48 protein-coding genes and 1 pseudogene (1 of these 49 cut by a window edge) are annotated in these 57,094 nt (G+C 72.9%); 30 read left to right on the top strand and 19 right to left on the bottom strand.

Annotated elements, in window-relative coordinates; genetic code table 11:
• Positions 1-282: the 3' portion of a DUF4352 domain-containing protein gene (locus ACIBAI_RS21195; RefSeq protein WP_399036364.1), read on the top strand. It extends 81 nt beyond the left edge of the window; only the last 282 of its 363 coding nucleotides appear in the window; its start codon lies beyond the left edge, outside the window; it ends in the stop codon at positions 280-282.
• Between the two features lie 572 nt (positions 283-854).
• A complete protein-coding gene (locus ACIBAI_RS21190; protein ID WP_399036362.1) occupies positions 855-1,499 on the top strand; it encodes a PASTA domain-containing protein in 645 nt (214 codons plus the stop codon).
• Between the two features lie 607 nt (positions 1,500-2,106).
• On the opposite strand, the gene ACIBAI_RS21185 is transcribed toward ACIBAI_RS21190, so the two are convergent.
• From ACIBAI_RS21185 to ACIBAI_RS21175, 3 genes are read right to left on the bottom strand one after another with little or no spacing between them, the layout of a single operon-like run.
• Complete coding sequence (locus ACIBAI_RS21185) at positions 2,107-2,406, bottom strand: hypothetical protein (RefSeq protein WP_399036360.1); 300 nt, start codon at positions 2,404-2,406, stop codon at positions 2,107-2,109.
• On the bottom strand, positions 2,403-2,732 hold the full coding sequence (locus ACIBAI_RS21180; RefSeq protein WP_399036358.1) for a hypothetical protein: 330 nt from the start codon (positions 2,730-2,732) through the stop codon (positions 2,403-2,405). The genes ACIBAI_RS21185 and ACIBAI_RS21180 overlap by 4 nt, the downstream gene beginning before the upstream one ends.
• Entirely contained in the window at positions 2,722-3,282 is a 561-nt protein-coding gene (locus tag ACIBAI_RS21175; protein WP_399036357.1) for a bifunctional DNA primase/polymerase, read from the bottom strand. The genes ACIBAI_RS21180 and ACIBAI_RS21175 overlap by 11 nt, the downstream gene beginning before the upstream one ends.
• 389 nt (positions 3,283-3,671) lie before the next feature.
• On the opposite strand from ACIBAI_RS21175, the gene ACIBAI_RS21170 reads away from it, so the two are divergent.
• A complete protein-coding gene (locus ACIBAI_RS21170) occupies positions 3,672-4,916 on the top strand; it encodes a hypothetical protein (protein ID WP_399036356.1) in 1,245 nt (414 codons plus the stop codon).
• Positions 4,917-4,981: 65 nt separating this feature from the next.
• Here the strand turns inward: ACIBAI_RS21170 and ACIBAI_RS21165 are convergent, their stop codons facing one another.
• The 4 genes from ACIBAI_RS21165 to ACIBAI_RS21150 form a co-directional block, all read right to left on the bottom strand.
• The gene (locus tag ACIBAI_RS21165) at positions 4,982-5,911 is read right to left on the bottom strand and encodes a phosphotransferase family protein (RefSeq protein ID WP_399036354.1); all 930 of its coding nucleotides are present in this window, start codon (positions 5,909-5,911) and stop codon (positions 4,982-4,984) included.
• 340 nt (positions 5,912-6,251) lie between these two features.
• Complete coding sequence (locus ACIBAI_RS21160) at positions 6,252-6,533, bottom strand: hypothetical protein (protein WP_399036353.1); 282 nt, start codon at positions 6,531-6,533, stop codon at positions 6,252-6,254.
• Positions 6,534-6,977: 444 nt separating this feature from the next.
• Positions 6,978-8,654 (bottom strand): SWIM zinc finger domain-containing protein, encoded by a 1,677-nt coding sequence (locus ACIBAI_RS21155; RefSeq protein WP_399036351.1) that lies wholly within the window; start codon positions 8,652-8,654, stop codon positions 6,978-6,980.
• Between the two features lie 529 nt (positions 8,655-9,183).
• Positions 9,184-9,987, bottom strand: coding sequence for a nuclease-related domain-containing protein (locus ACIBAI_RS21150; RefSeq protein WP_399036350.1), 804 nt, complete (start codon positions 9,985-9,987; stop codon positions 9,184-9,186).
• A 372-nt stretch (positions 9,988-10,359) separates the two neighbouring features.
• Between ACIBAI_RS21150 and ACIBAI_RS21145 the strand changes: the two genes are divergently transcribed.
• The 9 genes from ACIBAI_RS21145 (at position 10,360) to ACIBAI_RS21105 (ending at position 20,094) form a co-directional block, all read left to right on the top strand.
• Positions 10,360-11,073, top strand: a complete 714-nt coding sequence (locus tag ACIBAI_RS21145) for a hypothetical protein (protein WP_399036348.1) — start codon at positions 10,360-10,362, stop codon at positions 11,071-11,073.
• Positions 11,070-12,359 carry an ATP-binding protein gene (locus tag ACIBAI_RS21140; RefSeq protein ID WP_399036347.1) on the top strand — a complete coding sequence of 430 codons (1,290 nt, stop codon included), beginning with the start codon at positions 11,070-11,072 and terminating at the stop codon, positions 12,357-12,359. Before ACIBAI_RS21145 ends, ACIBAI_RS21140 begins: the two co-directional genes overlap by 4 nt.
• Positions 12,360-12,437: 78 nt before the next feature.
• A complete protein-coding gene (locus tag ACIBAI_RS21135; protein ID WP_399036346.1) occupies positions 12,438-13,412 on the top strand; it encodes an SH3 domain-containing protein in 975 nt (324 codons plus the stop codon).
• Positions 13,413-13,455: 43 nt separating this feature from the next.
• A complete protein-coding gene (locus ACIBAI_RS21130) occupies positions 13,456-14,823 on the top strand; it encodes an FtsW/RodA/SpoVE family cell cycle protein (RefSeq protein WP_399036344.1) in 1,368 nt (455 codons plus the stop codon).
• 16 nt (positions 14,824-14,839) lie between these two features.
• Positions 14,840-16,297, top strand: a complete 1,458-nt coding sequence (locus ACIBAI_RS21125) for a penicillin-binding transpeptidase domain-containing protein (RefSeq protein WP_399036342.1) — start codon at positions 14,840-14,842, stop codon at positions 16,295-16,297.
• Positions 16,298-16,809: 512 nt separating this feature from the next.
• Positions 16,810-17,748 carry a diiron oxygenase gene (locus tag ACIBAI_RS21120; RefSeq protein WP_399036341.1) on the top strand — a complete coding sequence of 313 codons (939 nt, stop codon included), beginning with the start codon at positions 16,810-16,812 and terminating at the stop codon, positions 17,746-17,748.
• A gap of 113 nt (positions 17,749-17,861) precedes the next feature.
• Positions 17,862-18,515 carry a TetR/AcrR family transcriptional regulator gene (locus tag ACIBAI_RS21115; protein WP_399036340.1) on the top strand — a complete coding sequence of 218 codons (654 nt, stop codon included), beginning with the start codon at positions 17,862-17,864 and terminating at the stop codon, positions 18,513-18,515.
• A 30-nt stretch (positions 18,516-18,545) separates the two neighbouring features.
• On the top strand, positions 18,546-18,845 hold the full coding sequence (locus ACIBAI_RS21110; RefSeq protein WP_399036339.1) for a hypothetical protein: 300 nt from the start codon (positions 18,546-18,548) through the stop codon (positions 18,843-18,845).
• A gap of 112 nt (positions 18,846-18,957) precedes the next feature.
• A complete protein-coding gene (locus tag ACIBAI_RS21105) occupies positions 18,958-20,094 on the top strand; it encodes an NlpC/P60 family protein (protein WP_399036336.1) in 1,137 nt (378 codons plus the stop codon).
• Here the strand turns inward: ACIBAI_RS21105 and ACIBAI_RS21100 are convergent.
• From ACIBAI_RS21100 to ACIBAI_RS21080, 5 genes are read right to left on the bottom strand one after another with little or no spacing between them, the layout of a single operon-like run.
• A complete protein-coding gene (locus ACIBAI_RS21100) occupies positions 20,058-21,320 on the bottom strand; it encodes a styrene monooxygenase/indole monooxygenase family protein (RefSeq protein ID WP_399036334.1) in 1,263 nt (420 codons plus the stop codon). The genes ACIBAI_RS21105 and ACIBAI_RS21100 overlap by 37 nt on opposite strands.
• Before the next feature lie 26 nt (positions 21,321-21,346).
• Positions 21,347-21,994: an ATP/GTP-binding protein gene (locus ACIBAI_RS21095; RefSeq protein WP_344603688.1), complete on the bottom strand. Its 648-nt coding sequence runs from the start codon at positions 21,992-21,994 to the stop codon at positions 21,347-21,349.
• A complete protein-coding gene (locus ACIBAI_RS21090) occupies positions 21,975-22,388 on the bottom strand; it encodes a DUF742 domain-containing protein (RefSeq protein ID WP_344603690.1) in 414 nt (137 codons plus the stop codon). The genes ACIBAI_RS21095 and ACIBAI_RS21090 overlap by 20 nt, the downstream gene beginning before the upstream one ends.
• Positions 22,385-22,897, bottom strand: a complete 513-nt coding sequence (locus ACIBAI_RS21085; RefSeq protein ID WP_399036332.1) for a roadblock/LC7 domain-containing protein — start codon at positions 22,895-22,897, stop codon at positions 22,385-22,387. Before ACIBAI_RS21085 ends, ACIBAI_RS21090 begins: the two co-directional genes overlap by 4 nt.
• Complete coding sequence (locus tag ACIBAI_RS21080) at positions 22,894-25,770, bottom strand: nitrate- and nitrite sensing domain-containing protein (protein ID WP_399036330.1); 2,877 nt, start codon at positions 25,768-25,770, stop codon at positions 22,894-22,896. The genes ACIBAI_RS21085 and ACIBAI_RS21080 overlap by 4 nt, the downstream gene beginning before the upstream one ends.
• A gap of 404 nt (positions 25,771-26,174) precedes the next feature.
• On the opposite strand from ACIBAI_RS21080, the gene ACIBAI_RS21075 reads away from it, so the two are divergent.
• The 12 genes from ACIBAI_RS21075 to ACIBAI_RS21020 all read left to right on the top strand — a co-directional run bounded on the left by ACIBAI_RS21075 (position 26,175) and on the right by ACIBAI_RS21020 (position 42,969).
• Positions 26,175-26,960 carry a protein phosphatase 2C domain-containing protein gene (locus ACIBAI_RS21075; protein ID WP_399036328.1) on the top strand — a complete coding sequence of 262 codons (786 nt, stop codon included), beginning with the start codon at positions 26,175-26,177 and terminating at the stop codon, positions 26,958-26,960.
• A gap of 825 nt (positions 26,961-27,785) precedes the next feature.
• Positions 27,786-28,544, top strand: coding sequence for a hypothetical protein (locus ACIBAI_RS21070; RefSeq protein WP_399036325.1), 759 nt, complete (start codon positions 27,786-27,788; stop codon positions 28,542-28,544).
• The gene (locus ACIBAI_RS21065; RefSeq protein ID WP_399036324.1) at positions 28,541-29,845 is read left to right on the top strand and encodes an MFS transporter; all 1,305 of its coding nucleotides are present in this window, start codon (positions 28,541-28,543) and stop codon (positions 29,843-29,845) included. Before ACIBAI_RS21070 ends, ACIBAI_RS21065 begins: the two co-directional genes overlap by 4 nt.
• A 317-nt stretch (positions 29,846-30,162) precedes the next feature.
• On the top strand, positions 30,163-32,586 hold the full coding sequence (gene lon, locus ACIBAI_RS21060) for an endopeptidase La (RefSeq protein WP_399036323.1): 2,424 nt from the start codon (positions 30,163-30,165) through the stop codon (positions 32,584-32,586).
• Between the two features lie 274 nt (positions 32,587-32,860).
• A complete protein-coding gene (locus tag ACIBAI_RS21055) occupies positions 32,861-33,355 on the top strand; it encodes a MarR family winged helix-turn-helix transcriptional regulator (protein WP_399036322.1) in 495 nt (164 codons plus the stop codon).
• A gap of 141 nt (positions 33,356-33,496) precedes the next feature.
• On the top strand, positions 33,497-34,183 hold the full coding sequence (locus tag ACIBAI_RS21050; protein ID WP_399036321.1) for a spermidine synthase: 687 nt from the start codon (positions 33,497-33,499) through the stop codon (positions 34,181-34,183).
• A 124-nt stretch (positions 34,184-34,307) separates the two neighbouring features.
• Positions 34,308-35,045, top strand: coding sequence for a response regulator transcription factor (locus ACIBAI_RS21045; RefSeq protein ID WP_344602756.1), 738 nt, complete (start codon positions 34,308-34,310; stop codon positions 35,043-35,045).
• Positions 35,042-36,148, top strand: coding sequence for an ATP-binding protein (locus ACIBAI_RS21040; protein ID WP_399036320.1), 1,107 nt, complete (start codon positions 35,042-35,044; stop codon positions 36,146-36,148). The genes ACIBAI_RS21045 and ACIBAI_RS21040 overlap by 4 nt, the downstream gene beginning before the upstream one ends.
• Before the next feature lie 291 nt (positions 36,149-36,439).
• Positions 36,440-40,231 (top strand): multifunctional oxoglutarate decarboxylase/oxoglutarate dehydrogenase thiamine pyrophosphate-binding subunit/dihydrolipoyllysine-residue succinyltransferase subunit, encoded by a 3,792-nt coding sequence (locus ACIBAI_RS21035; RefSeq protein WP_399036318.1) that lies wholly within the window; start codon positions 36,440-36,442, stop codon positions 40,229-40,231.
• Positions 40,232-40,340: 109 nt separating this feature from the next.
• Entirely contained in the window at positions 40,341-40,520 is a 180-nt protein-coding gene (locus ACIBAI_RS21030) for a DUF6104 family protein (protein WP_028420339.1), read from the top strand.
• Positions 40,521-40,964: 444 nt separating this feature from the next.
• Positions 40,965-41,939, top strand: coding sequence for a DUF4097 family beta strand repeat-containing protein (locus tag ACIBAI_RS21025; RefSeq protein ID WP_399036316.1), 975 nt, complete (start codon positions 40,965-40,967; stop codon positions 41,937-41,939).
• 1 nt (position 41,940) lies between these two features.
• Positions 41,941-42,969 carry a helix-turn-helix transcriptional regulator gene (locus ACIBAI_RS21020; protein WP_399036314.1) on the top strand — a complete coding sequence of 343 codons (1,029 nt, stop codon included), beginning with the start codon at positions 41,941-41,943 and terminating at the stop codon, positions 42,967-42,969.
• Between the two features lie 109 nt (positions 42,970-43,078).
• On the opposite strand, the gene ACIBAI_RS21015 is transcribed toward ACIBAI_RS21020, so the two are convergent.
• Together ACIBAI_RS21015 and ACIBAI_RS21010 are read right to left on the bottom strand one after the other, a co-directional pair.
• Complete coding sequence (locus ACIBAI_RS21015; protein ID WP_399036312.1) at positions 43,079-44,044, bottom strand: zinc-binding dehydrogenase; 966 nt, start codon at positions 44,042-44,044, stop codon at positions 43,079-43,081.
• A 406-nt stretch (positions 44,045-44,450) separates the two neighbouring features.
• Positions 44,451-45,689: an NADP-dependent malic enzyme gene (locus tag ACIBAI_RS21010; RefSeq protein WP_399036310.1), complete on the bottom strand. Its 1,239-nt coding sequence runs from the start codon at positions 45,687-45,689 to the stop codon at positions 44,451-44,453.
• 706 nt (positions 45,690-46,395) lie between these two features.
• Here ACIBAI_RS21010 and ACIBAI_RS21005 point away from each other — a divergent pair.
• The 3 genes from ACIBAI_RS21005 to ACIBAI_RS20995 are packed head-to-tail and all read left to right on the top strand — an operon-like array spanning position 46,396 to position 49,132.
• Entirely contained in the window at positions 46,396-47,355 is a 960-nt protein-coding gene (locus ACIBAI_RS21005; RefSeq protein ID WP_399036308.1) for an ABC transporter substrate-binding protein, read from the top strand.
• A gap of 32 nt (positions 47,356-47,387) precedes the next feature.
• On the top strand, positions 47,388-48,329 hold the full coding sequence (locus ACIBAI_RS21000; protein WP_399036306.1) for an amino acid ABC transporter permease: 942 nt from the start codon (positions 47,388-47,390) through the stop codon (positions 48,327-48,329).
• Positions 48,326-49,132, top strand: coding sequence for an amino acid ABC transporter ATP-binding protein (locus ACIBAI_RS20995; RefSeq protein ID WP_399036304.1), 807 nt, complete (start codon positions 48,326-48,328; stop codon positions 49,130-49,132). The genes ACIBAI_RS21000 and ACIBAI_RS20995 overlap by 4 nt, the downstream gene beginning before the upstream one ends.
• Positions 49,133-49,197: 65 nt before the next feature.
• Here ACIBAI_RS20995 and ACIBAI_RS20990 read toward each other — a convergent pair whose 3' ends face one another.
• Complete coding sequence (locus ACIBAI_RS20990; RefSeq protein ID WP_399036302.1) at positions 49,198-49,971, bottom strand: class I SAM-dependent methyltransferase; 774 nt, start codon at positions 49,969-49,971, stop codon at positions 49,198-49,200.
• Positions 49,972-50,070: 99 nt separating this feature from the next.
• On the opposite strand from ACIBAI_RS20990, the gene ACIBAI_RS20985 reads away from it, so the two are divergent.
• Positions 50,071-50,700, top strand: coding sequence for a CGNR zinc finger domain-containing protein (locus tag ACIBAI_RS20985; protein WP_399036300.1), 630 nt, complete (start codon positions 50,071-50,073; stop codon positions 50,698-50,700).
• On the opposite strand, the gene sodX is transcribed toward ACIBAI_RS20985, so the two are convergent.
• Positions 50,604-51,038: a nickel-type superoxide dismutase maturation protease gene (gene sodX, locus ACIBAI_RS20980; protein WP_399036482.1), complete on the bottom strand. Its 435-nt coding sequence runs from the start codon at positions 51,036-51,038 to the stop codon at positions 50,604-50,606. The two genes, ACIBAI_RS20985 and sodX, sit on opposite strands and share 97 nt — an antisense overlap.
• Before the next feature lie 145 nt (positions 51,039-51,183).
• Here sodX and sodN point away from each other — a divergent pair, with 145 nt between their 5' ends.
• The gene (sodN, locus tag ACIBAI_RS20975) at positions 51,184-51,579 is read left to right on the top strand and encodes a superoxide dismutase, Ni (protein WP_344602781.1); all 396 of its coding nucleotides are present in this window, start codon (positions 51,184-51,186) and stop codon (positions 51,577-51,579) included.
• Positions 51,580-51,994: 415 nt separating this feature from the next.
• Here sodN and ACIBAI_RS20970 read toward each other — a convergent pair whose 3' ends face one another.
• The 3 genes from ACIBAI_RS20970 to ACIBAI_RS20960 all read right to left on the bottom strand — a co-directional run bounded on the left by ACIBAI_RS20970 (position 51,995) and on the right by ACIBAI_RS20960 (position 55,593).
• Positions 51,995-52,594: a GNAT family N-acetyltransferase gene (locus ACIBAI_RS20970; RefSeq protein ID WP_399036298.1), complete on the bottom strand. Its 600-nt coding sequence runs from the start codon at positions 52,592-52,594 to the stop codon at positions 51,995-51,997.
• A 403-nt stretch (positions 52,595-52,997) separates the two neighbouring features.
• Positions 52,998-54,152, bottom strand: coding sequence for a family 2 encapsulin nanocompartment cargo protein polyprenyl transferase (locus ACIBAI_RS20965; RefSeq protein WP_399036297.1), 1,155 nt, complete (start codon positions 54,150-54,152; stop codon positions 52,998-53,000).
• Between the two features lie 37 nt (positions 54,153-54,189).
• Positions 54,190-55,593 (bottom strand): family 2B encapsulin nanocompartment shell protein, encoded by a 1,404-nt coding sequence (locus tag ACIBAI_RS20960; RefSeq protein WP_399036295.1) that lies wholly within the window; start codon positions 55,591-55,593, stop codon positions 54,190-54,192.
• 295 nt (positions 55,594-55,888) lie between these two features.
• Here ACIBAI_RS20960 and ACIBAI_RS20955 point away from each other — a divergent pair.
• Positions 55,889-56,803: pseudogene (locus tag ACIBAI_RS20955) on the top strand (1-aminocyclopropane-1-carboxylate deaminase/D-cysteine desulfhydrase); the annotation flags it as partial.
• Between the last annotated feature and the right edge of the window lie 291 nt (positions 56,804-57,094).

The raw sequence follows: 57,094 nt of genomic DNA, 5'->3' as shown, positions 1-57,094 counted from the left end.
ACACTAGAGGTGAAGGTCTGCAATAAGGGAAGCAAACCGATCGAAACCACGCCGTTCGTATGGTCACTGGCTTACCCGGATGGAGCCCGGGTGGAGCCGGCCGGAACGACCGCGGGGGATCTACCGCAGCCGCTGTACCCGATGAACGCAAAGGTCGGCTCAGGCGACTGCGTGCGAGGGAACATCGCGTTCCAGGTATCGAAGGAAGGGCGCCCGGAGCGGGTGCTATACAGCCCGGGTATGCTGGATGAGCCGGTGGAATGGCAGATCAGCAAGGGCTGAGTGCCACCCGTTCAGGTACAACGACGTGCCTGCCGCCCGGGGCGTAGCATGGCGTCGAACGGCTGTCACGTGGCCCGCTCTCCGCAGCCCGGACGAGGATTTGCTCCTGCCTTCCCCATATAGTTGCCGCGTCCGTCGCAGAGACAACCCCGCCGTCTCCTCTTTGGCGGCGGGGCTCTGACGCGTGAGCGCACGCTCCCGCCCGTTACTCAGCTCGTGAACATGCGACTCGACATAGAAGGCGGCCCCACCAACGGTGGCGATGTCACCGTGCAGCCCGGTGAACTTAGCCGGCCACCCAAGCAAATCGAAATCAGCTGGGACACCTACAGACTGCATATGTTCAGCACCGTTCCGCTCCCAGATACGGACTGACACTGCTGCTCGCTGCACCCACAGCCGCTGCGCCCGTAGTCTCATTCCAAATGGTCATGACCCACCATGAGCTGCAGATCCGATGTATCCGGAAATAGATAACACCCAATCGTGTCACAGAAGCGTCACATCACCCCCGCGGCACAACTTCGCGGCGCATGATGCCCCTTGAATCTTACGCACCTCATGGGGGGACCATGAACAAGCACGCCACCGTCGCCGCACTCATCACTGTGGTCGCTCTCGCACTCACCGCCTGCGAAGGCACCGAAACCGGCAGCGGCGGCGCTCAAACGCCTACTGCCAGCCAAAGTGTCGCCAGCCAGAACGCGGCCAACCCAGACACCGACGACAACAAGGCCGAGACGGCAGCCCTCCCGGATATGGCTGGCAAGGGCCTGCAGTCCGCCCAGGACCAAGCACAAGAGGCCGGTTTTTACAACCTCACCTCGCATGACGCCCTCGGCCGCGGACGGAACCAAATCCTCGACCGGCAGTGGAAGGTCTGCTCTCAGACGCCGCAGGCCGGCGAGCGCCCCACCGACACGAAGGTCGACTTCGCCACGGTCAAGCTTGAGGAGGACTGCCCCGCCAAGGACGCAGGGACGGAAACCGAAGCTGCCGGCGGCACGATGCCCGACTTCAAGGGCAAGTCAGTGAAGGTCGCCCGTCAGGCACTCGACAGCTCCACGAGCCTTACCGTCACCGACGCCTCCCGGCAGGGCCGTATGGTCCTCGTTGAGTCGAACTGGAAGGTCTGCTCCCAGGACCCCGCCGCCGGCGTGAAGCTCGACGGGCAGCCCGTGACCCTGACGGCGGTGAAGTTCGAGGAGTCCTGCTGACCTGACCGATCCCCGTTAACTGGCCCGGTCGGCTTCTCTCCCCGACCGGGCCTTCGCGCGCCCGCGAGGAGGTGCGCTGTGGCCATCCATAACACCAACCCAGTCACCCACCGAGCTGAACGAGATCCGCCAGTTGCACGCCGAGTGCGAGGGTCACAACGAGATCTCCCGCATAACCAGCCACAACTTTCGCACCATCAGCTGCACACCGCAAAGATGGACCTCACCTTCGATTGAACCATGACCGAAAAGGCCCTCCGCGCGCAGAAGGCCGGTCTTGTAGAGCGCCGCATTACCCTCGCAAAGCCCCCAGACCAACGCGGAGCAACTCACCAAACGGCTCCGGTAGAAGTACCGGGTCTTCAACTTCGGCGGCAGCGCCAACGCGTACGCCTCGGAAGTCCTCGACGAGCCACCGGCCTGCCGCTTCGTCCGGGCTGCGGCGCTGGGGCGCCGGTCCCGGCCGAGCGGCAGACCGACTCGCGCCAGGGGACACCGGAACGCGAGGAGCCCCGTACGACAACGCCAAGGAACGATGTCGTACGGGGCCAGGCCGACTGATCGCGGGAGTCTGCTCGACCGCAACCAACCGGCGTCCGAGGGCAACTCAGGCCGCAGGTGCCTCCCGAGCGGATCCGCCGCGCCTTTCGGCTTCCAGCCCCGCCGTGATCAGCTTGGCCAGCAGTTCGGCTGCTTCGGGGCGGACGGTCCCGAGCTGCACCAACCCGTCACCGAAGACGTTCACGTCGGCCACCAGGCCAGGGAAGTCGGAGTCCAGCCCGAGCAGCACCAGCTGATCGGCCAGGGTGCCGGCGCTTCGCCGGGCGCGGTTCCAGCCTCGGACGTAGGGCACGCCCGGCATGAAGTCCTCCGCGCGTTTGGCCACCACTCCTCGCCGGTCGGTCATGACGTCAGGTCCTTCCCTCGGGGTTCCTCGACGGTGGCCGGTGCGTGCTCGGCACCGTCACTGTCTTGGCCGAAGCCACTTGCCAGGGCCAGGTGCAGGAGCTCTGCAAGGCGCTCCGCCGTGTCCGGAGACACCCGGCCCAGCTCGACCAAGCCGTGCCCGAAGGCGTTCAGGTCCGCGCGTAGGTAGGGGAAGTCCTTCTCCAGACCGGCGCGCACCAGCACGTCCCGCAGAGCGGTGGTCGCGTTCCGGGCCGCGTACCATCCGTCGCTGTCGAGAGGCGACCACATGGCGGCGTCGCACCCGTTGGCCGGCTCATCCCTCATCGGTGGTCGTCTCCTCCGGAAGCGCAGCGACCGCCGAGTACGGAGTCGGGTACCGCTCCCCGAAGTGGTCGATCCTCGCCAGGACTTCCGCGGAGGCCACCAGCGTGGTCGCGAGAGCCACCGGGCGCAACGGGTTGGCCTCCGGCCGGCGCATCGGCGCACGAAGCCACTGGTAGCGGTCACCGGACAGCGGGATGGGGCCGGGCACGACGACGGCGGAGCCCTGCCCGAGATACCGGTAGGGCGGCGGGGAGGACGTTTCGCGCTGGAGGTAGTACCTGAAGGTCTCGCGGCTCTGCGAGCCCAGGAAGAATCCGACGCGCTGGGCCTTGCGGTCCACGACCGCAGGCCCGAACGGCAGCCCGCTGCGCAGAAGGCGGTCGAACATTTCCAACCCAAGGCGCTCTTCCACGCTCACCACGTCGAAGAAGCGGCCGGTCGCCAGCAGGCAGGGCATCCGCGGGTCATCCGCCCAGATCTGCCGACACTGCGCCGGGTCATCCGCCGACGCAGACAGCCATTCCATTCCCCGCCGGGTCATCCTCTGCACGTCGTCTCACCCTCAGTCAGACTGTGATGCGGCCCCGATGCCGCCGTGCGTCCAGACTCACGGCACAGCCCCTGGCCAGGGCAGATGACGAGAGGTGACGGGGGATGACGCGTGCACGCGTGTCATATCATCCCCCGTCACCCCATCTCCGCAGACGATCCCCGACTACTACCTGCAAGAGACAATGACCAGCGCGTACATTCGGACAGGTAACCCGAGTCGTCGCACCGGCGTATGCGCAGGGAGTGAAGGGTCACGTCTTCATGAAGCCGACCAGTGTCCGCTTACGTGAGGCGCGCACGGGCCGGGGCTGGAGTCAGCCGCGGTTGGTGAGGGAGTTACGCCGGGCTGCCGCCCAGCGTGGGCATCAGCTCCCCTCGGACGCCAGCGTGAAGCGCCGCATCGCCAGTTGGGAGAACGGCCACAGCACGCCGGACGACTTCTATGGGGCGCTGCTGTGCGACGCCTACGCCACCAGCGCGGCGGAACTCGGTCTGAGCCACCAGGAGCCGAAGGACGCCGCCGTACTCGACGCCGTCTATCCCGCCAGCCCGGACGACGCCATTCAGACGGTCGGCCAGTTGTGGCGTGCGGACCTCAACCAGTACGACCCGCTGGTCACGGCGGAACCGTCCGAGCCCGCGTGGAGCGAGGCGTCCCTCCGGTGGTTGGTCGCACCGGAGCCGAGTGCTCCCAGGCCGCGCGGCGAGGGTGTCCGAGTCGGTCTCGGCGACGTGGCGGCCGTAAAGACCACGGCGGACATGTTCGCCCAGCTCGACGACCGCTTCGGCGGTGACCACGCGCGTCACTCGCTCATCCAGTACCTCAACAACGATGTGGTCCCGCTCCTGCGAGGCCGGTACACCGAGCAGGTAGGCCGAGCCCTGTTCTCCACCGTGGCGGAAGCGACTCTCCTCGCCGGCTGGATGTCGTACGACGCCTGCCACCATGGCCTCGCCCAGCGGTACTTCCTCCAAGCCCTCCGGCTCGCCCAGGACGCCAATGACCGCCGGCTCGCGGGCAGCATCCTGTCGGCGATGAGCCACCAAGCGACTTTCTTGGGGCGGTACACCCAGGCCGCCACTCTCGCCCGCGCCGCACTCATGGGCATTTCCCCGGTGGCCACGCCGACGCTGCGCGCCCAGTTCCATGCGATGGAGGCCCGCGCCCTCGCGCGCACCGGAGACGTCACCGCCTGCGAGGCCGCCCTGAACGCGGCGACCAAGGCCCTCGAAAGCCGGAACAGCGAGGACGAACCGGAGTGGATCAGCTACTTCGACGAAGCCGAGCTTGCCGCCGAGGTTGCCCACTGCTTCCGTGACGTCAACAGAGCCCGCCGGGCGGTGGTCCACGCGGAGAACGCCATGAGCGGCAACCACGTACGGAGTGACTTCTTCGCGACCATGGTTCTTGCCGACGCCCACTTGCGTGCGGGGGACGTCGAGGAGGCGTGCCGCGTGGCACTCGACGCGCTGGATCTCGGAGAGCAGCTCAAGTCCGCGCGGTGCATCAGCTACCTCGCCGAGTTCCGGCGGCACCTTGACCTGACCGGCCGCAGTGCCGTGGCGCGCGATCTTGCGGAGCAGGCGCGAGAGCACAGGCTGTGGATCGCTGCGGGAGGCAGAGCCGCGTGAAGGTCAACAGCCGAAGCAACAGCAGGGATTCGGCCGGTACGGCCCTGATCCTGCGTCACCGACACTCAGAAGGGACTCCACGAGTCGCGCCCCTCACCCGTCCGCAGTGACCGCACTCGGCGAGCGAACTCGGCAGTGGAACGCTCACTTGTGCCCACCTGGTGACCGAGCCAGGCGACCATCATCAGCTCCCGCAGGTCGGCCAGGGTCTCGTAACCGGGCCAGTTCATGAGGTCGAAGCCGTAGCGGTGGACGAACTCCGCGTACTCCGCCTTGGTGTGCCAGCCGTACCGGTCGTAGTAGAGCGTGGTCAGGATCAGGTCCCACTCGCGCGGGGCGAGGGCGAAACCATCAAGGTCGATGAGGACGGCATGGCCGTCCCGGTGCCGGAGGACGTTCCCGATGTTGGCGTCCCCGTGGATCATCCCGAAGGGCAACACGAAGTCCAGCCGGTCGTACTCCTTGGCGAGCCTGACCGCCCGTTCCTCCAGGAAGGACCGGTCCTCCTCGGAGACGGCGTCCAGACCGCCCAGCGAGGCCGACAGCTTGGCCATGGGGTCGAAGTACGGCAGGCCCAGCGACTCGGGTTCCTCCAGCCAGTGCAGCTGGCGGAGCAAGTCGGCCACTTCGCCCAGCGTCGCGTACTCCTCGCGCTCCTGGACGCTCTCCCAGAAGGTCACCACCAGGCCGCGCACGACTACGGGCTGAGCGATCCCGGCCGGCACACGCGTGGCCGGGAAGTCGACCGCCTCCAGCCACCGGGCGACGCCCACGGCCCGTTCCATCTCCGTCAGGACGGCGGGGTCGCGCGCGATGCGCACGATGACCGGTAAGGACGCCAGCCGGTACACCGCGTTGGAGCCCAGCCGCAGCAGCTCCGCCCCGGTCGCGTCCAGGCCGGCCGCCTCGCACGCCTCGCGCAGGACGACTGCCACGCCCTCCGCCGTGAACTCCGTGCCGCCGTCGTGCGGTCCCCCGCCACTGCCCGAGATCATGCTTCCGACGATACGGCGCGGCTCCGTCCGCGGACAGGTCGCCCACGTAATAGGGGCGTAATGATCTTGGTTGGAGGTGGCCAGCGGAAGCGCTCCATCGCAGGTCAGCACCCGGGAGGTTCCTCGTTCTCACCTGGGCTCCGGAGCCGTGTGCGCAGATTCGAATCCTGCCGGGGGCACTTCGCGGGAAGTCCGGAAGACCCCGTGACCAGCGGAAGCGTTGGGTGCGGGGTCTTTTTGTCTGTGCAGGCGGATGCCGCCCGAAGCAGCTGTGTGTCGGGGTCTGTGAGCTGTTCGCGGGTTGGTGGCGGGAGGGGACGTTCAGGTCGGTGGGGATCTCTCATGTCGTGGTCCGGGCTTCCACGAGCGACCGTTGCACGTCACTCACCAGGTCCCGGAGGCGTCCGGGCCGCACGCCCTCGTGGTCCATCCACTCGTCGAGGCGCGGGCGCAGGTGCCGCGCCATACCCGTCCCGTGGCGGCGCAGCACCGAGCGGTTGACGGAGATCTCCTCCTGCAGCTCTCGCCGGAGGTCGTCGGTCCAGCCCTGCGCCCGGTCGTCCGCTCCCAGGGGAGCCTTGAGAGCGGCCACCGCTTCGTCGAGGATCGTGAACAGGCCCATGGCATCTCCTGGAAATCAGCAAGAGGTGGTCCTCCCCGGCGACCGCCACGGGAGCCGGGTCCGGCCAGGACGCCGGGAGCAGCCCACCCAACGTTGCCTGCGAGTGGGCAGAGGGGCTGTCACCGGTCTCAGCCGGCCCTCGGTGAGAAGGGCTCGGGGCTTGAAGCCTGGCTGTTCCGTCCGGGAAAGTCGTGGGCGGTGAGGCGGTGCCGGGCGGGGGGTGCTGGATCGGGTCCGGGCGGTCGGCGGCCGGCAGCGGGCTGGGTGTGTCCGGCGGCGGACCGGGTGTGCAGGGCTCGCGGAGGGTGGGGCGGCCGGGGCCGGCTGGTCCTTCCCGGGTTCCTCGCCATGATCTTTCCCGTCGGCTGGTCCGGTTCCGGCGGCGGTCTGTGGTGAACACGAGCGGGTGGCGGGGGTGGGTGGCGTGCCGTGGTGCCGTGCGGCTCACAGGCCGTGCTCGTCCATCAGGCGCATCAGGTTCCGCTTGCGTTTCCGGGCGGTGCGCAGGCCGGTGACGTACGCGGTGAACTCGTCCTCCGTGCCCAGGTGGCGGTGGCAGTCCCGGATGCTCAGCAGGAGGCCGACGAGCTGCTCGTAGACCGCGTTGCCGGTCTGTCCGGTCAGCGGTTCGGCCAGGCGCAGGTAGACGCCGAGCGCGTCAGCGGGGCGGGTGGCCCGGACCCGGTCGGCGAGGGCGAGCCACTGCCGGTCGTCGGCGCCGGTGTCGGTGGCGGCCTGCCAGGCGGCGTCGACGTCCTCGTCGTCGAGCAGGGCGTCGACCAGGACGGAGCCGCCGTACCGGCCCGGTCGACGCCGCTGCGTATCGGCGCGCAGCAGGGTCAGCGCTCCCTCGCGCTCGGCCGGCCAGCGGCCGGCGGCCCGGGCGGCGTCGCGCAGCCGCTGGTACGCGAGCAGGGTACGGCGGGCGCCGAAGTGGTCGCGGCGCAGGGTGACGGCGTCGGCGAGCCGGTCCGTCTGTGTGTAGCGGTCGCAGAGGTGGTCGACGAGGGCGGTGTCGACGGCGGAGAGTTCCCGGGCGTCCCGGAGACCGCGCTCCGCCCAGTTCAGGGCTTCGTCGGGGCGTCCGGCGGCTTCCAGTTCGCGGGCGATGAGCAGATGGGTGTGACCGTTCGGGGCGAGGGCGGCCGCGTGCACGGCGATCACCGTGTCGATGTCGCCTCCCGCCTTGGCGAGACGCTCCAGCAGGTGTTTCTCCGCCCAGCCGCGGCGGTTGCCCCGCCATGCCTCGACCGCCAGTTTCCGCACCAGGGCCATGCCCTCGACGCCGAGGACGTCCGCGTAGTCGAGCGGGTCCACGTCGGTGAGGCCGTCGTCCGAGTCGCCGAGCACGTGGCCGACGATCCAGCGCGCCAGTTCCTCGGGGTCGGGGCGGGCCGCGCGGCACGCTTCGAGGTGGGCTTCGGCGAGGTCGGCGCCCACCTGTCCGAGCCGGCCGTCGGAGTCGTCGACGCTCTCGACCGCCTCGGCCAGCAGCCGCATGGCCTCCCGTGCCAGGGTGACCGCGTCGGCGGCCCGGCCCGAGCCGGTGAGCGCGCCGATCGCGGACACGGCCTGCCCGGCCTGGTCGGCGTAGGCGCGGGCGTCGGCGTACTCGACGTACCCGTACCGGGCGAACGGGCTGGTGTCCAGCAGTTCACGGACGCGGGCCCGGACCGCGGCGAGGTCTCCACGAGCGCTCGCGGCCCGCAATTCCAGGCGGCGCCGCAACTGCCGGTCCTCACCGATCTGCTCCCGCACCAGAGCGACCAGTTCGTCCTTGGACAGGGCGGACAGCCACGCGTCGAGGGCCTGTGCCCGGTCGCGGGCCGCCTTCCGCTGCCGCGGCAGGCTCTCCCGCCGGGCGAGCACCGTCAGGCCGAGGGCGACCAGGTGCTTGCAGAAGTTGCCCTCCAGGCCGTACGGGCAGTCGCACGCGCCGGACAGCCCGCCGGGTCCGTCCAGCGTCAGCTCCGCCTCGTACCGTTCCGTGCCGTGGACGCTCGCGGTGACCCGGCCGTCGCCGACCTCCACCCCGGTCACCGCGTCCAGGTAGCCGAGTCCGCGCTCGTAGGAACGGGGGCCGGCCAGTGCCTTGAGGTCCGCCTCGGTGAGGCCTCGCATGGCTCCTCCGTTCTGCCGGGGTCGCGCACTTGGCGTCCCGTCAGCCTAGGGGAGGCGGGGCGCGCGGGCCGACCGCCCGCGTACGGCAGGCCGCGGCCGCCCCTGTCCGTTCACGGGGCTCGGGCAGCTCGCGGCGCGGGGGCACGGTCGCGGGGCGCGCACGGCGGGCGGCGCCGTTCGCCGTCCGCGGGGGCGACCGCGACGCGTTCCCCGTCGTCCCCGGCAGGGCCCGTCCCGGCGGCAGCCGGTCGCCCACGGCCGTGCGGTGCGGGCGCGGGCGCCCACCGGTGTCCGGGGGTTCTTCCGCGGACAGGCGGGTCCTCGCCGGTTCGGCACGGTCACCGGACGGCGTCGGCGGCGAGCGGGTCGTCCGAAGAGGCGGGCCGGTCGTGGCGAGGGCTGGGGTCGGCCCTCGTCCGGCCGCGTGCCCGGGCTGGGCGTCGGCACCGCGCGGACGATTCCCTTGAGCAGGGTCATGACATCGGTGTCCGGGCACTGGACCGGCGCTTCCGGCCGCTGGGGCGGCCGCTCACAACCGCGTCCACGTGTTCCGGTCCCGCGCCATCGCGTGCAGCGCCTCCACGTCCGCCGGTTTCAGCAGACCCCCGAGCCGGGCCAGGCCCACGATCTCCGTGTCCCGCAGGACGCGGACCTCGCGCGGCGGGATCTCGACCGTCACGCCCGCCGGGCCGGTCAGGGCCAGGACGGGGCGGACCTCGGCCGTCAGGGCGTAGGAGGCGCGGTCGGCGGCGGCGCGGACGCGGCGCAGCAGCGGCTGCGGGTCGTGGCGGCCCAGGGCGACCAGGGGGTCGGCGATGCGGACCCGCTGCTTGCGGGCGTACAGGGTGTGGACGGCGAACAGGCCGCCGGGGCCGATCGCCAGGTGGTGGATGCGGTCGCCGCCGGGGAGCGGGACGGAGTGCAGGGTGTGCCAGCCGGCGCCGTCGATGCGGTCCAGGGCCTCCCCCACCGTCTGTTCCGCCTCCAGCGCCCGGCGGCGCGGGTCCGGGCGGAGGAGGCGGGCCGGGCCGGGGTCGCGGTCGAGGGCGACCAGCAGGGCCTCGCCGGGGCGGTTGGGCGCGAGGTCGTCGTCCGGGTGCAGGGAGAGGCGGGCCAGTTCCGCGGGGGTGGGGACGGGGGGCGGCCCCACCGCGACCGGGCCGGTGAGGAAGGGGCGCAGCGCTTGCAGCACGTCCTCCCTGCGGTCCTCGCTGAGCAGGTTGACCCGGGCCGCCTCGCGGTCGTACCAGGCGACGTTCCGGCCGTCCGGGTGGCAGACGTAGAGCCGTTCCCGGCCGTGGCGCCAGGTCGGTATGACGCGCAGTGCGCTCATACGGCATCACCCCATGACCATGGGAACAGGCGGGGTGCTCCGCGTGCAAGGACCCGGCTGTCCTTGGCGGGCAGCCGGGCGGGAGGGCGGGGAGGCGCCGTCGCGTGCCCGCGGGCGGGCCCGGCCACGGCCCGGTTGCCGGAGGGGCCGGCCGAGCAGCGGTGCGCGGTCCGCTCGGCGGCGCCCCGGACGCGCAGAAGGGGCCTTCCCCGCGAATAAGGTGTACGGGATCTCCGGTCGCCTCGGCCTGCCGGTCCGCTGCCCCGCCGGCCTGCTGAGCCGGCGGGGCAGCGGACCGGCGGGGCAGCGGGCCGACGGGCCGGCAGCACGACAGGACAGTTGGACGACAGGACGAAGGTCGACAGGAGCACAGTGCCCTTGAGCCGCCTCTTCCGCGCCGGCCGCGCCGGTACCGCACTCGCCGTCGCCCTTGTCCTGGCGGCCGCCGCGGGCTGCGGCGACACCGGAGGGCTGCGGAACGCCGGGGCGACACCGGCCGCGACCGGTCCGGCGCGGCTGTGGCCGGAGCTGACACCGGCGTCGAGCCCGGCCTTCGAGATCGGCGAGGTGGACACCGAGGTCGTCGAGGGCGTCGCCGTACCGGGCGACGGCATCCGCGCGGTGGACCCGGTGGCGGTCGTACGCGCCGAGATCGCCGCGCGGCCGGACGAGTACGGCGGCCCCGGGGCGCCGTACCGCGGGACCGCCGAGCGGATGGACGACTGCGCCGGGGGCCGCGCGGGGTGCCCGGTCCTCGATCCGTACTACCGGGATCTGACCGGCGACGGGCGGGACGACCTCACGCTGGGCTTCCGGCTGCTGCCCGGCAGCACCACCGCGGTGCGCGTCTACACCGCCGACCGGCACCGGCTGGTGCAGGTGATGGCGTGGGAGGACGCGGTGAGCGGGGTCGAGCTGACCGGCCGGTCCCTGATCATCCGCTCGCCGTCGGAGGTGGCGGGGTACGAGTACCGGCTCACCTGGACCTGGGACGCCGACCAGCGCGCGATGCTCCTCACCCACGACGAGATGCTGCGCACCGGTCCGCGCACGCACCCGCCCCGGCCCTCCGCGAGCGCCCGGTGAGACGGCCCCGGGCGCTCGCGCTGCCCCGGTGGGCGGGCCGGCTGGCGGTGCGGGCCGCCGGCCTCGTCACGGTGATGTGCTGCGCGCTCGCCGCGCTGCTCGGCGTCCTCGTGCACGTCTCGGTGACGAACCAGACCGTCGGGCAGGCCCGCGAGCTGGCGCTGCAGCGGCTGGCGCGGGCGACGGACGCGTTCGAGTCCGGGGACGCGCTGGGGCCGGGCGCGGGCCTCGACCCGCCGGGACTGCCCCGGCCGCTGCGGGAGCTGGCGGCGGCCGGGGACCGCGGCACCATGGTCGCCGACCACGACGGGCGCCCCACGATGTGGGCGGCGGGCCCCGCCGACCGCGGCCGGGTCCTCGCGGTCGAGGTCGACTACGCGCAGGGCGAGCGCACCATCGACGGCCTCGACCGGGCGATCGTGTGGTCGTCCGCGCCGGCGATCGGGGCGACGGTGCTGGTGGGGGCGTTCGCGGTGACGCGGGTGACGCGGCGGCTGCACGCCACGGCCCGGGTGGCCCGGCGGATCAGCGCGGGGGACCTGGACGCGCGCGTCGGCGATCCCCGCACGAAGGACCCGGCGCGCCCGCAGGACGAGGTGGCCGCGGTCGCCGCCGCACTGGACTCCATGGCGGCGTCGCTGCAGGGCAAGCTGCTGGCCGAGCAGCGGTTCACCGCGGACGTGGCGCACGAGCTGCGCACCCCGCTGACCGGGTTGCACGCGGCGGCCGAGCTGCTGCCGCCGGGCCGCCCGACGGAGCTGGTCCGGGACCGGGTGGCGGCGTTGCGCACCCTCACCGAGGACCTGCTGGAGATCTCCCGGCTGGACACCGGGCGGGAGCGGCTGGAGGTGGGCACCGAGCGGCTGGGACCGCTCGCCGAGCGGGTGGTGCGGGCCTCGGGGACCGGCACCGGGGTCAGGATCGTCCGGGACGTGGCGGTCGAGACGGACCGGCGGCGGCTGGAACGGGTGCTCGGCAATCTGGTCGCGAACGCGCACCGGCACGGGCGGGCGCCGGTGGAGCTGACCGTCGACGGACCGCGGGTCACGGTGCGGGACCACGGGGACGGGTATCCGGAGTACCTGCTCGCGCACGGACCCCAGCGGTTCCGCACCGAGGGCGGGGCCAAGGGGCACGGGCTCGGGCTGACCATCGCGCTGGGGCAGGCGGAGGTGCTGGGCGCCCGGCTGGAGTTCGCGAACGCGCCGGACGGCGGGGCGGTCGCCACGCTGACACTGCCTCGGACACCTCCCGCCCGCGGGCTTCTCCCTGATGGCGCAGTGTGACGGGCGCCGCCCGGACGCCGCTCCTAATGTGGCGATGAGTCACCTTTGACTTCTTCATCCTCTTCCGGAGGTACTCCCATGACTCTGCGCTCCCCCCTCGCCCGCCGCATCGCCATAGTGGCCGCCGCCGGCGCCCTCGCCGCCGCGGCCACCGTCACTCCCGCCGTCGCGGGTGACGGCCGGGGCGGCGATCCCTACGCCAACGGCTTCAACGGCGGCGGGAACGGCGGCTTCGGCGGCGGAAACGGCAACTTCACCGGCGGCGGCAACGGCAACTTCGGCGGTGGGCACGGCGGCTTCAACGGCGGTGGAAACGGCGGCTTCGGCGGCGGGAACGGCGGCGGCAACGGCGGCAACTTCAACGGCGGGAACGGCAACTTCAACGGCGGCGGGAACGGCGGCTTCGGCGGCGGGAACGGCGGTGGGCACGGCGGCTTCAACGGCGCTGGAAACGGCGGCTTCGGCGGCGGAAACGGCGGGCACGGCACCTCCACCGGCGGAAACGGCAACTTCAACGGCGGCGGAAACGGCAACTTCAACGGCGGCGGGAACGGCGGCTTCAACAGCGGCGGCAATGGCGGCAACTTCAACGGCGGTGGAAACGGCGGGCACGGCGGCTTCACCGGCGGCGGGAACGGCGGCTTCGGCGGCGGGAACGGCGGCGGCGGGAACGGCGGGCACGGCACCTCCACCGGCGGAAACGGCAACTTCAACGGCGGCGGGAACGGCGGCGGCGGAAACGGTGGCCTCGGCGGCGGAAACGGCGGGCACGGCGGTGGGAACGGCGGCGGCGGAAACGGCGGCGACCACCACGACTCACGCTTCACCAGAGGCGTCGTCACGGCGAGCACGCTGGTCCTGCGCAGCGCCCCGAACCGCGGCTCCCAGACCATCCGCTACGCCCATCGGGGCGAGGTGGTCAGGATCTACTGCATGACCGGCGGCGAGTCAGTGGAGGGCAACCGCCTGTGGTATCTGCTCGCGGACGGCACCTGGGCCTGGGGCTCGGCCCGCTACATCGACACCGCCGGACACAAGCCACGCTGGTGCTGAGCCACACCGCACGCACCCCCCACCAGGTGAGCGGGTTCCGGACATGACCAGGGTCGGAACCGCTCCCGCTCCGGTGCGGGCGGGCGCCCCCGCCCGCGCCGTGCGTCTCCCCCGGCGCCGCGGCGTCGAGCTCGCCCTGATCGTCCTGGCCGTGCTGCTGCCGGTGTACGGCTACTGCGCCGTCGGCCTGGCCGCCCGGGGCGCCGTCCCGCCCGGCGCCGTCGGTTACGGCGCCGGGCTCGGCGTGCTCGCGCTGGTCGCGCACGGCGCGGTGCGCCTGCGGGCCCCGTACGCCGATCCGGTGCTGCTGCCGATCGGCGTGCTGCTCAACGGACTCGGCCTGGTGCTGATCTACCGGCTGGACCTGCGGACGCCGGGCGACCGGGCGGCGCCCGCCCAGCTGGTGTGGTCGACGCTGGGCGTGGCGCTGTTCATCGTCGTCGTGCTGCTGCTGCGCGACCACCGCCTCCTGCAGCGCTACACGTACGTCTGCGTCGCGGCCGCGCTGGCCCTGCTCACGCTGCCGATCTTCTTCCCGGCCGTGAACGGGGCCCGCATCTGGGTCCGGATCGCCGGGTTCTCCATCCAGCCGGGCGAGTTCGCGAAGGTGCTGCTGGCGGTGTTCTTCGCCGCGTACCTGGCGGCGAACCGCAACGCGCTGGCGTACGCGGGCCGCCGCGTCGGGCGGCTGCAGCTGCCGACCGGCCGCGTGCTGGGGCCGATCCTCACCGTCTGGCTGGTGAGCGTCGGCGTGCTGGTGCTGGAGCGGGACCTCGGCACCTCGCTGCTCTTCTTCGGCCTGTTCGTCGTCCTGCTGTACGTCGCCACCGGCCGCACCGGCTGGATCGCCGTGGGCCTGCTGCTGGCGTCGCTGGGCGCGGTGGCCGTGGGCCGGCTGGAGCCGCACGTGCACGGCCGGATCCAGGACTGGCTGCACCCGTTCGCCTCGATCGAGGCGGGGCAGGGCCCGGACCAGCTCGCGCAGTCCCTGTTCGCCTTCGCGGCGGGCGGGGTGCTCGGCACGGGGCTGGGGCACGGCCACTCCTTCCTGATCGGTTTCGCCGTCAAGTCGGACTTCATCCTGGCCACGGCCGGGGAGGAGCTGGGCCTGGCCGGTCTGTGCGCGCTCTTCCTGCTGTACGCGCTGCTGGTGGAGCGGGGGTTCAGGGCCGGGCTCGCCCTGCGGGAGCCGTTCGGCCGGCTGCTCGCGGTCGGGCTCGCGTCGCTCGTGGCGCTGCAGGTGTTCATGATCGCCGGCGGGGTGACCGGTCTGATCCCGCTGACCGGCATGGCGATGCCGTTCCTGGCGCAGGGCGGCTCCTCGGTCGTCACCAACTGGGCGATCGTGGCCCTGCTGATCCGGGTCAGCGACGCGGCGCGCCGCCAGTACGACGGGCGGACGGCGCCGTGAGGGGCGGGGAGGCAGGATGACCCGCCACATCCGGCACGCCGCCGTCTTCTGCGCGCTGCTGCTGCTCGCCCTGCTGGTGAACGCGGCCCGGGTCCAGGTCGTGCAGGCCCCGGCGTACGACGGCAACCCCGCCAACCGCCGGCCCGCCATCGCCCGTTACCAGCAGCCGCGCGGCGACATCCTGGTCGGCGACGAGCCGGTCACCGGGTCCCGGGACACCGGCGAGCACCTGCGCTACGAACGGACCTACCGCAACGGCCCCCTGTACGCGCCGGTCACCGGCTTCTCCTCGCAGGCGTACGGGACGACGCTGCTGGAGCACACGGAGGACGGCGTGCTGTCCGGCACGGACCCGATGCTGGCGCCCCTGCCGCTGTGGCGGGACGTCAGCCGCGCCCGGAGCCGGGGCGGGAACGTGGTGACGACCATCCACCGGGCCGCGCAGGAGGCGGCGTACGAGGGGCTGGGCCGGCACAAGGGGGCGGTGGCCGCGGTCGAGCCGTCGACCGGGCGGATCCTGGCGCTGGTGTCCACGCCGTCGTACGACCCGCAGGTGCTGTCCGGGAACGGGGCGGCCGTCACCCGGTCCTGGGAGGCGCTGAACGGCGACGCGGACAAGCCGATGCTCAACCGGGCGGTGCGGCAGACCTACCCGCCGGGCTCCACCTTCAAGGTGGTCACCGCGGCGGCGGCGCTGGACGCGGGCGTGGTCACCGGCCTGGACCGGCGGACCCGCTCGCCGGACCCGTACCGGCTGCCGGGGACGAGGAAGTGGCTGACGAACCGGGCCGGCGGGTGCCGGAACGCCTCGCTGCGGCAGGCCTTCGAACGGTCCTGCAACACGGTGTTCGCACAGCTCGGCGTGGCCGTGGGCATGCGGGGCATGGCGGCCGCGGCGGCGGGCTTCGGGTTCGGCGACGACGGGCTGCGGGTCCCCTTCGCGGTGGCGCGCAGCACCTTCGACACCTCGGCGGACCCGGCGCAGCTCGCGCTGTCGTCGATCGGGCAGTACAACACGCGGGCCACGCCGTTGCAGATGGCGATGGTGGCGGCGGCCGTGGCGAACCGGGGGCAGGTCAGGACGCCGTACCTGGTGGAGCGGACGACGCGGGCCGACGGCGGCACGGTGTGGGCGGCCGGCCCCCGCCCGGTCCGGCAGGCGATGCGCCCGTCGACGGCCGCGCTGCTGAAGGAGCTGATGACCGGTGTGGTGGAGAAGGGCACCGGGGCGCGGGCCGCGATCCGCGGGGCGACCGTCGGCGGCAAGACCGGCACGGCCCAGCACGGCGTCGGAAACTCCGGTACGCCGTACGCCTGGTTCGTCTCCTGGGCGCACGGCGACCGCGATCCGGAGGCGCGGGTGGCGGTCGCGGTGGTGGTCGAGGGCGGGTCGGCGCGGCGCGGGCGGATCACGAGCAGCGGGGTCGCGGCGCCGATCGCGCGGGCGGTGATGGAGGCGGTGCTGGACTCGTAGGCACGGGCGCCCGTCCGATGGGACGGGGGTTTCGGAGTGCGCGCGTCCGGCCCGCCGTCCGGTCATGAACGACGCCGTCCGCGGACTCGCCCGGGCCGGCGTCGTCCGTCTCGGCCTCCCGCCGGACCCCCGCGGCTGACGGGCTTCGTCGACGGCCTCGGCCCGGTGGACGCCGGCGCCGTACGCGTTCACGCCGCGGACGTCGTCCCCGCCGGGGGCGGCGGAGCCGGCGGCCGGCGAGGCGCCAAGGGGCTGGGCCGCTCGGCCCGAGGCCCTTCCGGCGGGTCCGCGTGGCGGAGGGAGCGGCGGCCGGCGGCGAGGCCGGCCTCGGCGGCGGGCGGTGTCCTCCGGGAGGAGCCGCGTGTCCCCGGGCCCGCGCCGCCGCTCGGGGCCGGTGCCCGGCAAGTGACGCGCGGGGGATTGACGAGCTTGCTGACAGGCAGTCTCATAAGGACCATGGTGTGACCGCGGGTAACCCATTCGCACATCCCGTACGACGAGGTGGGACAGCCATGACGACCCTGACGGAAGCCGACGCGCTGGAAGGGCTGCGCGACGCGCTCGGCCTGCTCAAGGACCGGGAGCAGGTGGCCCAGCGGCTGCTGGCCTCCTCCGCCAAGCACTCCTTCGACCCGGACCAGGAGCTGGACTGGGACGCGCCCTTCGAGGAGGGCAAGTGGTTCTGGCCGCCGGAGCTGGTGTCGCTGTACGACACGCCGCTGTGGAAGCGGATGAGCGAGGAGCAGCGGATCCTGCTGTCCCGGCACGAGTCCGCGGCGCTGGCCTCGCTCGGGATCTGGTTCGAGATCATCCTGATGCAGCTGCTGGTGCGGCACATCTACGACAAGGCGGCGACGAGCGCGCACGTGCGGTACGCGCTGACCGAGATCGAGGACGAGTGCCGGCACTCGAAGATGTTCGCCCGGCTGATCGCCCGCGGGGGGACGCCGTGGTACCCGGTGAGCCGGGTGCACCAGCAGCTGGGGCGGGTGTTCAAGACGATCTCCACCACGCCGGGCTCCTTCACCGCGACGCTGCTGGGCGAGGAGGTGCTGGACTGGATGCAGCGGCTGACGTTCCCCGACGAGCGGGTGCAGCCGCTGATCCGGGGCGTGACGCGGATCCACGTGGTGGAGGAGGCGCGTCACGTGCGGTACGCCCGCGAGGAGCTGCGGCGGCAGATGGTGACGGCGCCGAAGTGGTCGCAGGAGTTCACCCGGATCACCTCCGGCGAGTTCGCCCGGGTGTTCTCGGTCGCCTTCGTCAACCCCGAGGTGTACACCAACGTGGGCCTGGACCGGCGGGAGGCCGTGGCGCAGGTCCGGGCCAGCGCCCACCGCCGGGAGGTCATGCAGAACGGCGCCCGGCGGCTGACCGACTTCCTGGACGACATCGGGGTCCTGCGGGGCGTCGGGCGCCGCCTGTGGAAGTCGTCCGGGCTCCTCGCCTGACGGCGGCCGGCGGGCGGGGCGGAGGCGGGGCCCGTTCCCGGGCCCGGCGGGCGGGGCGGGGGCCGGGGCTCGTCCCCCGGTCCGGCCCGTGGGCACCGGTTACCCTGCGGGACATGAGCCCGCAGGCACCCACCCCCGCCTACCGCCGTCTCAGCGTCGAGGAACGCCGCGGCCAGCTCCTCGACGCCGCCCTCGCCCTGTTCGCGCACCGCGCCCCGGAGGAGGTCTCCCTCGACGACGTGGCGGAGCGGGCCGGGGTGTCGCGGCCGCTGGTGTACCGGTACTTCCCGGGCGGCAAGCAGCAGCTGTACGAGGCCGCGCTGCGGTCCGCCGCCGACGAGCTGCGGCACTGCTTCGACGAGCCCCGCGAGGGCCCGCGGCTCGTCCGCCTGGCCCGGGCCCTGGACCGCTACCTCGCCTTCGTCGACCAGCACGGCACCGGCTTCAGCGCCCTGCTGCGGGGCGGCGGCGTCGCCGCGACCTCCCGGACCACGGCCATCGTGGACGGCGTGCGCCGGGCCGCCGCCGAGCACATCCTGAGCCACCTCCAGGTCGCCCGGCCCGGCCCGCGGCTGCGGATGACGGTCCGCATGTGGATCACCGCGGTCGAGGCGGCCTCGCTGATCTGGCTCGACGAGGGCAAGCAGCCGCCCGCCGACGAGATGCGGGACTGGCTGGTCGAGCAGTTCGCGGCCGCGCTGGCGGTCACCGCGCGGCGTGACCCGCAGAGCGCCGCGCTGGCGAAGGCCCTGGCGGCGGATGGCTGACCCGGGTGCCGCGCGGCGCACACTGGTGCCGTGAAGAGCGAAGACACCCCTTTCGAGGGCGGGCCCATGGACGGGCGGGTGCTGCCCGTGCTGCTGGGCATCACCGGGCACCCCCCGAAGACGTACCGCATTCCCGTCCCGGACCCGCGGGGCGGGCCGCCCACCGTGCTCGTCTACCGCCGGGTGGAGCGCGGGCAGGGCCGGCCCGGGCTGACGCGGCGGTGGAAGTACGTCCACGACCCCGAGGGCCGGCGGGGCCGTGTGCGGCGGTGGCCCTGGTCGAGGCCGGACACCGCGCCGGGCGGCAAGCCGGACGCCCCGCACGGGTGACCCCGTTGCGCCGAACCGCGCACACCCGGCGCGCGGGCCGCCCGCATCCGTGGTGATGCTCGCGGTGCGGAGGAGAGCGGACCGGCCGCCCGCCCGCACCGGAGGTGATGACGTGTCAGGGAGGCTTCTGCGTCTGGTCGGTACGGCGGCGGCGGCCGTGATCGCCCTCGCGCCCGTGCCCGCGGCGGCCGACCCCGGGCCCGGCGACCGGTCCCTCGCCGAGCTGCTGACGGACCTTCAGCGGCTGTACCGGGAGGCCGAGCGGGCCACCGAGCGCTACAACGCCACCGAGGAGAAGCTGGCCAGGCAGCGCGCCGAGGTCGAGCGGCTGGACGCCGAACTGGCCCGTACCCGGCTCTCCCTGCACGACAGCCGCGGGGCGGCGGGACGGCTGGCCCGGCAGCAGTACCAGAGCAGCACCGACATCTCCCCCTACGTACGGCTGCTGCTGGCCCGCGATCCGCAGCGGGCGCTCGACCAGGGGCGCGTGATCGGGCGGCTGGCGCGCGAGCGGGCCCGGACGGTGGGCCGTCTGACCGGCAGCGAGCACCGGGCCGACCTGCTCGCCCGCCGGGCCCGGGAGGCCCTCGACGAGCACCTGGTCCTCACCGAGCGGCGCAGGAAGGAGCGGGACGGCGTGCGGGAGCGGCTCGGCGCGGTCGAGGAGCTGCTGGCGTCGCTCAGCGCGGAGCGGCTGGCCGCGCTCGCCGCGTTCGAGCGCGGCGGGATCGCAAAGGCGCAGCGGAGGTTCCTGGCGTCCGGGACGCTCGGCGACGACGGCAGGCCGAGCCGGGAGGGCGAGCGGGCCGTGCGCTTCGCCGTGGAGCAGCTCGGGAAGCCGTACCGGTGGGGCGCGGAGGGACCGGAGTCCTACGACTGCTCGGGGCTGACCTCCGAGGCCTGGGAACGGGCCGGGGCGCCGATTCCGCGCACCAGCCAGGAGCAGTGGGCGCAACTGGCGCGGATCCCGCTGAGCGAGCTGCGGCCGGGGGACCTGGTCGTCTACTTCCCCGAGGCCACCCATGTCGCCCTCTACCTCGGCGACGGGCTGGTCGTGCAGGCGCCGCGGCCGGGCGCGCGGGTGAAGGTGTCGCCGATCGCGGCCAACCCGGTGCTGGGCGCCGTGCGGCCGGATCCCGGCGGGGAGCCCCTGCGGCACTACGTGCCGCCGAAGCTCCCCGAAGGGGCCATGGCGGGGTCCGACGAGGGCTACTACGCGCCCGCGGCGCCGGAGACCTCCATCAGGTAGCCCTCCGTCTTCGCCGGGTCGTAGAAGAAGTTCTCGAAGTCGGCCGGGTTGTTGAAGCCGTTGGCGAAGCGGTCGGCGACCGGCTGGAGCTGGCCGGCGGCGCCGATCAGGTTCAGCACGTGCTCGGGCGGCGGGGCGAGCATGGTGTTCGTCCACTTGGTGACGTGCCGGGCCGTCTCCCAGTAGCGGTCGAAGGTCTGCTGCATCCACTCCTCGTCGAACGGCTTGTCGCCGTGTTCGAGGATCGAGGCGAGGTAGGCGGCGGCGCACTTGGAGGCCGAGTTGGAGCCCTGGCCGGTGACGGGGTCGTTGGCCACGACCACGTCGGCGACGCCCAGGACCAGGCCGCCGCTCGGCAGCCGGCCGATCGGCTTGCGGACGGTGGGGGCGTAGCGGCCGGAGAGGGTGCCGCCGGCGTCGGTCAGTTCGACCTTGGTGGCCCGCGCGTACTCCCAGGGGACGAACTTCTCCATGAGTTCCAGGGTCAGGGAGAGGTGCTCCGCCGGGTCCTTGACGCCGTGGAAGACGTCCAGCGGGCCGCCGGGCACGCCCTCCCAGAACAGGATGTCGGCGCGGCCGGAGGTGGTCAGGCACGGCATCACGAACAGCTCGCCGACGCCGGGCACCAGGTTGCAGCGGACCGCCTCGGTGTCCGGGTGCTCCGGGCGCGGGGCCAGACCGTGCACGTACGACACGGCCAGGGCGCGCTGCGGCTCGCTGTACGGGGAGCGCTCCGGGTCACGGGCGAACATCTGCACCAGCTCGCCCTTGCCCGCCGAGACCAGCACCAGGTCGTAGGCGCGGGAGAAGTAGTCGAGGTCGCCGACCGCCGCGCCGTGGATGACGAGCTGGCCGCCGCGCTGCGCGAAGGTCTCCATCCAGCCGGCCATCTTCACCCGCTGGTCGACCGACTGCGCGAACCCGTCGAGCCGGCCCAGCCAGTCGATCGCCCGCTGCGTCGGCCCCGGGTCGTGCGAGCCGGGGGCGGCCACCGAGACGCCGAGACCTTCGATCCTGGGAGCCTGGGACTCCCAGAAGTTCAGCTTCAGGTCGCGCTCGTGCTGGAGGGCGGTGTGGAACATGCACTGCGTCGACATGACCCGGCCCGAGCGGATCTCGTCCGCGGTCCGGTTGGACATCAGGGTGACCTCGTACCCGTGCGACTGGAGGCCGAGGGCGAGCTGGAGACCGGACTGGCCGGCTCCGACGACGAGTATCTTCCGCATGCGGGATGTCTCCTAATGGACGGTGGCTACTCGGGGGTTTCGTCGAGCGCGTGGCCCACGAGGGCCAACAGGACCTCGATCACCGAGATCCGACGCCGCGCGTCCATGATCATGACAGGTATGTGCTGCGGGATGGTCAGCGCCTCCCGCACGTCCTCCGGCTCGAACAGCTCGCTGCCGTCGAAGTGGTTGACCGCCACGACGTACGGCAGTCCGCAGCTCTCGAAGTAGTCCAGCGCCGGGAAGCAGTCCTTCAGCCGGCGCGTGTCGGCCATGACGACCGCGCCGATCGCGCCGCGCACCAGGTCGTCCCACATGAACCAGAACCGCTGCTGGCCCGGCGTGCCGAACAGGTAGAGCACCAGGTCGTCGTCGAGCGTGATGCGGCCGAAGTCCATGGCCACCGTGGTGGTGAGCTTGCCGGGCGTGGCGGTGAGGTCGTCGTGCTCCTCGCTCGCCTCGGTCATCAGCGCCTCGGTCTGCAGGGGCGTGATCTCCGAGACGGAGGTGACCAGCGTGGTCTTGCCGACGCCGAAGCCGCCCGCCACCACGATCTTCGTGGCGATGGGCGCCCGGGTACGGTCCGTCTGCCAGGGCCGCAGGGGTTCGTCGGGCTCGACGAACGGGGATACACCAGAGACACCGCGAGCGGCGTCAGAGACGACGGAGTCCACTCAGCACCCTTTCCAGCAGAGCGCGGTCCGGCCGGCCCGTGCCATGGCCGGTTCCGGTTCCGTACACTCGGATCTTTCCCTGGTCCGCGAGGTCGCTGAGGAGGACACGGACCACGCCGAGCGGCATCTTCAGCAGCGCGGCGATCTCGGCCACCGTACGCATACGGCGGCACAGTTCGACGATGGCCCGCATCTCCGGCATGACCGTCGACTTCAGCGAACCGTTCGTCAGTTCCTTGCGCTCCTCCGGCGCCTCGAGCGCCGCCACGAACGTCTCGACGAGCAGGACGTGGCCGAAGCGGGTGCGGCCGCCGGTGAGCGAGTACGGGCGGACGCGGGCGGGCTTGCGGTCCGCGCCCCGTACCGGCAGTTGCTGTTTGGGACTGCTGCTCATCGGGTGCTCCCCGGGGCCTGGGAGGAGGCGGACTCCAGGGACTTCCGCAGCTCGCTGCGGAGCTCGGGCGTCAGCACGTGGCCGGCGCGGCCCACGAACAGCGCCATGTGGTAGGCGACGACGCTCATGTCGCAGTCCGCGGAGCCGTGCACGCCGAGCAGCGAGCCGTCGCTGATCGACATCACGAACAGGCTGCCCTCCTCCATCGCGACCATCGTGTGCTTCACCGCGCCGAAGTCCATCAGCTTGGCGGCGCCGATGGTGAGGCTGCCGATGCCGGAGACGATGGTGGCGAGGTCGGCGGCCGAGCCGCGGGGGCCGGTGCGCTTCTCCTCCTGGGACTGCCGGGCCTCGTCGTGGTGCCCGGGGTCGGAGGAGAGCAGGAGCAGGCCGTCGGAGGAGACCACCGCCACCGAGAGGATGCCGGGCACCTCCTCGACGAGGTTGTTCAGCAGCCAGTGCAGGTTGCGGGCTTCACTGCTCAGTCCGAAGGTACTGGGCGCGGTCAACTGCTTGCCTCCTCGACTGTGCCCCCCGTGGCCTCTTCGGATTCAGCGGGTCCGGTCGTCGGCCGCTGGTTCTGGCCGGTCCGTTCGGCGATCTCCGCCTCCACCTCGCGGTATCCGGCTTCCGCCCCCCGGCGGAAGCCGCCGAGACGGCGGCGCAGGGCCTCGGCGTCCACGGACGCGCCGCTCCGCTGCGGGGCCGGGGCGGGTTTGGTGATCTTGGGGGTGCGCTTGGGCAGACCCTTGTCGGTGACGAGTTCTTCCGGCTCGTCGGGAACGCGTTGGTGCTGTGCCTCGGCCTCGCCCGCGGCGGGCGCGCCCGTGCGGGCGTCGTCCCCGGACGCGGGCGGTTCCTGCGGGGCGCTCTCGCCGCCGGTGGCCGGGAGGTGCTCCTGCGGGGCCGGGGTCATCCGCCCCTGGCCGGTCCGGGTCTCCTCCGCCGGCTGCGCCGGGGCGGCCTCCTCCCGCGGAGCCGGGCGCGCGTCCCCCCGCGGCGCCGGGTCCGCCCCGCCCTGCTGGGCCGGGATGAGGAGCTCCATCGTGGTCTCGGCCGGGCTCTCCGGCCGCACGCTCTCCGGCTGCGGCTGCGCGCTCTCCCGCACGGCCTTCTCCGCCAGCTCGACCAGCGGGTCCCCGTCGTCCGCACGGCCGTGCAGGACGTTGGAGTTGGCCTCCGCGTCGGCGCCCGGCAGGGAGAGGGTCTGGGTGCCGTCGGCCACCGGCGCGGCCGACGGGACGGCGGCGGACGGCGCGGCGGAGAGCAGCGCCTCGGGCAGCACGACGACGGCGGCGACACCGCCCTGCTTCTGCGCGCGCAGCTGGACGCGGGCGCCGTGCCGGTGCGCGAGGCGGGCGACGACGTACAGGCCGAGGCCGAGGCCGTCCTCGCTCTCCTGGTCGTACGGGGCTTCCGGATCGAAGTCGGTGAGGCGGGCGTTGAGGCGCTCCAGCCGGTCGGCGGTCATGCCGATGCCCTCGTCCTGGACCGAGAGCATGACCTCGCCGTTCTCCAGCAGCCAGCCGGAGACCTCGACGGGCATCTCGGGCGGGGAGAACGAGGTGGCGTTCTCCATGAGTTCGGCCAGCAGGTGGGAGAGGTCGTCCGCGGCGAAGCCCACCACGTGCGCGTGCGGCGGCAGCGCGGCGATCCGGACCCGCTCGTACCGCTCGATCTCGCTGACCGCGGCGCGGACGACGTCGACGAGCGGCACGGGCCCGGCGGTCTGCTGGACGTGCTCGGTGCCGGCGAGGACGAGGAGGTTCTCGCTGTGCCGGCGCATGACGGTGGCGAAGTGGTCCAGCTTGAACAGGGTGGCGAGCCGCTCCGGGTCCTGCTCGCGCTCCTCCAGGTTCTCGATGACGGCGAGCTGCCGCTCGACCAGGCCGAGGGTGCGCAGGGCGAGGTTGACGAAGGTGGAGCCGATGCTGTGGCGCAGCCGCTGCAGCTGGGCTGCGGACTCGGCGAGTTCGGCGCGCAGCTCCTCGCGGGCGTCGGCCATCCGCTGCCGCTGGCCGACCAGGTGCTTGCGGTCGGCCTCCAGCGTGTTGACGCGCTCGGCGAGGGCGGCGGCGTGCGCGTGCAGGGCGTTGACGGAGCGGACGACCTGCGCGAACTCGTCGTTGCGGCCGGTGAAGGCGACCGGTTCCTCGGTGGTGGGGTCCGCGGCCTCGGCGAGGCGGGCGGAGCCGCGCCGCAGGACGGCGAGCGGGCGGGTGAGGGTGCGCGCCATGGCCGTGGCGATGCCGACGGCGAGCAGCATGAGGGCGCCGAGGACCGCGACGCGGATCTCCAGCGCCGTCACGTCGTCGTCGCGCAGCGCCTCCAGGTCCTTGGTGCGGCGGTCGTAGAGGGCGGACTCCGCACCGCGCATCAGGTCGACCCGGGCGGAGAGCGCGGCGTCCAGCTTCTTGACGTCGGTGCCGAGTTCGCCGTCGGAGAGGGCGGGCTGGTCGGTGAGGGAGGCGAGGTACCGCTCGGCCGAGTTGACCTCGGGGCCGGTGACCGTGGAGTCGTAGCTGTCCCGGGCCGCCTTGGGGGCGGTGTCGCGGAAGTCGGCGAGGGCGGCGTCGGAGCGCAGGCGGGCCTGCTGGGCGGCGGCGGCGAGGGCGTCGCGCTGCCCGGCGTCGGCGTCCGAGGAGCCGGTCGTGGTGGTGGGCAGGCCGGTGACGGGGTCGATGACGGTTCGGGTGCTGCTCGGCACGCTGAGGGCGGCGAGCAGCAGGCCGCGGGCGGCGGCGGCCTGCTGGACGGCGGAGTCCAGCTCGGCGAGGGCGTACGCCCCGGAGCCCGCGCGGGGCGGCATCCGCTCGGCCAGCCGTTCGGCCAGGCGGTGCAGGTCGGTGATGGCTGCGGAGTAGGCCTCGTGCGCCTCCAGGGCGCTGCTCTTGCCGGTGAGCGCCGCGCGCCGCACGGCCGCGATGCCGTCGAGGTCCTCGCGCAGCGAGGCCGGGGTGCCGGTGTCGGCGCGCAGTTCCTCGACCTGCCGGTCGACGCGGGCGCTGCGCTGCTCGGAGGGCGCCTTGGACTTGGCGCGGCCGGCCGCGATGTACGACGTCACCTCGTCCCGCTCGTCGGCGAGCGCGTGGGCGAGGGCGAGGGCGTCCTGGGTCTGCCCGGCGAGCGTCACCAGCTCCTGGGTGTCGCCGACCTGGTCGGAGGCCGCGAGGACCGACGGGGCGCCCGCTCCGGCGATGGCCGCGGCGACGACCGCCACGGCGACGATGAGCCGGTTGCGCACGTGCGTCGGGCGGCCCTTGCCCACCGGGGTGCCGGGTGTGGGGCCGGCGGAGGTGCTGGAGGTGGGCTCCGCGTTCCCCGCGGGGGCCGTCTGCTTGCCTGTGCGACGAGGCCGCGTCTTCTGCACCGGTGCTCGCATTCCTGACTCGTGTACCCGTGGGCCCGGGTGGCGCTCCGTCAAACTGGCCGGCCGGCGCGTACACCCTCCCCCACGCTCTCGGCCTGCGCTTCGAGCAGAGGGACCCCCGTCGGATCCCGACCTTCCCAGTGCCGGTGGACAGGGGACGCCTATCACCTGACCCGCCACCCGAAGGAGTGAACCCCGGAGGGGAGTTGGGGGGCAAGTTCCCCTGGCGTGTGCGGCGGGCCCGTGCGGAGGGCCGGTTGGACGCCGACGACGGGCGGTGGCAATATTTGCCGCCGCCCGTTCCCGGACCCAACTATTCCACCCCAAATCAGACGCTTGACCTGCGGGGTGCGTTGTTCCCGCAGCCGTTGCCGGTCCTTCACGAACCTTGTGAAGGACTCGTGCAGACTGACCGGATGCGTACGGAACTTGTTTCGGAGCCCGGCGATCCCGGCCGCCCCAACGAGGACTTCGCGAGCGTCGCGGTGGCCGCCTCGGGACAGGGCGGGTCGCTCGTCGTGCTGGACGGGGTGACGCCGCCGGCGGGCGGGACGGGGTGTCTGCATTCGGTCCCCTGGTACACCGCGCGGCTCGGCGGGGCGCTGACCGAACTGACCGTTTCGCTCCCGGATGTTCCCCTCGCCGACGCCCTGTCCCGCGCCATCGCGCTCACCGCCGCCCGGCACGCGGAAACCTGTGACCTTTCTCACCCCCGCACGCCCCAGGCGACGGTGGCCCTGGCGCGCTGGTCCCCGGCCGCGGTCGAGTACCTGGTGCTGTCGGACGCGGCCCTGCTGGTGGAGTCCCCCGGCGGCGCGGTCACCGCCCTCCTCGACGACCGCCTGTCCCGCATCCCGCGCGCCGCCCGCGCCACGGACGCGCTGATCGACGCCACCCTGCGCAACAAGGAGGGCGGTTTCTTCACGGCGGCGGCGGATCCCGCGGTGGCGGCGCGGGCGGTGACGGGGGTGCTGCCGCGCGCGGAGGTCCGGGCGCTCGCCGCGCTGACGGACGGGGCGGCGCGGTGGGTGGAGACGTTCCGGGAGGGCGACTGGGACGACTGTTTCCGCCTCCTGCGCAAGGAGGGGGCCCGGGCCCTGGTGGACCGGGTGCGGGCCCTGGAACGCGCGGACACCGACCGGGTGTTCCTGGGGCGGGCCAAGACGCACGACGACGCGACGGCGGTCCACGTCGAGCCCTGACGGGCCGCCTGCGCGTGCTCCTTCCGCCCGGGCCGGCCCCGCAGGCGGCCAGGGGGCTGATCCGCGAGGGCCGGCGGGGACCCGGAAAGGACGACACCGACGTTCCCGCCCCTCCGGGAGGAATGGAATGCGGAATGCACGACCACCCCGGACGGAATGACTGAAAATCGTTCCGCCTCGGATGGGGACGCTTTGTGGGAGTCCCATCGGGGAGTTACGTTGCTTCCGCGCCGGACGGCCGGGGAGCCGGGCGCCGGCCGTGAAGAACATTTCGCGGAGAACCAGTCGCGCGGGGCAGGAGATCCGCACGAGACCCGACCACGACCCGGCGCGGGACTTCGACGCCGGCGCCCTTCTCGCGGTCGCCGGGACCGACGAGGCCCTCTCCGTCGGGGCTGCCGCCCCGAACCGGCTCAGCGGCGAGCACACCCTTCCGCGGGGAGTCCGGCGACAACCGGCCGGCGGGCCCCGGCTCGGCCTGACCGGCTGAAGCACGTCCCGTCCGCGCTCCGGCGACCGCGCTCGGTTCCCCGTCCGGCACCGGACCTCACGAGGGCTCACATGCCGCAGCCTCAGACCCTTCTCGTCGATCCGCCCATCTGGAGCCTCCGCGCTCCCCACCCCGCGGTTCCCCTGCCGGCCGCCGTCATGCGCCGGCACGGCCGGCGGGTGTCGCCCCTCGACCCGAGCGTCGAGCGGACGGACCGGCCGCTGTCCGCCGGAGGCCCGACGGCACCGCCTCCGCAGGCCGAACGCCGTCCGGGCGAGGTGTCCGCCGGAAAGCGGCGAGCGCACGAGGAGACCCCCGCCGTCCTCGGCGACGCGGTGACCCGCATCGACGGCGCCGAAGCCGCGCGCGCATCCCGCGGCATCCCGGCAGAGCCCCTCGCCCCCACGGACGCGGCCACGGTCCCGCGCACCGGACTCGCCTGCGTCTCGGCTTCTTCTCCGGGTTCGTATTTCCGCCTGCGGGAGAACTTCCCGCGCTTTTCCCGCCGTCGCTCCGATTCCGTTTTGGAAGCGGCCGGATCGGCGGACCGCAACGTATGCGGGCGGGCTCTGGAACACCGCCCGATCCGCGAACCGAAGGACGCCGATCCGGCAGTGGCCGGTATTTCGGCGTCCGCCGGCACGCAGCTGACAGCGGCTCCCACCGTGGCCCGCCGCGTCGAGCGCCGCCGGCCGGACGTCCGCGTGGCCATGGCCGGCGTGTCCGACCCGCCCGCGCCGGACTTCGACGGCCTGCCGCTCGACCGCTGCCTCGCGCCCGGCCCCCTCCTGCCGCTCCGGGCCTCACGGAGCTGTGCCCGGGACCGCGCCTTCCGCTCGGTCCCCTTCGCCGGCGGCAAGTTCCGCATACGCCGTCCCGAGCAGGTGGTTCAGGACACGGCCGCCCTCGCCGGCACGCACGGCGCCGACGCCTTCGTGTTCGTGGACGGGATCCTGGCCCTCGCCTCGCCGCGCGGGGTCCCGCGACAGTTGATCGGCCGGGGGCACGGGTTCCTCCGGTACGGCGGGACGCGGCTCGGCAAGGGGCTCGGCGGCGAACCGGCGGCGGCGCGTCCGACGGAGCCGGTCCTGTGACGTCTCCGCGGCCGGGCGGGGCCGCGGCGCTCCTGGCCGTCGCCGCCCTGCTGGTCAGTACGGTGGGTGACGAGGTCGCCATGGTGGCGCTGGCCCTGCGCGGTGCCGACCGCACCGGGCTGACGTCGGTGGTGTCGGCCCAGATGCTCGCCGGCCTGGTTCCCGGCATCGCCCTGGGCGGCCTGATCGGCCGGATCGTCGACCGCTTCCGGCCGGACGCGGTGCTGGGCGCGGTACTGGCCCTGGAGTGCCTGATCGCGGCGACCGCCGCCGCGATCGCCGACGGCGCGGTCCTGCTCGTCGTCACGATGCTGTTCCTGGGCGCGCTGGGGGCCGTCGCCCAGACCTGCGTGATGGCGCTCGTCCCCGGGCTGTTCCCGGCCGCCGAGGCGCAGCTGCGGGTCAACGGCCTCATCGAGTCGGCGCGGAACGCGGGATACGTCATCGGCCCGCTGCTGGTGGGCCTGCTGACGGCGCACGGCGGCACCGGGCTGGCGCTGGCGGTCGACGCGGGCACCTTCGCCTTCGCCCTGTCGGCCGTTCCCGTGATCAGCCGCTGGCTGGCCGCGGCGGCCCGGGAAGGCGCGCGGACAGCCGGCGCCGCGGACGCCTCCGCCGCCGGGACGGACGAGGCCGCCCCGGAGGAGCAGCGGACCGGAGGGGGCCTGCGAGCCGGCCTGGCCCTGCTGTGGACCGGGGCGCAGCGCCGCATCACGCTCGCCACCATCGTGATCACCGTCGCGGCGACCTCGGTCGTCAACGTGCTGCTGCCCTTCTTCGCGGACGAGATCCCCGGCGGCACGGCCGCCTACGGCACCCTGCTGGCCACCTGGAGCGTGGGCCTGGTGCTGGGACCGTTCGCCGTACGAGGCCCGCTCGGCCGCCGGCCCACGGCCGTGGTCGCCGTCGGAGCGGCCGCGGTCGTCGGGCTCGGCTACCTGGTGACCGGGGTGTATCCCGTCGTCCCGCTGATGCTGGCCGCCTTCCTGTGCGGCGGCATGGCCAACGCGGTGCAGAACGTGACGCTGCGCACCCACGTCATGGCCGGCTGCCCGAAGGAGGTGCGGGGCCGGGTCGGCGCCGCGTACGGGGCGACCCTGCAGAGTTCGGTGGCCGTCGGCTTCGCCTGCGCCGGGCTGGTTCCCGCCGGCTGGGCTCGCTGGGGCATCCTCGCCGGCGGCGGCGTCGCCTTCCTGGCGGGCTCCTTCGGCTGGCTCCGCGCGCGGGCGGCGGCCGATGCGCCGGCGGCCGCCCGGGACGTGCCCGCGCCCGCCCGGCGGGCGTCGGAGGGAGCGCCGTGAGCAGGCGCCGGATCACGCTCGACCCGGTCGTTCCCCGGTTCCGCGCCCGGACGGGGTCCTCGCTGCCGCTCGCCCGGGGACTCTCCTGGCCGGAGCGGCCCCAGGAGGCCGCGACCGGACTCGCGCCGCCCCGGACGGTCCCGCGGCCTGCCCCGCCGTCCGTCTCCCGGCGCCGGGCCCGTCCTGCCGCCCGGGCGGGGCGCCGGACTCCGGAGCGTCCTTCGCTGATCGCTCAGAGCGAACACATGACCGGGAACATTCAACGACTCAGGAGCATTGAGTCGGCATAGCTCAACTTGACTGCCGAAGGGGAGATCATGGCTACTGAGTCCTCGGCTAACACATCGCTCACCCTGCCCGTGCTGCCGCTCGACGACGAGGTCGTGCTGCCCGGGATGGTGGTCCCGCTGGACCTGAGCGACTCCGAGGTGCGCGCCGCGGTGGAGGCCGCGCAGGCCGCCGCCAAGTCGGAACCCGGAAAGCCCAGGGTGCTCCTGGTGCCGCGCGTCGACGGGACGTACGCCAACACGGGTGTGCTGGGCACGGTCGAGCAGGTCGGCCGGCTGGCCGACGGCGACCCGGGCGCCCTGATCCGCGGCCGCGGCCGGGTCCGGATCGGCGCCGGGACCACCGGCCCGGGCGCGGCGCTGTGGGTCGAGGGCACGACGGTCGACGAGCGCGTCCCGGACCCGCTGCCCGGTCACGTCACCGAACTGGTCAAGGAGTACAAGGCCCTGGCCACCGCCTGGCTGCGCAAGCGCGGCGCCTGGCAGGTCGTCGACCGCGTCCAGGCCATCGACGACGTCTCCGCGCTCGCCGACAACTCCGGCTACTCGCCCTTCCTGACGACCGATCAGAAGGTGCGGCTGCTGGAGACCGCCGACCCGGTCGCCCGCCTGAAGCTCGCCACCCAGCAGCTGCGCGACCACCTCGCCGAGCAGGACGTCGCCGAGTCCATCGCCAAGGACGTCCAGGAGGGCGTCGACAAGCAGCAGCGGGAGTTCCTGCTGCGCCGCCAGCTCGAAGCCGTCCGCAAGGAGCTGCGCGAGCTCAACGGCGAGAAGGAGGGCGAGGAGTCCGACGACTACCGTGCCCGCGTGGAGGCCGCCGACCTGCCCGAGAAGGTCCGCGAGGCCGCCCTCAAGGAGGTCGACAAGCTGGAGCGCACCTCCGACCAGTCGCCCGAGGGCTCCTGGATCCGGACCTGGCTCGACACGGTCCTGGAGATGCCGTGGAACGAGCGGACCGAGGACTCCTACGACATCCGGGGCGCCAAGGCCGTCCTGGACGCCGAGCACGCGGGCCTGGAGGACGTCAAGGAGCGGATCACCGAGTACCTGGCGGTGCGCAAGCGGCGCGCCGACCGCGGTCTGGGCGTGGTCGGCGGACGGCGGGGCGGTGCCGTGCTCGCCCTCGTCGGGCCGCCCGGCGTCGGCAAGACCTCGCTCGGCGAGTCCGTCGCCCACGCCATGGGCCGCAAGTTCGTCCGGGTCGCGCTCGGCGGCGTCCGCGACGAGGCGGAGATCCGCGGCCACCGGCGCACGTACGTCGGCGCGCTGCCCGGCCGGATCGTCCGCGCGATCAAGGAGGCCGGGTCGATGAACCCGGTCGTGCTGCTCGACGAGATCGACAAGGTGGGCTCCGACTTCCGCGGCGACCCGGCCGCGGCCCTCCTCGAAGTCCTCGACCCGGCGCAGAACCACACCTTCCGGGACCACTATCTGGAGGTCGAGCTCGACCTGTCGGACGTGGTCTTCCTCGCCACCGCCAACGTCCTGGAGGCCGTTCCGGAGGCGCTGGCCGACCGCATGGAGATCGTCCGCCTGGACGGCTACACCGAGGACGAGAAGGTCGTCATCGCCCGCGACCACCTGATCCCGCGCCAGCTGGAGCGGGCCGGCCTGGACAAGGACGAGGTCGTCGTCGACGAGGGAGCGCTGCGCAAGCTCGCCGGCGAGTACACCCGCGAGGCGGGGGTGCGCAACCTGGAGCGGTCCGTCGCGCGGCTGCTGCGCAAGGTCGCGGCCCAGCACGAACTGGGCGAGCGGGAGCTGCCGCTCACCGTCCGCGCGGACGACCTGCGCGATCTGATCGGGCGGCCGCACCACGTGCCCGAGTCGGCGCAGGACCCGGCCGAGCGGCGCACCTCGGTGCCGGGCGTGGCGACCGGGCTCGCGGTCACCGGCGCCGGCGGTGACGTGCTGTACGTCGAGGCGTCGCTGGCCGACCCGGAGACGGGCGCGGCGGGGCTGACCCTGACCGGCCAGCTGGGCGACGTGATGAAGGAGTCGGCGCAGATCGCGCTGAGCTTCCTGCGCTCCCACGGCGCCGAGCTGGAGCTGCCCGTGGGCGACCTGAAGGACCGGGGCGTGCACATCCACTTCCCGGCGGGCGCGGTGCCCAAGGACGGCCCGAGCGCCGGCATCACGATGACGACGGCCCTCGCCTCGCTGCTCTCCGGCCGCCTGGTCCGCACCGACGTGGCGATGACCGGCGAGGTCTCGCTGACCGGGCGGGTGCTGCCGATCGGCGGGGTGAAGCAGAAGCTGCTCGCGGCGCACCGGGCGGGCATCACCACCGTGATCATCCCCAAGCGCAACGAGCCCGACCTGGACGACGTGCCGGCCGAGGTGCTGGACAAGCTCGACGTCCACACCGTCACGGACGTCCGCCAGGTCCTGGAGCTGGCGCTGGCGCCGGCGACGAGCGGGGCGGCGCCGGAGGTTCCGGTCGCGGCGTGACACGGGCCCCGCGGGCGGACTCCGCCCGCGGGGCCGGACGGGGCGCGGGCCCGGGGCCTCCGTACGGGGGTCCCGGGCCCGCGCCCGCCCCGCCGGCTCCGCGCGGCAGGGCCGCCCGGGTGGCGACGAAGGCGACCGGCGCCGCGAGGGCCGCGGCGCGCAGCGGAGCCGGGCTCCGCCGTTGGCCCAAGCTTGCGGAATACTTGCAAAGCTGCGGCGAGGGCGGCCCTCGGCGGAAACTTTCAGTAGCGGGAAAACCGAGGCGGGGACTGACGTGCACGAAGACGGCAACGGCGACGGACGCCGGGTCGGGGCCGGGGCGTCCGACAGCGGTCTGGACCGGCCCGGGTTCCTCGCGCTGGAGCGGGAGCTGACGGTGCTGCTGCGGCGTGCGCGGGCCAGCCAGGGCGAGATGGCCCGGGAGGTCCACCCCGACCTGGAGTCGTCCGCGTACGGGCTGCTGGTCCGCCTGGACGAGTGCGGCCGGCAGCGGGCCACGGATCTCGCCGCCTACATCGGCGTCGGCAAGGCGACCATGTCCCGCCAGCTGCGCGCCCTGGAGGAGCTCGGTCTCGTCGCCCGCGAACCCGACCCCGCCGACGGCCGTGCCTGGCTGGTCGCGCTCACCCGGGAGGGCCGCGAGCGCGTCGGCCGGGTCCGCGAGGCCCGCCGCGAGCGCTACGCCCGCCGTCTCGCCGACTGGGACCCGCGCGAGGTGACGGAGCTGGCCCGGCTGCTGCACCAGCTCAACCGGGGCATGGAGAAGTAGCGGGTTCCTCGGCGGGGCGGCCGGCGCCCGGCTCGGCATCCCGGTCCCCCGAGGGCACGGCCCGGCGCTTTGGCTCCGGCGGGTGCGGGCGGTGCGGTAATTAGCTCGTTCCCGCCTCGCCCCGGCTGCCAGGATGGCCGGATGGCCACCTCGTACGACTCCTACGCCGTCCCCGAAGTCCTGGACCGCCGCGAGGGCCCCCACGGCGAGATCGTCCTGCGGCGGCACGGGGCGGTGCTGCAGATCATCGCGAACGGCTGCTTCCTGATGGACACCTCCGACGGGCGTTCGGAGCGGCGGCTGGTCGACGCCGCGCTCGACGCCCTGGCCGGACGGCCGCGGCCGCACCTGCTCATCGGCGGGCTGGGCGTCGGCTTCTCGCTCGCGCACGCCGCGGCGAACCCCGCCTGGGGCCGCATCACGGTCGTCGAGCGCGAGGGCGCCGTCGTCGACTGGCACCGCGCCGGGCCGCTGTCCCCCCTCACCCGCGACGCGCTCGCCGATCCGCGCACCGAGATCGTGGAACACGACCTGGTCCGATACGTCGGCGAGACCCCCGCCACGTACGACGCCCTGTGCCTCGACATCGACAACGGGCCCGGCTGGACCGTCACGGACGGCAACACGGGACTGTACTCACCGGCCGGGCTGGCAAGCTGCGCAAGGGTGTTGAGACCGGCGGGAGTGCTCGCCGTGTGGTCGGCGCAGCCCTCCGCGGATTTCGAAGAAACCTTGCGGAATGCCGGGTTCCAGCAGGTGCGTACCGAAGAGATCCCGGTTGCCCGGGGCGTTCCCGACGTCGTCCACCTCGGCGTCCGCCCCGGATAGCAAAGGCGCGGTGACTCCCCGTACGCTGCTGCCTTGGCGCTGATCATTCAAGCGTCAATCTCAGCCATGCGCAGACCGCGGAATCACCCCACTGGTTCCGGAAAGCACACCTCAGGGGCGGGCGATGGAGCAGACACACACCTCCCACAACGGCACGGCGGCTACCCCGGGCGCACAGCGCCGGGTCCTGGTTGTCGAGGACGACCAGACGATCGTGGACGCCATCGCGACCCGCCTGCGCGCCGAGGGATTCCTGGTGCAAACGGCGGGCGACGGCCCGGCCGCCGTCGACACGGCCGAGGCCTGGCAGCCGGACCTGCTGATCCTCGACATCATGCTGCCCGGCTTCGACGGCCTGGAGGTCTGCCGGCGCGTGCAGGCCCAGCGGCCGGTGCCGGTGCTGATGCTCACCGCGCGCGACGACGAGACCGACATGCTGGTCGGGCTCGGCGTCGGCGCCGACGACTACATGACGAAGCCCTTCTCCATGCGCGAGCTGGCCGCACGCGTGCACGTCCTGCTGCGCCGCGTGGAGCGGGCGGCCCTGGCCGCCGCGACACCGCGCAGCGGCATCCTGCGCCTCGGCGAACTGGAGATCGACCACGCGCAGCGCCGGGTCCGGGTGCGCAGCGAGGACGTCCACCTCACCCCCACCGAGTTCGACCTGCTGGTGTGCCTGGCGAACACCCCGCGCGCGGTGCTCTCCCGCGAGCAGCTGCTCGCCGAGGTGTGGGACTGGGCGGACGCCTCCGGCACCCGGACCGTCGACAGCCACATCAAGGCGCTGCGCCGGAAGATCGGCGCCGAGCGGATCCGCACGGTGCACGGCGTGGGCTACGCGCTGGAGACTCCGACGCCATGAGCGACGGGCCGGCCGCACGGAGAGACCCCGGGGAGCCCCGGGGTGGCGTACGTCCGTTCTCGATCAAGACCAAGCTGGGCGCGCTCGTCGTCATCTCGGTCCTCATCACCACCGGTCTGATGATGATCGCGATGCGCACCGAGACCGAGCTGCGCTTCATCACGGTCTTCTCGATGATCGCCACCCTGCTCATCACGCAGTTCGTGGCGCACTCGCTGACCGCGCCGCTGGACGAGATGAACGCCGTGGCCCGGTCCATCTCGCACGGCGACTACACGCGCCGGGTGCGCGAGAACCGCCGTGACGAGCTGGGCGACCTGGCCGTCACGATCAACCGCATGGCCGACGAGCTGGCGGCGCAGGACCGCCAGCGCAAGGAGCTGGTGGCGAACGTCTCGCACGAGCTGCGCACTCCCATCGCGGGCCTGCGCGCGGTGCTGGAGAACATCGTGGACGGCGTCACCGAGGCCGATCCGGAGACCATGCGGACGGCCCTCGGGCAGACCGAGCGGCTCGGCCGGCTGGTGGAGACGCTGCTGGACCTGTCCCGCCTGGACAACGGCGTCGTACCGCTGAAGACACGGCGGTTCGAGGTGTGGCCGTACCTGTCCGGAGTGCTCAAGGAGGCCAACATGGTCGCCTCCGTGCGCGCGGGCATCGCCTCCGGCTCGGGCAGCCACACCCGTACGGACGTCCACCTGCACCTCGACGTCTCCCCGCCGGAGCTGACCGCGTACGCCGACCCGGAGCGCATCCACCAGGTCGTCGCCAACCTCATCGACAACGCGGTCAAGCACAGCCCGCCGCACGGCCGGGTGACGGTCAGGGCGCGGCGCGGGCCGCGCCCCGAGTCGCTGGAGCTGGAGGTCCTGGACGAGGGGCCCGGCATCCCCCGGTCCGAGTGGCACCGCGTCTTCGAGCGCTTCAACCGCGGCGCCGTCACCCGGCCGCACGGCCCCGGCAGCGACGGCGGCACGGGCCTGGGCCTGGCCATCGCGCGCTGGGCGGTGGATCTGCACGGCGGACGGATCGGCGTGGCCGAATCCGAGCGGGGCTGCCGGATCCTGGTCAGCCTTCCGGGGCTTCCTTCTGTGCCAAGTTGACGTAAAGTTCGAACCGGAGCCACAAGATCCATGTGCGTCCTCGCCGACGGACGCGTGTGATCAGGGACAGGCCCGTACCCGCGGGGTACCGGGCCCGGTCCCGCTTTTCCCCTCTGTGCCCTTTCGCAGCGGAACCACGCTTGCTTCCCGCCATTTTCAGCGCCGAAACACACCCCGAGATGTGACTTACGCGACGTTGAACGGGCCCGACCTGACCTTCCCCCGCCGGGAGGCGTAGCCTTTATTCCCGCTGTCCATCACCTTGTGAAGCGGAAGAGGGCGGTTGCCGCCGTGTCGCCACAGTCCCCCAGTAACTCGAGCATCTCGACCGACACCGACCAAGCGGGCAAGAATCCCGCCGCCGCGTTCGGTGCGAACGAGTGGCTCGTCGACGAGATCTATCAGCAGTACCTCCAGGACCCGAATTCGGTAGACCGCGCCTGGTGGGACTTCTTCGCCGACTACAAGCCGGGGGCGTCCGCCGCCCCGGCTCCGGCGGGTACTGCGGCCGCGGGGGCCGCAGGGACCACCACGGCTCAGCCCACCACCCCGGCCCCGCAGACGCCGGCCCCGGCTGCCCCGGCCCAGCCCGCGCAGCCCGCTCCGGCGCCCGCGGCCGCGCGGCCCGCCGCGCCGGCCCCGGCCAAGCCCGCCGCCGCCCCGGCCGCCAAGCCCGCGGCGAAGGCGAAGGCCGAGCCGGCGAAGGAGGCCGCCGAGGGGCCCGAGCTCGTGACGCTGCGCGGTCCCTCCGCCGCCGTCGCGAAGAACATGGACGCCTCGCTGGAGATGCCGACGGCCACCTCGGTCCGCGCGGTCCCGGTGAAGCTGCTGTTCGACAACCGCATCGTCATCAACAACCACCTCAAGCGCGCCCGGGGCGGGAAGATCTCCTTCACGCACATCATCGGGTACGCGATGGTGCAGGCCATCAAGGCGATGCCGTCGATGAACTGGTCGTACGCCGTCAAGGACGGCAAGCCGACCCTGGTCAAGCCGGACCACGTCAACCTCGGCCTCGCCATCGACCTGGTCAAGCCGAACGGCGACCGCCAGCTGGTCGTCGCGGCGATCAAGAAGGCCGAGACGCTGAACTTCTTCGAGTTCTGGCAGGCCTACGAGGACATCGTCCGCCGCGCCCGCGAGGGCAAGCTGACGATGGACGACTTCACCGGCGTGACGGTCTCCCTGACCAACCCCGGCGGCCTCGGCACCGTCCACTCGGTGCCGCGCCTGATGCCCGGCCAGTCGGTGATCATGGGCGTCGGCTCCATGGACTACCCGGCCGAGTTCCAGGGCACCAGCCAGGACACGCTCAACAAGCTCGGCATCTCGAAGGTCATGACGCTCACGTCGACCTACGACCACCGGGTGATCCAGGGCGCCGCGTCGGGCGAGTTCCTCCGCCAGGTCGCCAACCTCCTGCTCGGCGAGAACAACTTCTACGACGAGATCTTCGAGGCCCTGCGCATCCCCTACGAGCCGGTCCGCTGGCTCAAGGACATCGACGCCTCCCACGACGACGACGTCACCAAGGCCGCCCGCGTCTTCGAGCTGATCCACTCCTACCGGGTCCGCGGCCACGTCATGGCCGACACCGACCCGCTGGAGTACCAGCAGCGCAAGCACCCCGACCTGGACATCACCGAGCACGGCCTCACCCTGTGGGACCTGGAGCGCGAGTTCGCCGTCGGCGGCTTCGCCGGCAAGTCGATGATGAAGCTGCGCGACATCCTCGGCGTGCTGCGCGACTCGTACTGCCGCACCACCGGCATCGAGTTCATGCACATCCAGGACCCCAAGCAGCGCAAGTGGATCCAGGACCGCGTGGAGCGCCCGCACTCCAAGCCGGAGCGCGAGGAGCAGCTGCGCATCCTGCGCCGCCTGAACGCGGCGGAGGCCTTCGAGACCTTCCTGCAGACGAAGTACGTCGGCCAGAAGCGGTTCTCCCTGGAGGGCGGCGAGTCCGTCATCCCGCTGCTGGACGCGGTCCTGGACTCGGCGGCCGAGTCCCGCCTGGACGAGGTCGTCATCGGCATGGCCCACCGCGGCCGCCTGAACGTCCTGGCCAACATCGTCGGCAAGTCCTACGCGCAGATCTTCCGCGAGTTCGAGGGCAACCTCGACCCGAAGTCGATGCACGGCTCCGGCGACGTGAAGTACCACCTGGGCGCCGAGGGCACCTTCACCGGCCTGGACGGCGAGCAGATCAAGGTCAGCCTGGTCGCCAACCCCTCGCACCTGGAGGCGGTGGACCCGGTCCTGGAGGGCGTCGCCCGCGCCAAGCAGGACATCATCAACAAGGGCGGCACGGACTTCACCGTCCTGCCGATCGCGATCCACGGCGACGCGGCCTTCGCGGGCCAGGGCGTGGTGGCCGAGACCCTGAACATGTCGCAGCTGCGCGGCTACCGCACCGGCGGCACGGTCCACATCGTCATCAACAACCAGGTCGGCTTCACCGCGGCTCCCGAGTCCTCCCGCTCGTCGATGTACGCCACCGACGTGGCGCGGATGATCGAGGCCCCGATCTTCCACGTCAACGGCGACGACCCGGAGGCCTGCGTCCGCGTGGCGCGCCTGGCCTTCGAGTTCCGCCAGGCCTTCAACAAGGACGTGGTGATCGACCTCATCTGCTACCGCCGCCGCGGTCACAACGAGTCGGACAACCCGGCCTTCACCCAGCCGCTGATGTACGACCTGATCGACAAGAAGCGCTCGGTGCGCAAGCTGTACACCGAGTCCCTGATCGGCCGCGGCGACATCACCCTGGAAGAGGCCGAGCAGGCGCTGCAGGACTACCAGGGCCAGCTGGAGAAGGTCTTCACCGAGGTCCGCGAGGCCACCTCGCAGCCGTCGGTCGCCGCGCCCTCCGACCCGCAGGCCGAGTTCCCGGCCGCCGTGAACACCGCGGTGTCCACGGAGGTCGTCAAGCGGATCGCCGAGTCCCAGGTCAACATCCCCGACCACATCACCGTCCACCCGCGTCTGCTGCCGCAGCTGCAGCGCCGGGCCGCGATGGTCGAGGACGGCACGATCGACTGGGGCATGGGCGAGACCCTCGCCTTCGGCTCGCTCCTCCTGGAGGGCGTCCCGGTCCGCCTGGCGGGCCAGGACTCCCAGCGCGGCACCTTCGGCCAGCGCCACGCGGTCATCATCGACCGCAACACGGGCGAGGAGTACACGCCGCTGCAGTACCTCTCCGAGGACCAGGCGCGGCTGAACGTCTACAACTCCCTGCTGTCCGAGTACGCGGCCATGGGCTTCGAGTACGGCTACTCGCTGGCCCGCCCCGACGCGCTCGTGCTGTGGGAGGCCCAGTTCGGCGACTTCGCCAACGGCGCGCAGACGGTCGTGGACGAGTTCATCTCGTCGGCGGAGCAGAAGTGGGGCCAGACCTCCGGTGTGGTCCTCCTCCTGCCGCACGGCTACGAGGGCCAGGGCCCGGACCACTCGTCCGCGCGTCCCGAGCGCTTCCTGCAGCTGTGCGCCCAGAACAACATGACGGTCGCGATGCCGACGCTCCCGTCGAACTACTTCCACCTCCTGCGGTGGCAGGTGCACAACCCGCACCACAAGCCGCTGGTCGTCTTCACCCCGAAGTCGATGCTGCGCCTGAAGGCCGCGGCGTCGAAGGCGGAGGAGTTCACCACGGGCCAGTTCCGCCCGGTCATCGGCGACACCTCGGTCGAGGCTGCCGCGGTGAAGAAGGTCGTCTTCTGCGCCGGCAAGGTCTACTACGACCTGGAGGCCGAGCGTCGCAAGCGCGGCGTCACGGACACGGCGATCATCCGCATCGAGCGCCTGTACCCGCTGCCGGGTGCCGAGCTCCAGGCGGAGATCAAGAAGTACCCGAACGCCGAGAAGTACCTGTGGGCCCAGGAGGAGCCGGCGAACCAGGGCGCCTGGCCGTTCATCGCCCTCAACCTGATCGACCACCTGGACCTGGCGGTCGGCGCCGACGTCCCGCACGGCGAGCGCCTGCGGCGCATCTCGCGTCCGCACAGCTCGTCCCCGGCCGTCGGTTCCGCCAAGCGGCACCAGGCGGAGCAGGAGCAGCTGGTGCGTGAGGTGTTCGAGGCGTAACCGCCTCCGCGGGCCGTACGTGACCGGGCCGCACCCCCGTTCGGGGGTGCGGCCCGGCCGTGTTCCGGGGGTGCGGCCGGGCCGTTTTCGCGCACTTATCCTTGACCGCATGTACTTCACGGACCGTGGCATCGAAGAGCTGGAGAAGCGGCGCGGCGAGGAGGAGATCACCTTCGAGTGGCTCGCCGAGCAGCTGCGGACGTTCGTCGACCTGAACCCGGACTTCGAGGTGCCGGTGGAGCGGCTGGCGACGTGGCTGGCGCGGCTGGACGACGAGGACGACGAGTAGACCCGCCTCCTTCCGCCCTCCTCACCCCCTTCCCAGCTCCTCCCTTGTGCGGGGCGCCTGCGCGGCGCCCCGCACGTGTTTTCCGGGTCCCTGCCGGAACGGGGGCTTCTCCGGGCCGCCCGGGGCGGAGGGGGCTCCTCCGGTCCCCCGCAGCGGCGGGAACCTCCCGGCGTCCATGGGAGGCGGGAACCTCCCGGCGTCCATGGGAGCGGAGCCGGCCCGGAGCGCTTCCGGCGACGCGGCCGCGGGCCGGGGCGCTCGGCCCGCTTTCGGCGGCCGGTCGCCGGTGGCCACCGGAACGAGTGTCTTGACTTCCCGAGTCCGCGATATATCGTTTTGAGTGATGGACGCGATATGCCGCGTCCTTTTCCGTCCGGTCCTGCCGATCCCGGCCCCGCGCGGTCCGGCGCGGCCCGGCCCGGCCCGGCCTAGGAGGTCTGTCCCATGCCCGAGTGGTCCGTCGCCGAACCGGGGAAGCTCACCTTCGACGAGCGGGTGAGCGAACTCCATGTGCGCATCGTCGACGGAACGGTGAACGTCATGGGGACGGACGAGGGGCCCGCCCGCCTGGAGGTATCCGAGATAGCGGGTCCGCCCCTGGCCGTCACCCAGCAGGACGGCACCCTGACGGTGGCCTACGACGACCTGCCGTGGAAAGACCTTCTCAAGTGGCTCGACCCCGGGAGCCGGCACCGCAGCGCCGTGGTCTCCCTGGCCGTTCCGGCGGACACGCGCGTGGAGGTGGGAGTCGTCGGCGCCGGCGCCGTCGTCTCCGGGCTCCGGGGACAGTCGGTGCTCAGGGGCGTCACGGGCGACACGACCCTCGTCGGGCTGTCCGGCCCGGTGCGCGCCGACACCGTGTCCGGGAACCTGGAAGCCCAGGCCGTGACCGGCTGCCTGCGGTTCAACTCCGTGTCCGGGGACCTCACCGTGGTGGAGGGCTCGGGCCCCTCCGTGCGGGCCGACTCCGTCAGCGGCTCCATGATCGTCGACCTCGACCCGGACGGCCCCGCCGACGTCCGGCTGACCAGCGTCTCGGGCGAGATCGCCATCCGGCTCCCCCACCCGGCGGACACGGAGGTGGAGGCCAGCACGGCCGGCGGGAGGATCTCCAACGCCTTCCGCGGCCTCCGGGTGCACGGCCGGTGGGGCGCCCACAAGGTCACGGGCCGGCTCGGCGCGGGCACCGGCAAGCTGCGGGCCACCACCGTCTCCGGCTCGATCGCCCTGCTGAGCCGCCCGCCCCGGGAGGACGAGCCGTGGGACACGGCGCCCGGCGGCGGGGGTCCGGCCGCCGGGCCCGCCGACGACCCGGCCACCGGCCCGCAGGACGCCCCGGGGGACAATTCCGTTCCCGGCCGGGACGAGGGCGCGACCGACGCCCCGGCCGACGGCACGACCGACAAGAAGGTGCTCTGACATGCCTCCCGTCTTCGCCCACGGCCGTCTCCGCCTGTACCTGCTGAAGCTGCTGGACGAGGCTCCGCGCCACGGCTACGAGGTGATCCGCCTCCTCGAGGAACGCTTCCAGGGGCTGTACGCGCCGTCCGCGGGCACGGTCTACCCGCGCCTGGCCAAGCTGGAGGCCGAGGGCCTGGTCACCCACACCACCGAGGGCGGCCGCAAGGTGTACTCCATCACGGACGCCGGTCGCGCCGAGCTGGCCGACCGCAGCGGTGAGCTGGCCGGCCTGGAGCTGGAGATCCGGGAGTCGGTCGCGGAGCTCGCCGCCGAGATCCGGGCCGATGTGCGCGGCGCGGCGGGCGATCTGCGCCGGGAGATGCGGGCCGCCGCCGGCGCGGCTCGCCGGGGCACGGGAGCCGAGGCCCGCGAGGGACGGGACGGCGGCTCCGGTGACTTCGACGACCGGGAGGCATGGCGCGCCGCCAAGGAGGAGATGCGGCGGGTCAAGCAGGAGTGGAAGGAACAGGCCCGGCGCGCCAAGGACGAGAGCCGCCGGGCCCGCGAGGAGGCCCAGCGGGCCCGGCGTCAGGCGAAGGAGGCGCAGGAGCGGGCCCGGGCCCAGGCCCAGGAGGAGGTGCAGCGCATCGCCCGGCGCGTCCAGGAACAGGTGCAGGTCCACTTCACGCGGGGCGACTGGCCGACGGGGCTGCGCGAGGGCCTGGCCGAACTGGCGAAGGAGTTCGGCGAGTTCGGCAAGGACTTCGGCTTCGGCCGGACCGGCGCCCCGGGACCGGAACCCGACCGCTCCCGGACCCCGGAGGACTTCCCGGCCGAGTACGTCCCGAGCTGGGCGCACGAGAGCGTCGCGGACTCCACCGGCGACCCCGCTCGCGACCTGGACCGTCTGCTCGACCGCTTCCGGGACGACATCCGCGACGCCGCCCGGGACCACGGCGTCACCCCCGGCCAGCTCCGCGACGCCCGCCGCCACCTGTCGGCGGCGGCCGCGCACATCGGGGCGATACTCCGGACCCCGAAGGCCTGAACCGACCGGCCGGCCGCACCGCGGGCCGGTCCCGCCCCCGGAAGCCGTCCCCGGCACCCGGACGCGGCCGTCCCCGGCACCCGGGACGGCCGCGCCCGTGGAGAAACCATCAGGAGTTGACGAGGACGATCTTCCCGAACCGGTCCCCGGACTCGAGCCGTTCGAAGCCCTCACGGGCCCTCTCCAGCGGGAGCACCTCGTCGATGACGGGACGCACACCCGTGGCGGCGCAGAACGACAGCAGATCCTGCAGTTCGTCCTTGGTGCCCATCGTCGATCCCACGACCTTGAGCTCCAGGAAGAAGATCCGGGTCAGCTCGGCGTGCGAGGGCCGGTCGCCGCTCGTGGCACCGGAGATGACCAGCGTGCCGCCGGGGCGCAGCGACTTCACCGAGTGCGACCAGGTGGCGGCCCCGACGGTCTCGATGACGGCATCGACCCGCTGCGGCAGCCGCGCCCCCGGCTCCAGCGCCTCCACGGCTCCCAGCTCCACGGCCCGCTTCCGCTTGGCCTCGTCCCGGCTGGTGGCGAAGACCCGCAGCCCCGCCGCCTTGCCGAGCACGATCGCGGCCGTGGCGACCCCGCCGCCGGCGCCCTGCACCAGCACCGAGTCACCGGGGCGCACCCCGGCGTTGGTGAACAGCATCCGGTACGCCGTCAGCCAGGCGGTGGGCAGGCAGGCGGCTTCCTCGAAGGAGAGCTCCTTGGGCTTGGGCAGGATGTTCCAGGTCGGCACGGCGACCCGCTCGGCGAACGTCCCCTGGTAGCGCTCGGTGAGGATGGAGCGCGGCTCCTCGGGTCCGACCCCGTGCCCGCTCTGGCCGATCACGGAGTGCAGGACGACCTCGTTGCCGTCCTCGTCGACACCGGCGGCATCACAGCCGAGGATCATCGGGAGCCGGTCCTCTGCGAGGCCGACGCCGCGCAGGGACCACAGGTCGTGGTGGTTGAGGGAGGCGGCCCTGACCTCGACGACACTCCAGCCGGGACGGGGCTCGGGAGCCGGTCGCTCCCCCGACTCCAGACCGGAGAGCGGCTGGTCACGGTCGATTCGGGCGGCATAGACAGCGAACATGGGCCTGACGATAGGGTCCCGCTCCCCCGGGCGGAACCATGTGTCCCTGTGACACACGCCCTCTTGCCGGACGCCGGGGAGAGTTCACCGGACGGGCAGCGTCCACGCGCCCGCGGCCGTCCGCGGCGGGCAGGGGGGTCGGGGTGCTTCCGCAGCGTCCGGCGGGGACACCGATCACACCGGACCGGCAGCCACGCCGGGCCTCGGGCGGACACAGCCCCGGGCGGCCCCGTCCCGCGAGGCGACCGCAGGCGCCGCGGACATCCCCACCCCGCCGCGCAGGCCGCCGCCGGCACGCGCCCGCACCCGTACCGGTCCTCGCCCCGCACCCGCGTCAGAGCACCCGCACAGCCCATCCCGGACAAGGAAGTGGCCCCGCCCCCGAAGGGACGGGGCCACCCGAACCTCACCGCCGGGCGACACCTTCCGCCCGCGCGGCCGCCGCCACCGCCGCCGTCACCGCCGGCGCGACCCGCTCGTCGAACGGGGACGGAATGACGTAGTCCGCCGCCAGGTCGTCACCCACGACCGCCGCCAGCGCCTCGGCCGCCGCGAGCTTCATCCCCTCGGTGACGGCGGACGCCCGCACCTGCAGCGCCCCGGCGAAGATCCCCGGGAACGCCAGCACGTTGTTGATCTGGTTCGGGAAGTCCGACCGCCCGGTCGCCACCACGGCCGCGTACTTGTGCGCGACCTCGGGATGCACCTCGGGATTCGGGTTCGCCATCGCGAACACGAACGCCCCCTCGGCCATCGAGGCCACCGCCTCCTCCGGCACCGTACCGCCGGAGACCCCGATGAAGACGTCGGCCCCTGCCAGAGCCGCCTCCAGCGACCCGGACAGCTCCGCCTTGTTCGTGAACCCGGCCAGTTCCCGCTTGACCTGCGTCAGATCGCCCCGGTCGGCCGACACGATCCCCTTCCGGTCGGCCACCGCGACGTCCCCGATCCCGGCCTCGACCAGCATCTTCGCGATGGCGACACCCGCCGCGCCCGCGCCCGAGATCACCGCCCGCAGTTCCCCGAGCGTCCGCCCGGAAAGCCGCGCGGCGTTCCGCAGCGCCGCCAGCGTGACGACCGCCGTGCCGTGCTGGTCGTCGTGGAAGACCGGAATGTCCAGCCGCTCCTGCAGCCGCCGCTCGATCTCGAAGCACCGCGGTGCCGAGATGTCCTCCAGGTTGATCCCGCCGAACGACGGCGCGAGCCGCACCACCGTCTCCACGATCTCGTCGACGTCCGTGCAGTCGAGCGCGATCGGCACCGCGTCCACGCCGCCGAACTGCTTGAACAGGATCGCCTTCCCCTCCATCACGGGGAGGGAGGCCTGCGGGCCGATGTCTCCGAGCCCGAGCACCGCCGTGCCGTCCGTCACGACGGCGACGACCGACGACTTCCACGTGTAGTCGTGCACCAGCTCCGGTTGCTCGGCGATCGCGCTGCACACTTTCGCGACGCCGGGCGTGTACGCCAGGGACAGGTCGTCCTTGTCGCGGACCGGCACGGTGGCCTGCACGGCCATCTTGCCGCCGCGGTGCAGCGCGAACGCCGGATCGACCGGATCGAAGGAATCGAGGGCTTCCGCACCGCCCTCCCGATCCGTACGGTCCGCGCTCTCGCTGCGAGGATTGACGATCTCCGCTGCCACTTCGTTCTACCCCTTAGGTATTCATGGTCCGAGGGTTTTCCACTCCTGGTGAGGGGTGGGCGGGCACCGCGTACGGCCCTGGTGGTGCTGTGTACGGGATACGTACGGGCACATACGCGACGGGCGCGCCGCACACGCGCCCTGAGCCCCTGATGAGGGGTGTAAAGCACCTTCATACCCGACGGACGACCTTCGCGACGAGTCGAATAGGCGCAAGCTCCCATGACGGGCCCCGAGGCCCACGAAAAGGTCGCGCGCCGGTGACATGGCTCATAGCCCACTATCCGGACACCCCTCGACAAACGTCTTGACAAGGGTTCCGGGAAGTGCCTTCGCCCGGCACCAGCCGTCCATATCCCGAGATCCACCGAAGATCTTCCGGCCGGAGATGCCGATTTCCGCAAAGACTGGGCCGCGATGTACCGGCCTGGTGCGGTTCGGGGATCACCCGTTATCCGATTTTGACATGACGGGCCCCCTGAACAGCTCAGTCCGAATGGCAAGATGCCGTAATCACACGAGGTCGCGACACTCGAAGGCGTGTGCTCCCATCGACCCTCGGCATCTGTCGAACCCATCGGCAGGCGCCGGCCCGTCCGCGGCGGCCGGATCCCATCGGCAACCGTCGCCCCACCGGCAGCGGCCGAACCCATCGGCCACTGTCAGCCCCATCGGCAACTCCACCCATCCGCCGGAGGAACCCACCATGACCGCAAGCTCCACCCGTCGTACGACCGCCGCGCACTCCCGGCCAGCAGCGGTCGGTGCGATCGCGGTCGCAGGCGCGCTGCTGCTCACCGGATGCGGTGACCAGACCCAGAACAACGGCTCGGACGGCGGGACCGCGGCGACGAGCTCGGCCCCGCTCGCCGACATGCTGCCGCAGACGATCCGTGACGAGGGCGTCATCAAGGTCGGTTCCGACATCGCGTACGCCCCGGTCGAGTTCAAGGACAGCTCCGGCAGGACGGTCGGCATCGACCCCGATCTGGCCGCCGCCATGGGCAAGCAGCTCGGCGTCGAGTTCCGGTTCCAGAACGGCACCTTCGACACCCTGCTCACCGGTCTGCGCTCCAAGCGGTACCACATCGCCATGTCCGCGATGACCGACAGCCCGGAGCGCCAGAAGGGCATCGACCCGAACACCGGCAAGAAGGTCGGTGAGGGCGTCGACTTCGTGGACTACTTCACCGCCGGTGTCTCGATCTACACCAGGAAGGGCGACGACCAGGGCATCAGGACCTGGTCCGACCTGTGCGGCAAGAAGGTCGTGCTGCAGCGCGGCACGGTCTCCGAGGACCTCGCCAAGGCCGAGGCCGAGAAGTGTCCGAAGGACAAGAAGCTCTCCATCGAGGCCTTCGACAACGACCAGCAGGCCCAGACCCGCCTGCGCGCGGGCGGCGCCGACGCCGGCTCCTCCGACTTCCCGGTCGCCGCGTACGCGGTGAAGACCTCCGGCGGCGGCAACGACTTCCAGCTCGTCGGCGAGCAGGTCGAGGCCGCGCCGTACGGCATCGCGGTCGCCAAGGACCAGACGCAGCTGCGCGACGCCCTCAAGGCCGCGCTGGACGCGATCATCGACAACGGCGAGTACGACAAGATCCTCCGGAAGTGGGGCGTCGTGGACGGCGCCGTGAAGGAAGCCACCATCAACGGCGGCGCGTGACCGCGACCGAGCGGCACCGAAAGGCAACACCCGTGACTGTTGACATAGACAAGACGGCGGGCCCGGCCGGCACTCCCCCGGCCGGACCGGAGGCCATCAAGGCCATCCCGGTCCGGCACTACGGGCGGTACGTCTCCGCCGTCGTCGCGCTCGCCCTGCTGGGCGGCGTCATCTACGCGTTCTCCCAGGGCCGGATCAACTGGACCGCGATCCCGGACTACCTCTTCGACGGCCGCGTCCTCGAAGGCGTGGGCAAGACGCTGCTGCTGACCGTGCTGTCCATGGCGATCGGCATCGCCGGCGGCATCCTGCTGGCGGTGATGCGCCTGTCGAAGAACCCGGTGACGTCCTCGATCGCCTGGTTCTACATCTGGTTCTTCCGCGGCACGCCGGTCCTGGTCCAGCTGGTGGTCTGGTTCAACCTGGGCCTGGTCTTCGAGTACATCAACCTCGGCCCGGTCTACCGCGACGAGTGGTCGGACTTCATGACGCCGTTCCTGACGGCGCTGCTCGGCCTCGGCCTCAACGAGGCCGCGTACATGGCCGAGATCTGCCGTGCCGGTCTGCTCTCGGTCGACGAGGGCCAGACGGAGGCGGCGCACGCCCTGGGCATGAGCCACTCCAAGACGCTGCGCCGGATCGTCGTCCCGCAGGCGATGCGCGTGATCGTGCCGCCCACGGGCAACGAGGTCATCAACATGCTGAAGACGACCTCGCTGGTGTCGGTCGTCCAGTACTCCGAGCTGTTCCGCGTCGCCCAGGACATCGGCCAGACCTCCGGCGCCCCCGCCGAGATGCTGTTCCTGGCCGCGGCCTGGTACCTGCTGCTGACCTCGGTGTTCAGCGTCGGCCAGTACTACCTGGAGCGGTACTACGCCCGGGGTGCGAGCCGCCAGCTGCCGCCGACGCCGTGGCAGAAGGTGAAGACCAACATGCTGTCGCTGGGCCGCCCGAGGGGAAGTGTGGGCGCATGACCGAGAAGCCGAGCAAGACGGACGTCCCCGTGCGGGACAGGGCCGTCCCCATGGTCAAGGCGGAGGGCGTCCACAAGTCCTTCGGTCCCGTCGAGGTCCTCAAGGGCATCGACCTGGAGGTGAAGTCCGGCGAGGTGTTCTGCCTCATCGGCCCCTCCGGCTCCGGCAAGTCGACCTTCCTCCGCTGCATCAACCACCTGGAGAAGATCAACGCCGGGCGCCTGTACGTCGACGGCGAACTCGTCGGCTACCGCCAGAAGGGCGACAAGCTGTACGAGCTCAAGGACAGCGAGGTCGCCCTCAAGCGCCGGGACATCGGCATGGTCTTCCAGCGGTTCAACCTGTTCCCGCACATGACCGCGCTGGAGAACGTCATCGAGGCGCCGGTGCAGGTCAAGGGCGTGAACCGGGCGCAGGCCAGGGAGCGCGCGCTGCAGTTGCTGGAGCGCGTGGGCCTGGCCGACAAGGCCGGCAACTACCCCTCGCAGCTCTCCGGCGGCCAGCAGCAGCGCGTGGCGATCGCCCGGGCGCTGGCGATGGACCCCAAGCTGATGCTGTTCGACGAGCCGACCTCGGCCCTCGACCCGGAGCTGGTCGGCGACGTCCTGGACGTCATGCGCGATCTCGCCGAGTCCGGCATGACGATGGTCGTCGTCACCCACGAGATGGGCTTCGCCCGCGAGGTCGGCGACAGCCTGGTGTTCATGGACGGCGGCGTGGTGGTGGAGTCCGGCCACCCGCGCGAGGTCCTGACGAACCCGCAGCACGAGCGGACGAAGTCGTTCCTGTCCAAGGTGCTCTGACGGCACGGACGCGCAGGGGCGGTACGGGACTCCCGTGCCGCCCCTCGCCCGTTCCCGGGCCGCGGCTACTTCAGCGCCAGCAGCAGCGTGTCGGACGGCGAGCACCACACCGGCCGCGCCTCGCCGAACCCCCGCTCGCGCAGGACGCGCGCGTGCCACTCCGGCGACGGCGTGTCCCCTTCCGCGTGCTCGCCGTAGATCTCGAAGTGCCGGGCCGTCGGCCCGGCCAGCACCGGGTCCTCGGCGGCGAGCCGCCACCAGTCGGTCCAGCCGAGGGCGCCGTCCCGCCTGGCCCGTTCCATGCGGGCGTGGCGCTGGGCCCGCTCCGCCGCGTTGATCCGGGGCGTCGTCTCGTCGATCATGTGGTCCGCGTTCATGAAGACACCGCCGTCGCGGACGAGGTCCGCGATCTGGCCGTAGAGGACCGCGAGGGGTTCACGGTGCAGCCAGTGCAGGGCGGTGGCGGTCAGCACGGCGTCGTACGAGTCGTACGGCAGCCTCGCGGGCCAGTCGGGGTCCTTGAGGTCGGCGGTGACCAGCGAGACCCGCTCGTCCCCCGCGAAGGTTCCCTCGGCGATGGCGAGCAGCGCGGGGTCCAGGTCGACGCCGGTGCTGGTGGCCTCGGGGAACCGCCGGAGCAGCCGGGCCGTGATACTTCCCGTACCGCACGCGAGGTCGAGGACGCGCGGCGCGGTGCCGACCAGGGCCTCGACCATGTCGAGCATGATCCGGAAGCGTTCCTCGCGGTCGGGCATGTACCACTCCTGCTGCCGGTCCCAGCTCTCCTGCCAGGCCCGCCAGTCGGGGGTGGCTGTCGTGGTGGTGTCGGCGTCCGTCATCGAGCCCCTCCGTCGCGTACATCACGTAATACCCTGGAAGCACGATCAGCTGTTACCCGACCGCATCCCGACCATAGAACGCCTCCGTAAGGACTACAAGTGGAACTGGCCTATTACTCGGATTACGCCGTACGCCTCGTCAACACCGAGGAGCCGGCCCGGGGCAAGGACTCCCTGACCTCGATCGAGGCGGTCCGCGACCTGTTCGGGGCCAACCAGTCGGCGGCCCGGCGGGCCACCGAGGCCGATGTGACGCGGTTCCGCTCGGTCCGGGCACGGCTGCGCGCGGTCTTCGAGGCGGCGGACGGCGGCGACGAGACCCTCGCCGTGGACCTGCTGAACTCCCTGCTGCTGGAGTTCCCGGTGAGCCCGCAGATCTCCGGCCACGACTTCCGGGACGACGACGGCCGCCCCCTGTGGCACATGCACCTGGCGGACCACCCGTCGAACGCGACCGCGGGCTACGCGGCGATCGCGGCGATGGGCCTGGCCTTCCACCTCACGGAGTACGGCGTGGACCGCCTGGGCCTGTGCGAGGCGGCCCCGTGCCGCAACGCCTACCTGGACACGTCCACCAACCGCTCCCGGCGCTACTGCTCCGACCGCTGCGCGACCCGCGCCAACGTGGCGGCCTACCGGGCCCGCAAGCGCCTGGAGGCGGACCGGTCGGCGAAGACCGGCCGCGCGGCCGAGAGCGCCCAGCGGACCAGCGCCAGCGGCGAACGCTGATCCGCCCTGCGCGGCCGGTACCTGAACCGGACCCGGCCGAGCACGAGATCCTCGGGGACGACTCCGTAGTCCGTGCTGTCGCCGCCCGCGTACGCGTTGTCCCCGAGCACCCACCAGCCGCCCTCGCGCCGCTCGGCGGCCCGCTTGACGACGAGCAGGTCCTGCTGGAAGGGATGCCGCAGAACGACCACGTCGCCCGGCCTGACCCCGGCCCCCCAGTGCACCAGGAGCCGGTCCCCGTGGTGCAGCGTGGGCACCATGGACGGCCCGGTCACCTCCGCCGGCCCGAACGGCAGCAGCGCCCTCGGCCGCTCGCCCCCCTGCGACAGCTCCGGCATCGCCGGCACCTCCCCGGTCCGTTCCTCCACCAGTCCCAGTCTCACACCGGACTTTTGTCCTAAGCCCACGGGGGCACTCGCGAAAACCGGTCTCTCACGGAGTAATGTCCCCCCTGAGAAGACGATCACGAGGAAGGATTGCTTCATGCTTTCCCGCCTGTTTGCCCCCAAGGTCAGGGTCAGCGCGCACTGCGACCTGCCCTGCGGCGTGTACGACCCTGCCCAGGCCCGCATCGAGGCGGAGTCGGTGAAGGCCATCCAGGAGAAGATGGCCGGAAACGACGACCCGCACTTCCAGACGCGTGCCGCCGTCATCAAGGAGCAGCGCGCGGAGCTCGCGAAGCACCACGTGTCCGTGCTGTGGAGCGACTACTTCAAGCCGCCGCACTTCGAGAAGTACCCGGAGCTTCACCAGCTGGTGAACGACACCCTGAAGGCCCTGTCCGCCGCCAAGGCCTCCACCGACCCCGCCACCGGCCAGAAGGCGCTGGACTACATCGCCCAGATCGACAAGATCTTCTGGGAGACCAAGAAGGCCTGATCTTGCATCACGCCATCTGACCTGCGGTTTTCTTGGTCGCATGGTCTTCCGGCCCGCATCCGGTCCGCAGTCCGCCGAGCACGGCGTCCAAGGCGGTCCGGGTGCGGGCCGCGCGCATCCGGGATCCGCCCGCCACCCCCATCGAGGACGTCTGGGCGCCGCTGCCGGGCACGGCCCCAGGGGCTCGACGTCCGCCACCCGGCCGATTCGCTCGCGGGACTTCGGCACCGGTCCGGCCGGCCGCCGGACCGGGACGGCGGGCGGGCCAAGGCACGCGTTCACGTCCGCATGCCCGGCCGGCGTTCGCCCCCGCCCGGGAGCGCGGCGCGCGTCGGGGAGGACCCGCGCACGCGGCGCCGCGGGACGGCGTGATCTCTTCTTCGTCACCGCGGACCGGGCACGCGGCGGGCGGGCTTCAGGCCGTCGGCTGCGGCTCGCGCCACATCGGCCACATCCGCGGGCCGTCCGGCAGGCGCAGGGCCGCACCGGTGCACTCGAAGCCCAGCCGCTCGTACAGCCGGCGGCTGCGCGCGCTGCTCGCCTCCAGGTAGGCGGGCAGGGCCTCGCGGTCGCAGCGGTCGAGGACCGACGCGATGAGCGCGGTGCCGAGGCCCTGACCCCACCGCTCGGGAGCCACGCCGATCATCCACAGGTACTCGTGGGCACGGTCGGAGGGGTGGATGTCCGCCGTGAGCCGGCCGATCAGCTCCACCCGCGCGTTGTCCGGGTCGACGGCCTCGCGCACCAGGGCCGGGCCGTCGTCCTCGTCGTCGTGGTCGCCCGCGGGCACGGACAGCCACAGCGCGCAGGCCGAGCCGTCCTCGGTGACGTCGATGCGCCCGTCGGCGAGCACGATGTCGGTGAAGGCGGCCATGAGCCTGTGGTGCGTCGTACGGCGGTACTCGTCCCCCGGGAAGACCCAGCTGCTGACCGGATCGTCCTGGAATGCCTCGTCCAGCAGCCGGACGACCAGCTCGCGGTCGTCCTCCCCCGCCGTCCGGATCGCCACGCCCATGTCCCGCCCCTTCGTCTCAACCGGCGTTGCCAGCCTGGCTGTTGAACCCTATCGGCTGCCTTCGGCGAGGGCTGCGCGCGAGGTCGCCGCGGCGTCCGGAACCCTTCGGCGCGGTCACAGTCTCACCGGCACGACCGAGCCGCCACACGGCAGGGACCCTGCCGACGCGACCAGGTCCCGCCCGGTCCGGCCGGGCTGCCGCCCGCACCTTCAGGATTCCGCCGGCGCGGCCTGGCCCCGCCCGCGCGGCCGGGCTTCCCTCACCCCGGGAAGACCCTGCCGCCACGGCCGGCGGCCCCCGCGCACCGGGGGGATGCGCGGCCCCGGGTACGGGCGGGCGTGCGGCGGCCGGTGCCGCACGGTCCGCCGAGAGCTGCGAGGTCCCGCCGGTCCCGGCCGGCCGTCAGGTGCTGCGCCGTGTGACGAACTCGGCCAGCGCCAGCAGTCCGCCCGCCGCCTCCGGGTCGGGCACCGCCCGGGCCAGCTCCTGCATCGCCCGGGCCATCCGGTCGGCCGCCTGCGCCTGCGCCCAGTCCCGGCCGCCCGCCCGCTCCACGGCCAGCGCGGTGCGCTCCGCGTCCCCCTTCCCGGGCGAGGTCTCGTACAGTTCGGCCAGTTCGGTCGCCGCCGGGGTGCCGGAGGCGAGCGCGGCGACCACCGGCAGGGACTTCTTGCGGGCGGTGAGGTCCGCACCGGCCGGCTTGCCGGTGCGGCGCGGATCACCCCAGATGCCGATGACGTCGTCGATGAGCTGGAAGGCCAGCCCCGCCTGGCGGCCGAACGCGTCCAGCGCCTCGACGTCCTCCTCCCGCGCGCCCGCGTACAGCGCCCCGAGAGCGCAGGAGCAGCCCAGCAGGGCACCCGTCTTGGCCTCGGCCATGGCGAGCGTCTCGTCGAGGGTGACCTCGGCGGGACGCCGCCGCTCCAGGGCCGTGTCCGCGTGCTGTCCGGCGCACAGTTCCACGACGCAGTCCGCGAGCCGGGCGACGGCGGCCGGGGAGGCCGGGTGCGGGTCCTCGGCGAGCAGCCGCAGGGCCAGCGCCTGGAGGGCGTCCCCGGCGAGGATCGCGGCAGGCTCGCCGAAGACGGTCCACGCGGTGGGCCGGTGCCGGCGGGTGGCGTCCCGGTCCATCACGTCGTCGTGAAGCAGCGTGAAGTTGTGCACCAGCTCCACCGCCGCGGCCGCCCGCACGGCCGCCGTCCGCGCCCGCGGTCCGCCGATCGCGGCGGCCGAGGTGAGCACGAGGGCGGGGCGTATCGCCTTGCCCGCGTTGCCGGCGGCCGGTGTGCCGTCGGCGTGTTCCCAGCCGAAGTGGTAGAGCGCGATCCGGCGCATGGCGCCGGGCAGCGAGGACAGCGCGGCCCGCAGTTCGGGGTCGACCGATGCCCGGGCGCGTTCCAGAAGCGCCGTCGCCTCGTGCTCGTCGGGCGGTTCCGGTCCGCTGTCCCCGCGCGTCCCGAGGTGTCCGTGCTCCTCGGGCGTGCCGGGCGTGCCGCCGGGGAGCCGCGTCTCGGCGGAACGCCGGGTCCCGGTGGTGCGCTTCTTCGTCTCCGTCACGGACTCCCCCCTGAACCGCCACGGCCGGGACGGTCCGTCACCAGCGGCCGATCTCGACGTTCTCCAGGACACCGAGCGCGTCCGGGACGAGAACCGCGGCCGAGTAGTAGGCCGTCACCAGGTATTTGATGATGGCCTGCTCGTTGATGCCCATGAAGCGCACCGACAGGCTCGGTTCGATCTCGTCGGGGATGCCGGCGGCCCGCAGGCCGATGACGCCCTGCTCCTGCTCGCCGGTACGCATCGCGATGATCGACGTCGTACGGGCCTCGGTGACCGGGATCTTGTTGCACGGGAAGATCGGCACTCCGCGCCAGGTGGGGATGCGGTTGCCGCCGATGTCGATGGTCTCGGGGACCAGTCCGCGCTTGTTGAGTTCGCGGCCGAACGCGGCGATCGCACGCGGGTGGGCGAGGAACAGCTTGGTGCCACGCCGCCTGCTGAGCAGTTCGTCCATGTCGTCCGGGCTCGGGACGCCGGCGTGCGGCTGGATCCGCTGGTCGTACTCGCAGTTGTGGAGCAGCCCGAACTCGCGGTTGTTGACGAGCTCGTGTTCCTGGCGCTCCTTCAGGGCCTCCACGGTCAGCCTGATCTGCTGCTCGGTCTGGTTCATGGGCTGGTTGTAGAGGTCGGCCACGCGCGTGTGGATGCGCAGGACGGTCTGGGCGACGCTCAGTTCGTACTCGCGGGGGCTGGCCTCGTAGTCGACGAAGGTGTGCGGGATGTCCGGCTCGCCGGAGTGGCCGGCGGCGAGGTCGATCTCCTTCTCGCCGTACTTGTTGGTGCGCTGCCGGGGGACGGAGCGGTGCTGCCGGAGGTGCTCGCGCAGGGTGCCGGAGCGCTCCGCGATCTGCTGCACGTCCTGCCGGGGCAGCACCAGGACCGTGCAGGCGGTGACCGCGCGGGCGGTGTACTCCCAGATGGCGTCCTGGTCGAGCAGGGCCTGGTCGCCGAAGTAGGCGCCGTCGGCGAGGATGCCGAGGGACTCGTCCTCTCCGTAGGGACCGGTGCCGATCTTCTCCACGCGCCCGTGCGCGAGCAGGTAGACCGCGTCGGCCTGGCTGCCGAACGAGGCGATCACCTCGCCCGCGGCGAAGCCCCGCTGCTGGCAGCGCCGGGCGAGTTCCGAGAGCACCTCCTCGTCCTCGTAGGACCGCAGCGCCGGCAGCTCGCCCAGCTCGGCGGGGATGACCTCGACGCGGTCGCCGGTCTTCACGAACGTCAGCCGGCCGTCCCCGACGGCGAACGTCAGTCGCCTGTTCACCCGGTACGCGCCGCCCTGGATGTCCACCCACGGCAGCATGCGCAGCAGCCAGCGCGAGCTGATCTCCTGCATCTGAGGCACGGACTTGGTCGTGGTGGCCAGGTTCCGCGCGGCCGCCGTGCCCAGGCTCTGCTGCGGCCTGGTCTGCTCGGTGCGGACCTCTTCGCCTACCGACATAGAGAAATGCCCTCCCCTTGCGCTCCAGCGCCGATCCGCGCCGGGCATCGATGTGCACGGCCAAGCCTCTCTCACGGAACGTGCGCATACCATTACACGAAAGAGCGGGAATGGATCACCGGTGGCCGGGGCAGGGAAGAGGGTCCGGCCGACCGCCCCTAAAAGCGCGGGGACGGCCCGGACCGGCTCGCGCCCGGCCCGGCAGCGGGAAGCGCTCCGGTCCGGGCAGCGGTGCCGGCCCCCGCGCGCCCGGGGGCCTGTCCCCCCGGCTGCGCCGACCTCCGACAATGGTGTCGTGACCAGCCCCGACGCCGCCGACGCCGCCGATCCCGCCGCCCTCCGCCCCCGCCTGCCCACGCCGGTGCAGGAAGTCGCGGACGAGCGGTTCGAGCGGTACGGGGTGCGGCTGGTGCTCAAGCGGGACGACCTGATCCACCCGGAGCTGATCGGCAACAAGTGGCGCAAGCTCGCGCCCAATCTGGCCGCGGCGAACGGCCGTACCGTCGTGACCTTCGGCGGCGCGTACTCCAACCACCTGCGTGCGACGGCCGCCGCCGGCCGGCTGCTCGGCCTGCCCACGGTCGGCGTCGTGCGCGGGCAGGAACTCGCCGGCCGCCCGCTGAACCCCTCCCTGGCCCGGTGCGCGGCCGACGGCATGCGGCTGCACTTCGTCGACCGGTCGGTGTACCGCCGCAAGACCGATCCGGAGACCCTGGCGGCCGTCCTGCGCGCCGCGGGCGCCGAGGACGCCTACGTCGTCCCCGAGGGCGGCAGCAACGCCCTCGCCGTACGCGGCTGCCGAGCGCTCGGCGCGGAACTGCGCGATCGTGCCGACGTCGTCGCCGTCGCCTGCGGCACCGGCGGCACGCTCGCCGGTCTGGCCGCCGGACTGGCCGCAGGCCGGCGCGCCCTGGGCATCCCCGTCCTCAAGGGAGGCTTCCTGGACGCCGGCGTACGGGCTCTGCAGCGGGAGGCCTTCGGCGGTCCGCGCGGCGACTGGAGCCTGGACGACCGCTTCCACTTCGGCGGCTACGCCCGTACCACCCCGGAACTCGACGACTTCGCCGAGGAGTTCGAACGCCGTCACGGGCTGCCCGTCGAGCGTCTCTACGTCGCCAAGCTGCTGTACGGCCTCGTCGCCCTGGCCCGGGAGGGCGCCTTCGCGCGCGGGACGACGGTCGCCGCCGTGATCACCGGCCGCCCCTTCCCGGAGCCCGGCCCCCGCCGGGCCCCGGGGCCGGGGGGGCCCCCCCCCCGGGGGGGGGGGGGGGGGCGGGGCCGGGGGGGGGGGGGGGGGCCGGGGGGCGCCCCCCCCCCCCCCCGCCCGCGGGGCGCGGCGGGGGGGGGGGCGGGGGGGGGGGGGGCCGGGGCGGGGGGGGGGGGGGGGCGGGGGGCGGGGGGGGGGGCGCCCGCCCGGCGCGGCGGCGTGCCGGCAGGGGCTCCGCGCCCCTCACGGGGCGTCGACGACGTCCCCGGCTTCCCCGGTGGCCGTTCCCTCCGT

Source organism: Streptomyces sp. NPDC051041 (assembly GCF_044456065.1).
Taxonomy (GTDB): domain Bacteria; phylum Actinomycetota; class Actinomycetes; order Streptomycetales; family Streptomycetaceae; genus Streptomyces; species Streptomyces glaucus.
Note: the sequence above shows the minus strand (reverse complement) of the source record. Positions and strands in the feature narration are given on the sequence as shown.

Excerpts from the sequence above, each read along its gene's own strand:
- ACIBAI_RS21165 (WP_399036354.1), bottom strand. The coding sequence starts at position 5,911 with ATGATCTCGGGCAGTGGCGGGGGACCGCACGACGGCGGCACGGAGTTC.
- ACIBAI_RS21025 (WP_399036316.1), top strand. The coding sequence starts at position 40,965 with ATGCCCGAGTGGTCCGTCGCCGAACCGGGGAAGCTCACCTTCGACGAG.
- ACIBAI_RS21040 (WP_399036320.1), top strand. The coding sequence starts at position 35,042 with ATGAGCGACGGGCCGGCCGCACGGAGAGACCCCGGGGAGCCCCGGGGT.
- ACIBAI_RS21045 (WP_344602756.1), top strand. The coding sequence starts at position 34,308 with ATGGAGCAGACACACACCTCCCACAACGGCACGGCGGCTACCCCGGGC.
- ACIBAI_RS21080 (WP_399036330.1), bottom strand. The coding sequence starts at position 25,770 with ATGCGAGCACCGGTGCAGAAGACGCGGCCTCGTCGCACAGGCAAGCAG.
- ACIBAI_RS21130 (WP_399036344.1), top strand. The coding sequence starts at position 13,456 with ATGACCAGGGTCGGAACCGCTCCCGCTCCGGTGCGGGCGGGCGCCCCC.
- ACIBAI_RS21190 (WP_399036362.1), top strand. The coding sequence starts at position 855 with ATGAACAAGCACGCCACCGTCGCCGCACTCATCACTGTGGTCGCTCTC.
- ACIBAI_RS21115 (WP_399036340.1), top strand. The coding sequence starts at position 17,862 with ATGAGCCCGCAGGCACCCACCCCCGCCTACCGCCGTCTCAGCGTCGAG.
- ACIBAI_RS21180 (WP_399036358.1), bottom strand. The coding sequence starts at position 2,732 with ATGAGGGATGAGCCGGCCAACGGGTGCGACGCCGCCATGTGGTCGCCT.
- ACIBAI_RS20990 (WP_399036302.1), bottom strand. The coding sequence starts at position 49,971 with ATGACGGACGCCGACACCACCACGACAGCCACCCCCGACTGGCGGGCC.
- ACIBAI_RS21075 (WP_399036328.1), top strand. The coding sequence starts at position 26,175 with ATGCGTACGGAACTTGTTTCGGAGCCCGGCGATCCCGGCCGCCCCAAC.
- sodN (WP_344602781.1), top strand. The coding sequence starts at position 51,184 with ATGCTTTCCCGCCTGTTTGCCCCCAAGGTCAGGGTCAGCGCGCACTGC.
- ACIBAI_RS21185 (WP_399036360.1), bottom strand. The coding sequence starts at position 2,406 with ATGACCGACCGGCGAGGAGTGGTGGCCAAACGCGCGGAGGACTTCATG.
- ACIBAI_RS21135 (WP_399036346.1), top strand. The coding sequence starts at position 12,438 with ATGACTCTGCGCTCCCCCCTCGCCCGCCGCATCGCCATAGTGGCCGCC.
- ACIBAI_RS21090 (WP_344603690.1), bottom strand. The coding sequence starts at position 22,388 with ATGAGCAGCAGTCCCAAACAGCAACTGCCGGTACGGGGCGCGGACCGC.
- ACIBAI_RS21020 (WP_399036314.1), top strand. The coding sequence starts at position 41,941 with ATGCCTCCCGTCTTCGCCCACGGCCGTCTCCGCCTGTACCTGCTGAAG.
- ACIBAI_RS21100 (WP_399036334.1), bottom strand. The coding sequence starts at position 21,320 with ATGCGGAAGATACTCGTCGTCGGAGCCGGCCAGTCCGGTCTCCAGCTC.
- lon (WP_399036323.1), top strand. The coding sequence starts at position 30,163 with ATGGCTACTGAGTCCTCGGCTAACACATCGCTCACCCTGCCCGTGCTG.
- ACIBAI_RS21050 (WP_399036321.1), top strand. The coding sequence starts at position 33,497 with ATGGCCACCTCGTACGACTCCTACGCCGTCCCCGAAGTCCTGGACCGC.
- ACIBAI_RS21125 (WP_399036342.1), top strand. The coding sequence starts at position 14,840 with ATGACCCGCCACATCCGGCACGCCGCCGTCTTCTGCGCGCTGCTGCTG.
- ACIBAI_RS21150 (WP_399036350.1), bottom strand. The coding sequence starts at position 9,987 with ATGAGCGCACTGCGCGTCATACCGACCTGGCGCCACGGCCGGGAACGG.
- ACIBAI_RS20960 (WP_399036295.1), bottom strand. The coding sequence starts at position 55,593 with ATGTCGGTAGGCGAAGAGGTCCGCACCGAGCAGACCAGGCCGCAGCAG.
- ACIBAI_RS21155 (WP_399036351.1), bottom strand. The coding sequence starts at position 8,654 with ATGCGAGGCCTCACCGAGGCGGACCTCAAGGCACTGGCCGGCCCCCGT.
- ACIBAI_RS21005 (WP_399036308.1), top strand. The coding sequence starts at position 46,396 with ATGACCGCAAGCTCCACCCGTCGTACGACCGCCGCGCACTCCCGGCCA.
- sodX (WP_399036482.1), bottom strand. The coding sequence starts at position 51,038 with ATGCCGGAGCTGTCGCAGGGGGGCGAGCGGCCGAGGGCGCTGCTGCCG.
- ACIBAI_RS21120 (WP_399036341.1), top strand. The coding sequence starts at position 16,810 with ATGACGACCCTGACGGAAGCCGACGCGCTGGAAGGGCTGCGCGACGCG.
- ACIBAI_RS20995 (WP_399036304.1), top strand. The coding sequence starts at position 48,326 with ATGACCGAGAAGCCGAGCAAGACGGACGTCCCCGTGCGGGACAGGGCC.
- ACIBAI_RS21030 (WP_028420339.1), top strand. The coding sequence starts at position 40,341 with ATGTACTTCACGGACCGTGGCATCGAAGAGCTGGAGAAGCGGCGCGGC.
- ACIBAI_RS20970 (WP_399036298.1), bottom strand. The coding sequence starts at position 52,594 with ATGGGCGTGGCGATCCGGACGGCGGGGGAGGACGACCGCGAGCTGGTC.
- ACIBAI_RS21015 (WP_399036312.1), bottom strand. The coding sequence starts at position 44,044 with ATGTTCGCTGTCTATGCCGCCCGAATCGACCGTGACCAGCCGCTCTCC.
- ACIBAI_RS21160 (WP_399036353.1), bottom strand. The coding sequence starts at position 6,533 with ATGGGCCTGTTCACGATCCTCGACGAAGCGGTGGCCGCTCTCAAGGCT.